Genomic DNA, 57,671 nt, shown 5'->3' with positions numbered 1-57,671 from the left:
CTGTGTAAATCCCCGCTCGGCCGCAACACCTGGGGCCTGATGGCGTTGCTCTATGTCGTGCTCGTCTTCATGGCCTGGGGCTACACGCAGCTTTTCACCGGCCGTGCCGCCTTCGTGCATCTCGGCGCCTTCACCGCGACGATCATGTCGGCCAACGTCTTCATGATCATCATTCCGAACCAGAAGATCGTCGTTGCCGATCTGATCGCCGGCCGCACGCCCGATCCTAAATACGGGCAGATCGCCAAGCAGCGTTCGCTGCACAACAACTACCTGACGCTGCCCGTCATCTTCTTCATGCTGTCGAACCATTACCCTCTGGCCTTCGGCACAGCATTCAACTGGGTGATCGCGGCGCTCGTCTTCCTGATGGGCGTCACCATCCGCCACTGGTTCAACACCACCCATGCCAGAAAAGGCCGGCCGACCTGGACCTGGATCGTCACCCTCATCCTCTTCATCCTGATCATGTGGCTTTCGACCGTGCCGAAACAGCTGACCAGTGAAACTGATGCGGCGGCAGTCGCCCCCGCCTTCCAGCAATTCGCCGGCGATCCGCATTTTCCAGCCGTCAAGCAGCTGGTCTCGACGCGCTGTTCCATGTGCCATGCCGCCGAGCCCGCTTATGAAGGTATCGTGCGGCCGCCGAAGGGCGTCGTCCTCGAAAACGACGCGGAAATCGCCGCCCATGCCCGAGAAATCTATATACAGGCAGGCCGCAGCCATGCCATGCCGCCCGGCAACGTGACCGATATTACGCCGGACGAACGCAGGCTGCTCGTCGCCTGGTTCGAAAGCGCAGTCGAAGGCAAGAAACAATGACGACGACCCTTCTCCGCGGCCGGCTCCTCTCTTTCCATCGCGCGCCGCTGAGTCTCGCCGACAGCCAGAGTTATCTCTACGAGGAAGACGGTGGCCTGCTGATCGAGGACGGGCTGATCGCAGCCATCGGTCGCTATTCCGACGTCAAGGCGAAAGCCGCCGAAGGCACGGCCGAGATCGACCACCGCCCGCATCTGATCATGCCCGGCTTCATCGACATGCATCTGCATTTTCCGCAGATGCAGGTGATCGCCTCCTATGCCGCCAACCTGCTCGAATGGCTGAACACCTATACATTTCCCGAGGAATGCCGTTTCGTCGAAAGCGCGCATGCTGAAAGGATCGCCACGCATTTCTACGACGAGCTGATCCGCCACGGCACGACGACAGCGGTCGCCTATTGCTCCGTGCATAAGACCTCGGCCGACGCCTTCTTCGCCGAGGCGATGAAACGCAACATGCGCATGCTCGGCGGCAAGGTAATGATGGACCGCAACGCCCCGCAGGGTCTGCTCGACACGCCGGAGATGGGTTACGACGAGACCCGCCAGGTGATAGCAGATTGGCACGGCAAGGGTCGTAACCACGTCGCCATCACCCCGCGTTTCGCCATCACCTCGACGCCGGCGCAGATGGAAGCGACAGCAGCGCTCGCCCGCGAATTTCCCGACCTGCACATCCAGACGCATCTTTCGGAAAATCACGACGAGATCAAATTCACTTGCGAACTGTATCCGGACGCGATCGACTATACCGACATCTATGCCCGCTACGGCCTGCTCGGGCCGAAAAGCCTCTTCGGCCACGCCATCCACCTGTCCGAGCGTGAAGCCGATGCCATGAGCGAGACGGGTTCCGTCGCCGTCCATTGCCCCACCTCCAACCTCTTCCTCGGCTCCGGCCTTTTCCCATTGAAGGCGCTGGCGCGCCGCGAAAAGCCGCTCCGCATCGGTGTCGCCACCGATATCGGCGGCGGCTCCAGCTATTCGATGCTGAAGACCATGGACGAGGCCTACAAGATCCAGCAGCTGCTCGGCGAGCGGCTGAACCCGCTGGAAAGCTATTACCTGATGACCCGCGGCAACGCCGAGGCACTGTCGCTTTCGGACCGGATCGGCACGCTGGAACCCGGCACCGAAGCCGACCTCGTCGTCCTCGATGCTGCGGCCACCCCGGCCATGGCGCTGAAGATGGAGGTGGTCAAGACGCTGCCAGAGGAACTCTTCCTGCTGCAAACGATGGGCGACGATCGAGCGGTCGCTGAGACCTATGTGGCCGGTATTGCTTTGAAAGCAAGGCTTTGACGATCTCGGCCGCTGCCAGAGCGGAACGCGAAAGCCGTCCGACGCGGCTAGTTTCCCATAACGCTCCTTTTGCAGTTCATGTTATGGCCGGTAGCCGCATTCAGATGTGAAAGTTCAATTCATGGCCACTCCGCTCACGATCGCCGATCTGAAGAAGCGCGCGCAACGCCGTGTGCCGAAGATGTTTTTCGACTATGCGGATTCGGGCGCCTGGACGGAGTCGACCTACGCGGCGAACGAGAGTGATTTCAGCGGGATCAAACTGCGCCAGCGGGTGATGGTCGACATGACCGACCGCACGCTGGAAACGACGATGATCGGCCAGACTGTGTCGATGCCGGTGGCTCTCGCCCCGACCGGCCTGACCGGCATGCAGCATGCCGATGGCGAAATGCTGGCGGCGCGCGCGGCGGAAGAATTCGGCGTTCCCTTCACGCTTTCGACGATGAGCATCTGCTCGATCGAGGACGTCGCTTCGGTGACGACGCGCCCCTTCTGGTTCCAGCTCTATGTGATGCGGGATAAGGATTTTGTCCTCGGGCTGATCAACCGCGCCAAGGCGGCCGGATGTTCGGCACTGGTGCTGACGGCCGATCTGCAGATCCTCGGCCAGCGCCACAAGGACCTGCGCAACGGCCTGTCGGCGCCGCCGAGATTCACCCCGAAACATCTCTGGCAGATGGCGACTCGGCCCTTCTGGTGCCTGGAGATGCTTCAGACGAAGCGCCGCACCTTCGGCAATATCGTCGGCCACGCCAAAAACGTCTCCAGTATCACCTCACTGGCCGTATGGACGCACGAGCAGTTCGACCCCCGGCTCTCCTGGGCCGATGTCGCCTGGATCAAGGAACAATGGGGCGGTCCCCTGATTATCAAGGGCATCCTCGATCCGGAGGATGCGAGGGCCGCCGCCGACACCGGCGCAGATGCGATCGTCGTCTCCAATCACGGCGGTCGCCAGCTCGACGGCGCACCCTCCTCGATCAGCATGCTGCCCGCCATCGTCGACGCCGTCGGCGACCGCATCGAAGTCCACCTCGACGGCGGCATCCGCTCTGGCCAGGATGTGCTGAAGGCCGTGGCGCTCGGCGCCAAGGGCACTTATATCGGCCGTCCCTTCCTCTATGGGCTCGGCGCCATGGGCAAGGAAGGCGTCACGCTGGCGCTCTCCATCATCCGCAACGAGATGGACATCACCATGGCGCTCTGCGGCAAGCGCGACATCAACGACGTGAACGCGTCGATCATATCAGGACGAGGCTGAGAGAAATCGGCGCGGGCTGAACAGCAGACGGCGTCGGCCGAACCTGCGATATACGCAGCAGCATGCAATTCAGCACAGCGGCTGGCCGTCACCCGCATTGAACAGCAGGATCGCGAAAATCACGAGACAGGCGGCGAGTGCAAAACGCTGCCGCCAGACGATACGGCGCGATCCGGCAATCCGCCTCTCCAGGCCAGCCGGCGACTTCTCTGGCTTGCGAAGCTGCATCCGGGACAGCAGGTTGTCGACGGCGGCAAGACCGGCGGCCTCGGTCTCGTGGCTCGACGCGACGCGAAACAACAGCGCATCGAAGAGAAGATGGACCGCCAGCGCAAGGACAATCAGGCAGAAAACGAGCATCAAGAGCCAGCCGAGCGACGGAGCGAAACCGCGATATCCCGCGGTGATCGGGCCGGCAATCAGTGGCAACAGCGCTGTCAGCCCGCAGAAGATCGAATTGCGGCCGAGATTTCGCGCAACCGCCGAGGCGGTGCTACTCCACTCCGTCATTGCATGCCCTCCGTCACGGCGTGGATGCTTTCCGCCGGCAGATGAACCCGCCGTCCGGCCCGTTCGATCAGCCGCACGGCTTCGGCTGGATCTTCGCAACGCCGGCTGATGAGCAGCCACCGCACGATGACGCCAGCGCTCCGCTGGAAGCCTAGCGCACAGCAGACGAGAACCGGTCCCTGCTGGCGCGCAGCCTCGATGAGGTTCGCCGCGGCGAGCGTCTGGGTCTTGTCGATGGCCGTAAGGTCAAGGGTCGGGAAGCTGCACCAGCGCGTTGATGTTCCACTTGGGCGCTGAAGTTCGCCGGTCATGTCGATGACCGTGGCAAAACGGTCGACCTCATCGCGGCGCGGAAAACGGCCGAGATGGACGCCGTCGGCGATCGCCACCGATGCCGGCATTCTCCAAGTCCAGAGCCAGATGTTGATGTGGGCGCCGAGCCGATAGGGTGCCAGCAGCCAGCGGCTGGCAAGCGTGGCCCGGCCATCGGCGCGTTTCTGGAATATCTGCGGGCCGGCGCCGAAATATCCGAGCGCAACGATCGCCAGCGCAACAGCCGGCCAGAGCAGCAGCAGCGCTGCGGCCGACAGCGGAGTGCAGAGCGCTGCAAGGCCGAGAAATGCGACGGCGCTGCAAAGGTAATAGATACCGAGACGGCGCGACTTCGGATCGCCCCTCGCTGCAAAATTCGCAAGAGGCGAACCGGCATCGCGCGGAAAAAGCCAGGCGGCAAACAGGCCGAGCAGCATGCCGGTCGGTATGTCGATGACGTGATGCTGCCACGTCGTCAGCACGGAGGCGCCGATGAGGAAGCACCAGGCGTGCCAGAGCAGCCGTGCCCCGCGCGGCAACCGGCCGCGCAGATGGTCCCAAATCACCACCAGCAGCGCGATATGCAGCGACGGCGCCTGGTTGAACGGCTTGTCGAAGCCGCCGAGCACGGCGAACATGAAACCGGGCAGGCCACTCGTTGCCGGCCGCACGAAGATTGCTTCGAGCGGAAACGCGATAAAGCAGGTGACGGCTATTATCTGGATCGTCAGATAGCGTCTCGCCAGCACATCGACATCGCGTGTCGTCGTGTTGATGAACAGGCAGAGCGCGTAGAACAGATTGATCGACCAATAGGGAATGATCGTCCATCCGAAGAACGGAATGGCGCTTTCCCATGCGAAGGCGACGTTCGGCACATGAGCGTGTTGCGATGCCAGCCAATTGGCGCCGCCATAGCTCAGATAGAAGAACGGCCCCAGGAAGACGAGCCAGAGCGCCGCCCGCTTCGGGACGGGCCCTGGTTGCAAAAAGGTAGAACGTGCCTTCTCCACCCTTTGCCCTCAGATTCTCTCGGCCAGGGAGACAGTGAAAATGCCCCACTGGTCGATGCGCTGTTCGATCTTACGGAAACCGGCTGCCGCGACCAGTTGATCCATTTCCTCTTGCGTGCGCCGCCGCATCACCCATGCCTCGCCGCCGCGATGAGAAGTCAGAGCGCGGGCGATCATCTCCAATTGCGGATGCCATGGCTGGTTGGTGTAGACAAGCAGACCGCCGGGCCGCATCGCGCGGGCGATCCCGTCGAGCGAAGCGGTGATCATCGCATTGTCGGAAAACAACTCGTAAAGGCCGGAGACGATCGCCAGATCCGGAGCCGGCGTGATTGCAGCCAGCCCCTCGCCGTCAAAGGCATCCTGCTGGCGGAAACTGACGAAATCACCCAGTCCACGCGCGGCAATGCTGTTGCGACCGGCATCGACGTTGATCGGGGAATAGTCCTGCAGGCGCGCACTATCGGGACGCACGGCTGCCATCTCGATCGCATCAAGAACATAACGGCCGTGCCCGGCCGCTATGTCGAGCATGTGGGTACTGCGGCCCGCTGCCTTCAGGCGCTGCAGCGCACGGTCGATCAGTTCCTGCAAGTGCAGCTTGCGCTGCCTGATGCCGCGCCAACCGATCGCCTCGAGGAACACCTTGTCGATCATCCGCCCGCCAGGACCGAGCCCGCGCGGCTTGTTTTCGTAGACGTAATCGAGCGTCGAGCCGGAATCAAAACCGGTCTTGACCCCGGTCCTTATGCCTTCGGAGACCAGCGCGCCGAGCCTGATATTGAGACGGCTGAGCGCCCAGTAGATGCCGCGTGGGGATGCGGCGTCCAGAGGGCTCGCAAGCAGGTCAGCCTCGTCCTTGGTATAGCCCTGGATATGGGCGGTACTGAGGTCAGCAGGCGTCCGGGGCTCGGCGAAACGCGCATCGATGAAGCGGCGGATCTCGGCGAGCGCAATCGCGCGATCCCTTTCGCCAAGCGTATCATGGTAGAAGCCGGCAAGCACATGCCGTTCCTTGATGCGGCTGCCGAGGTTTTCGTAAAATCGGTGCTGCGGCGCATGTCGCACCACCCAATCGCTGCCGGAGATCAGCAACTGGGTCGGAACGGTGATGGCGCGGGCGTCGCCGACGACGCGGGCCGCCGCCTCATAGAGCTGCAACAAAATGTTGGAGGCAATCGGCCGGGTGATCAATGGGTCGGATTCGAACGAGGCGATGCGCTCGGGGTCATGAGTCAAGAACCTCGCCTTGACATAGGAATTGACGAAGAACGTCCCCTTGAGTTTGTCCCAGAGCGCAATGCCTTCCCTCGCAAAAGGCACGTAGAGCTTGACGCTGAAGGCCGGTGAAGCCAGCACGAGCGCACGGATCGGCGGTGCATAATCGTGCACCCAGGTGGTGGCCAGCACCGCGCCGACGCTCTGCGCAATGACGGCGATGTCTTCGACAGCAGTACCGCTGGTCTCGCTGACATGGCGGACGAAGCAATCGAGATCATGCGCCGAGGCTGCAAAGGACGGCGAATAGCCGCGCTCTCCCGGTGAACGACCGTGACCGCGTGCGTCCCAGGCGTAAAAGGCAAAATCATCGAGGCCGAGCTCGGTGGCGAGATGGGCGACGCGGCCGCTATGCTCGTGGCCGCGATGGAGAAGAATGATTGCGCCCTTCGGTGAAGCACCGGTCGCAGGCCACATCCGATAAAACAGTCGAGTGCCATCATGCGATGCGAATTCGGATTCATGCATTGGCCTGGCCGTCGAGGACGGTTGCACACTATCGGCAGTCTGCAGCACGGTCGTCTCCAATTCTAATCGGTGGATAGGTTGCATCCGTTGGCGGCAACAGTGAGTTGCTTTCATTGCAAAAGTCTAGTTGCAAATGATAAGTCCTTTGCATGAACCGATATGAACTGCGGCCTTTCCCACAGTTACGACGATCTGCACTGCCGGAGCCGGAATAGACTGTTCAAATGCCGCGAAATTCCACTGAGGTCGCATGTCTGTTTATCAATTGAAGTCCCGGTTTCAGAATATTCTTCGCCCTCTGGTGCGCTCGCTCGCGGCACGAGGCGTCACCGCCAATCAGGTGACTTCAGTTGCCGCCGCCGTCTCGGTTGCACTTGGCCTTTTCCTGAGCATCGCCCCACTTCCGCATTGGTTCCTGCTGGTGCCTGTGTGGTTTCTCCTGCGCATGGGCCTCAATGCCATCGACGGCATGCTCGCGCGCGAACATGGGCAGAAGAGCATTTTGGGCGCGTATCTGAACGAGATCGGTGATGTCGTCTCGGATGTCGCCCTGTATGTGCCGTTTGCGCTCATCGAGCCGAACGGTGTAATGCCGGCGATAGCAGTCATATTCCTTTCGGCGCTGACGGAATTTGCCGGCGTTTTGGGTCAAACGGTCGGCGCAAGCCGGCGTTACGACGGGCCGCTGGGCAAGAGTGACCGTGCGGTGCTTTTTGGCGCGCTCGGCATCTTTATCGCAGTTGGTGGTACGTTTGCAGCATGGACTTCGTGGCTTTGGGCAATGGTGGCTCTGCTTCTCGTATGGACCATGATCAACCGTATCAGAGCCGGTATTCGCGAGGCGCACGCGGCCGCGCGTTAGGGAGCCAAGCCGACTGCTGCCGGTTCCATCGCCGCAACTTGCTCTCTCCTTTTAACTGCATGTTAAACTTAGGTTGTATTTCTAGCGCGCCATCTTGAAAGCACTAAAGCGGTGCTTTATGTTTACCCTATGGCGAACACAGGCAAAACACCGCATCCCTCGCTGCTGCGCTACACGCTGGCGCCGGATGATCATGCCCGTCAGGCGCTGGACGATACTGTCGTCGCCTATCGCAGGATGATCGACATCCTGGCTGAACTGATCGACGACAGGGCCGGTGCCAATCTGGTCGTGCTGCATGACATTGCCTATGAAACCGTCCGCGTAGAGACCGGCCTGCCGGCACGGCTGGTGACGCTCGGCCTTCGCGATTTCGCTGCCAATCGCGGCGCGGCCGCCGATCCGCCGCTTCTGCCGCTCGATGACAAACTCTTCGCCATCAAGGGCCCCTCGGACCTCACCATCGCCACGGTGCACGGACGCGTTGCCGTGCCCTTCGATGTCGCGGGTTATAGCAAGGGGTGGGAGAGTATTTTTCCCGCCTACCTTGTGGCCGGCCAGGATCATTACGAGATTCACATCGGCGTCACGCCGAATTCCGCTCGGATGGAGGAAAACATGACGAATGAAGGCATTCTTTCCCGCATGGGTCGCCTGATCGCGGGCATCGCCAATGCAGCGGTCGACAAGGCTGAAGGCGTTAACAAGATCGCCGTCATCGAACAGGCGATCCGCGAGATCGATGCGGCGGCGGAGGAAGCCCGCACCGATCTCGGCAAGGCGCGCGCCGAGGAATATCGCATCCAGAGCCGCAGGGACGAGATCGTCGCAGACATGAACGCGCTCGACGCGAAGATCCGCCTCGCCGTCTCTTCGGGACGCGATGACCTGGCAAAGGCTGGCGTCGCCCGCCAGATCGATCTCGAATCCCAGATCGCCGCACTCGACAAGGCTCTGGCCGATGCCAGGCAACAGCTGGACGAAGGTCAGAAAGCCCTGCAGGCCGTGCTCGCCACGCGCCGCGAGGCCGACGCCCGTCTTGCCGACTTCAAGCGCAGCGTCGCCAGGCATCCCGAAGACGCCGCACCCGGTCACAGCCGGCCCGCGCCAGGTGTCGATGCTGCCCGCGCTGCGGCGGCCGTCTCGCGGCTGACTGGCGTTCCCTCGGGTGAGCATGCTAATAGTTCCGAATTGGACGAACTCGACCGGTTGCACCGCGAACAGGCGATCGAAGCGCGCCTCGCACGCTTCAAGGCGGATAACCGGTAACGCCGATGGCACTTCTCTTCGCCCCCGAATGTGCCCCCTTCGCCATCGCCGCCGCTGTGCTCGCAGGTCTGACCGCGATCGAGATGCTCGCGACCGTCATGGGTTTTTCGATCATGGAATTTCTGGGAAAACCGGATTTCCATGGCCATGACGGGTTTTCGGGCTATCTATCCTGGCTCAATGTCGGCGGCGTTCCCCTGCTCATCCTCATCATGCTGGCGCTCGGCTTCTTCGCCATGACGGGCTTTGCCATACAGGCCGTCGCCAACGCCTTCTGGGCGCCGCTTCCTGCCACCGTCGCCGCCATTCCCGCCATCTTGGTCGCCGTCCCCATGGTCAGGGCGTCGAGCCGGACGGTGGCGCGGATCGTTCCACACGACGAGACCTATGCCGTCGATCTCGAAGCACTGATCGGCCGGACCGCCGAAGTCTCGCTCGGCCCGCTCGATCAGGGGCTGCCCGGGCGCGTGCGCGTCAAGGACCAGCACGGAAACTGGCACGTGCTGAGAGCCAAGGCCGCCAGAGATCAGGAGCCTCTCAAGGTCGGCGCCGAGGTTCTCCTCGTCGACCGCACGGCAGATGTATTTATCGCCATTCCCGCGCTGGCGGACCCCGCCGCAGCGGACAATCAATCTTTCAGGGAGAAGCCATGATGTATGATATTATTCTGCCGGCCGGAATTGGCATCGTTCTGATCTTCGGCATCGGCTTTGTCCTCGCCTCTCTCTATACGCGCTCCAGCCGCGATGAGGCCTATGTGCGCACCGGTCTCGGCGGCCAGAAGGTCGTGCTCGACGGCGGTTCCGTCGTCCTGCCGATCTTCCATTCAACCGCCCGGGTCAACCTGAAGACCCTGCGGCTCGAGGTTCGCCGCGGCGAAGGCGATGCATTGATCACCAAGGACCGCATGCGCGTCGATATCGGCGCCGAATTCTATGTGCGCGTGAAACCCGATGCTTCCTCGATTGCGCTGGCAGCTCAGACACTCGGCAATCGCACCAACGACGCCGAGGCTCTCCGCATCCTGATCGAGGCGAAATTCGTCGACGGCCTCCGCTCGGTGGCCGCAACGATGAACCTCGACGCGCTGCAGGAACAGCGCATGGACTTCGTCAAGGCCGTGCAGGAAGCTGTCGGCGCCGATCTCCAATCGAACGGCCTCGAGCTCGAATCCGTGTCGCTGACCCGCCTCGACCAGACCGATATCAAGCATTTCAACGCCAACAACTTCTTCGATGCGCAAGGTCTGGCCGCCCTGACCCGCATCACCGAGGGCCGCAAGAAGGAACGCAACGAGATCGTTCGCGACACCGAAGTCGCCATCGCCCAGAAAGATCTGGAAGCCCGGCAGCAATCGCTGACCATTGAGCGGACCAAGCGGGAAGCCGAGCTCAGCCAGGAACGCGACATCGCCAACAAATCCGCAGCGACCCGCGCCGAAACCGCCCAGCAGGAACAGGCGGCAAAACGCGCCGAGGAGGAGGCCCGCATCGCCTCCGAACAGGCGATCGCCGAACGCGAGGCATCTGCCAAGCAGGCCCGCGAAAGCGCAAACATCGACGCGGCCCGCGCCGTCCAGCAACGCGAAACCGAAGCCAAGCGCGACCTTCAGATCGTCGCGCAGGAAAGCGCGATCGCCGTCGCCAATAAAAGCCGCGAGGAATCCGAGGCGAAGGCCACCGCCGAAGCCGCCCGGGCGCTAGCGATCGCGGCAGAGGAAAAGGTCGGCACCGCCAAGGCGATCGAAATTGCCGAGCGCGAAAAACAGATTGCCGTGATCGACGCGCGCAAGAAGGCCGAAACCGAAGCGACCGCCGTCACCGTCGGCGCCGAGGCCGAGAAACAGGCAGCGATCGACCAGGCCGAAGCCATCAAGACGCTGGCGAACGCCGAAGCGGATGCGGCGATCATCAAGGCCAAGGGCGTTCTCGAAACCGGTCGGGCTCAGGCTGAAAGCGAGGCTTTGCTCAACGAAGCCCGCAACAAGCTGAGCCAGACCATCATCGAGTTCGAGATCACCCGCGAGCGTATCCGCATCATTCCCGAGGCGCTTGCCGAGGCGGTCAAGCCGATCGAGAAGATCTCCGACATCAGGATCTTCGATACTGGCGGCATGCTCGGCCGCGGAAACGGCGCGAACGGAGAAGGCGGCATCGGCATGGGCGAAGGACTGGCCGGCCAGTTGCTTGCATACCAAGCCAACAAGCCGATCCTCGACAAACTGCTGCGGGAAGCGGGCTTCGACGGCGATAACGCGATCTCAGCGCTCCTTGGAAATCTCGATAGCGCAAAACCGGCAAAGCCGGTCGCGGCTCCCGCAAAGCCTGCGATACCAGCCACGGCTTCGGCAAAGCCGGCAGCCCCGGCACAGACGATCATCCCGCCGGCACCGAAGAAGGAGTGATCGCAGCGCGGACAAGCCCGGGCTATTTCACCCAGCCTGCCGCCAACGCGCTCGCCCAGTCGGCACGGCCCCTTTCGGCGGCCAGTGCCGACATCGCCAGATGGTCATAGGCGACGTTCCTGAACTGCCATGTCCATCCCCCAGCTATCTTTTCCAGAATGGCATAGCTGGCCAGCGGATGGCCGGCTTCGACCTTGTGGTAATAAGGCAGGACGTCGTCATAGGCCGGGCAGCCGACACTGCCGGGATTGACGATCAGCCGGCCGTCGGAGAGGCGGACGGCGCGGGGCACATGGCTATGGCCGCAGAGGATCAGCGGCAGGTCGATGCCTTTGGCCAGCGCCTCGATCGCTTCGATCGGCTTAAGGGAGACGATGCCCTCCGGCGAGACGGCTTCCAGCCAATAGAGATTGTCGTCCTTCGGCGTCGCGTGGCAGAGATAGGCCTCGCCGCGATAGACGGCATCGAACGGCAGGCTGCGGATCCAATCGAGATGGGATGGCGTCAACTGACCGTAGGCGACCGCATCCGAGGCATGCATGGCGGCCGGATCCTGCTCGATCAGATAGCGGTCGTGATTGCCGCGGACCGAGGTCAGACCAAGCGGCATCAGCATATCGGCCGTCCGGGCGGCCTCCAGCGGGCCGCTGAAGAAATCGCCGAGATTGACGATCTCCTCGAGGCCCTGCGCCTGAATATCCGCAAGCACCGCTTCAAGCGCCAGATGGTTGCCGTGAATGTCGGCGATCGCGGCAAAACGCATCGTTAACTGCCTCGATAGGTGGAGTAGCCGTAGGGCGAAAGCAGCAGCGGCACATGGTAATGCGCCGCGACATCGGCAATGCCGAAGCGGATCGGCACGAGATCGAGGAAGGCCGGATGCGGCAGTGGCGTGCCGGTGCGGCGCAGATAATCGCCGGCGTGGAAGACAAGTTCGTAGGTTCCGACGTGGAAATTTTCCCCGACGAGAATAGGGCCGCCGTCGACCCGGCCGTCGGCATTGGTCTCGACCGTATTCAGATGTCTGCGGACCTCGCCGTCGAGCTGAAAAAGATCGATCCTGAGCCGTTCGGCCGGCTTGCCAAGGGCGGTATCAAGAACATGCGTGGTCAGTCCGGTCATAGGGCTGGCTCTCTGATGATGAAGGGGGTTTCGAAGAAGAATTCCTCCAGATTATTATCAGGCCCGTCACGGTCGACGACCAGGAAATCGGAGACCTGCCCGAGCGCCATCAGCGGATGATGCCAGATGTTACGGCGGTAGTTCACCCCCTGGTCCCCACGCGCCAGAAACACCTGCGGCCTGCCCGGGCGTCCGCTCTCGTCCTCGGAGACGACGACGAGAAATGGATGGCCGGAAACCGGCGAGAAACTCTGGCTGCCGAAAGGATGGCGCTCCATCATGTCGACGTCATAGGGGAAATAACGCGGCTGGCCGCGAAACAGGCTGATGATGACGCGGGCGCCCTCGCCCGCCGCCTCCGCTGCGGCCAGCGCGTGAAACCGTTCGGTCGTGCCGCCATTGATGAGCCGCATCGAGGCCGGATCGGCTTCGATCACCTCGCCGAAGGGAGCGAAGGCGGAGCTGGTGAGCGGGCGTATGTCGAGAAATTTGGGCATGGCCTCACTCACCTTGGGCATGCCAGTTACGGACGGCATCGATCTCGCGAAGAAGCTCCGGCAGCGTCCGATAGGTCGCCTCCCAGATATCCGCGGGATCGAGATCGAAGACATCGTCGAGGATGCGATTGCCCGTGCCGCAGATCTTCGTCCAAGGCAGGCCGGGATGCTCGGTGGCAAATTCGGGATGCGTCACCAGTAGACGGGATGCCGCAGCACCGATGGTGAAGTGGCAGAAGGCCACGGCCTTGAAAGTGAGCTGGTCCTCGGCGAAAGCCGCCTCATCCATTCCGCCGATGAAGGACAGCGCTTCGGATGCCGCCTTTTGCATGTCATTGAGATAGTCGATGGCACGCCTCTCCTTCATTGCGCCTCCGGCAGCATCGAGGTCAGACGCAGCAGCGCGATCTTTTCGACCTGCGCGGTCGCGGTTGAAAATTCTTCGTCCCGGCCATTGCCGATCCGTGTTTCGAAAGCTTCCAGGATATCCTCCTTGCCGAGTCCTTTGACGGCGATGATGAAGGGAAAGCCATATTTTTCGACATAGGCCGAATTGAGTTCGGTGAAGCGGGCATGCTCGGCGGGGCTCAAGCGGTCGAGACCGGCGCCGGACTGTTCCCTGCGGCTGTCCTCGGTGAGTTCGCCGGATATGGCAAGACGCCCGGCAAGGTCGGGGTGGGCTCGAAGCACACCGAGGCGTTCCTCCCGGCTTGCCGCGCGGAAGACCGCGGCAAGCGCCGCATGCACGCCTGATGCCGTTAGCGGCTCGATCACGCTGCCGGCGTCATAGGCGCGCTCGGCGATGAAAGGCGAATGTTCGAAGACGCCGCCGAAGCGGGAAACGAAATCCTCGCGCGATAGCATCAGATCGCGTCCGGCTGATGGTGCTTGTGCCAGTGCTCGGCAATCTCGATGCGGCGCGGGATCCAGACCTTGTCGTGCTTCAGCACATATTCGATGAAGCGTTTCAGCGCTGCCGCCCGGCCGGGGCGCCCGACGAGACGGCAGTGCAGGCCGATCGACATCATCTTCGGGCTGCCGTCCTTGCCTTCGTCGTAAAGCGTATCGAAGGCGTCCTTGAGATAGGTGAAGAACTGATCGCCGGTGTTGAAACCCTGCGGCGTGGCAAAACGCATGTCGTTGGTTTCCAGCGTATAGGGAATGATCAGGAAAGGCTTCCCGTCGACGCCCTTGACCCAGAAAGGCAGGTCGTCGGCATAGGAATCGGAGGAGTAGAGAAAGCCGCCCTCCTCCTGCACCAGCCGCAGCGTATTGTCGGAAGGCTTGCCCTGATACATGCCATAGGGCCGCTCGCCGGTGAGTTCGGTATGCAGACGCACAGCTTCGAGGATGTGCTTGCGTTCCAGTTCTTCGGGAAAATCCTTGTATTCCAGCCAGCGGTAACCGTGGCTGGCGATTTCCCAACCGGCTTCCTTCATAGCGGCGACCGCCTCGGGATTGCGGGCCATCGCCAGTGTCACGCCATAGACGGTCGCCTGCACCTTGAGACCGGTGAACATCCGCCAGAGCCGCCAGAAACCGGCGCGCGAACCATATTCATAGATCGATTCCATGTTGAGGTTGCGCTGCCCCGGCCAGGCGGCCGCGCCGACGATCTCCGACAGCAGGTTTTCGGAGGCCGGGTCGCCTTCGAGGATGCAGCTTTCGCCGCCCTCCTCGTAGTTGATGACGAATTGCACGGCGATGCGCGCCTCGCCCGGCCATTTCGGATCGGGCGTCTGGCGCCCATAGCCGACCAGATTGCGCGGATAAGTCTCGGATACCATCAAATCACCTTCTGAAAAGACGGAGAACGGTAGCATCCGCAGCCGGAATGTCGAGACGGAAACTGCGCAGCGGAATTTTATCCTTTGTGCGCAATAAGTTAGCTCATCTGAAGTCAAGCGATCTTGCGGGCGCTGACCTTGCCCATGGGATGCAGCGAATGAACCCGGAAAGGTCCGCCGGTGCCTTCCTCGATCATCAGCGCGACATTCGAAACCATGACCGGTTCCCTGAGCACGGGCTCGAAAATCGTCCGCAGCGCCGGCTCGATGCGCGGCATGTCGATCGCGTTGACCGGGCCCGTCACCGGCATATGGAAGCGGAACTCCTCCATAACGTAAGGATTGCCCCAGCGATGCAGGTTTGAGAACTGCGCCGCCGACAAACCATCCGGATCGCTGCGTTCGATGTCGGCCTCGCTGAGCGGCGCGCGGAAACGGTCGAATTCCTGCACGATCACCGAGGCGAGATATTGGATCTGCTCGCAGGGAACGTGCGGCAACAGACTGTAGAAATTGCCGAGCCGGGCGACTTCGAGGCGCGGAATCTGGAAGGGAAGGACCGTTCCGGAAAAACGCATGAGATCGCGCAGGAGTTGCGATTCGGACAGATCCGACGACAGGTGGAACGGTGCCTTCAAAACGCCGTGAAATCCATAGCGTCGCGGCACGGCCGTATGGAAGGCGATCTCATGAATGCCCAGACCACGAACTGCCGGAGGCTCCAGCATATCACCTGAAAATGCGTTTCGGCCAAGCCAATGGGCGGCCATGAGCGATAGCGGGTCGCTCGCCGGAGGCGTGAAGCAAATGGCATAGCGCATGCGATTTCCTCCATCAGGAAAAGCAGCGCCAGTGATTTCAGGCGCTGTCGATGCGCAAGCAAATAGGTGATTTGCATGACAGAATAACGAAACGAAGCTGCAACGAATTCACGTTTAACGTGAAGCCGCCGCGATATGGCCTGATATCGCGAAGCTCTCCGGCAGCAAAAATCCGCAATCTGCATCGCTGGCGATACAAACCGCCGCCTCTGCCAGCCGATGGGCGAGCCCGAAGCTGACCTTGAAGCCGCCGGTCAGTGCGATCAGGCGTTGGTGATCGGGATGGCGGCCGATCATCGGATCGCGGTCGATCGCCTTCGGGCGAAGCCCGGCCCAGCGCTCGACAACAGGCGCGTCGAGAAGGATTGGCACGATGCGGCGCGCCATCTCGATCAGTGTCTCGAGTTGGGCATCGGTCGACGTGGGATCGTCGAAACGGTTCTCGCTGGTGCTGCCGACCGCCACATGCCCGCCCTCGTGCGCAACGACATAGAGCCCGTCGAGAAAGATCGTCGGCAGCGCCGGGTCGAGGTCGGCTTTCAGCAACGCCGCCTGTCCCTTGACCGGCTGGCCGAGCGGTCGCTTCAGCCCCGGCGTCAGGCCCTGCAGCAACGGAAAGGACTGATGGCCGGCAGCCAGGATGCAATGCCCGAACCCAATGCTTTCACCGTTTATCTCGGCCATGCCGCGATCGGGATCAAGGCCGACAACCGATGCATGTTCCAGAATACGCACATGTTTTGCCTGCCTCAGGAAGGCGACGAGCGCCGCAATCAGCAAGCGGGGCGCAACACGACCGGCGAGCGTGTCGTGCACGAAGCCGCTCTCGCCGGCAGAGGGGTCGATCCAGCCGCTGACCGGCGGGCCGTCGAGCACATGCCAGTGGAAGTGGCGGTCGCCGGCTTGCCAATGGCGTTCGGCGTCCTCGCAATGGCCGCGTGCGATTTTGTTGAGATGCGGCTTCGGCAGCGGGATCAGTCGGCCCGAACGGCGATAGCCGGCGGAAAGCCCGGTCGCCGTTTCAAGCATGGCGATTTCGGCTTCGAGCGATACCAATGCATCGAACTGAAACTGCTTCTTCTCGGACCACCGGTCAGGCATATGCGGCATCAGCGCGCCGAGCAGGCCGCCGCTCGCTCCACCGCCGAATCTGCCGGCATCCGCAATCAGGGTATCGATGCCGCGGCGCTCGGCATGAACGGCTGCCCAGAGGCCCATGATGCCGCCGCCGACGATCAGCAGTCCTGAGGATGATTGACCTGAGACCGGCTGAGGATTATCGGCTTTTCCCATGACAGACGTGAACCCCGATCAGATTGGCGCGGGCGCGCCGCAGCCACTCGAATGGCGCGACGGCGATATGCCCTATTCCACCGCCTTTGGCGATCATTTTTACTGCCAGACCGATGGGCGGGTGGAATGCAGCCACGTTTTTCTCGCCGGCAACGGTTTATCCGAACGCTGGAACGGCCGGCATAAATTCGTCATCGGTGAACTCGGCTTCGGCACCGGCCTGAACTTCGCCGAGACCTGGCGGCAATGGAAGCTGCACCGCGCGGCTGGCCAGCATCTGCATTTCATCTCTTTCGAACTCCACCCGATGCGCGGCGAAGAAATCGGCCGGGCGCTCTCGCACTGGCCGGAGATCGATGCCGAGCGCGAGGCGCTAACAGCAGCCTGGCCGCAAACGCCTGCCGATACCGTCTCGCTTGATCTCGACGCCCAGACCAGGCTCAGCGTCGTCTGCGGCCGAGCACTTGACGGCGTTGCAGCCGCAAGGCCCGGCTTCGACGCCTGGTATCTCGACGGTTTTGCCCCATCGCGCAACAGCGACATGTGGTCGGAGGAACTGATGCGCCAGGTCGCCGAAAAGACTGTGACGGGCGGAACCTTCGCCACTTATGCCGCGGCCGGCTTCGTGCGCCGCAATCTCATCGCCGCGGGTTTTGCAGTCGAGCGCCGCCAGGGCTTTGCCGGCAAACGCGAAATGCTCTGCGGCACAAAGCGCTGACGCTCGACACCACCATCGCTGCCGAATTATCCCCAATCAGTAGCTCGTACGCCCCGGCTGCTGTTCGTCCTTGCCGAGCCACTGCCGGATCTTTTCTTCCAGCAATTCCGGGCTGATCGGCTTCGACATATAGTCGTCCATGCCGGCGTCGAGGCAGAGCTCGCGATCGCTTTCGAGCGCATGGGCGGTGACGCCGATGATCGGCACGCGGTGCCCCTGCCCCTTTTCCCGTTCGCGGATCGTCTGGGTCGCCTGATGGCCGTTCATGACGGGCATCGACACGTCCATCATGATGATGCGCGGCGTATGCCGCTCCCAGGCGGCGACCGCCTCCTCGCCATTTGCGACGACGAGGAAGGAAAGGCCGGTTCCCTGCAGGATCTGGTTGAAGACGATCTGGTTGACCTCATTGTCTTCGGCGACCAGCACATCGACGAATTCGGCCGCCCGCTGCTGCGGCGCAGGCGCAGGAGGCGGTACGGGTGCGGCCGCTTGCGCCTGCAACCGGGCAATCTCGGCTTCCGAAGCCTGCTTGACGCGGCTGGCGCGCACCACTTCGACGACGGTATTGCGCAGCACGTTGGCGCGCGCCGGTTTCATCAGATGCGCTTGGCCGTTCAGCGCCGCGAATTCCTTTTCCGTCCCCGAAATATCCATCGACGTCAGGAAAATGATCGGCAGCTCGGCAAAGCGGCGATCGGCACGCAGCCGGCGCGCGACGTCGGCGCCGTTCATATCAGGCATGTGATAGTCGAGCACGACGGCATCGACGGTGATACCGAGATCGGCCGCCGCCTCCAGGATCGCAAGACCTGTGCCGCCCCCCTCGGCGGCAACGCCGTCGAATCCCCAGAGCGAAAGCTGTTCGGTCAAGATGCGCCGGTTCACGTCATTGTCGTCGACGACGAGAATGCGCGCCCCCTGCACGTTGATCGGCAGCGGCTTCGGCTCGAGCCGGGCCGCAGCCACCGCAAACGGCAGGTTGACGGTGAAGACCGAGCCCTTGCCCCATTCACTCTCGACGTTGAGATAACCGCCGAAAAGGTCGACGAGCCCGGCGGTGATCGCCAGCCCGAGGCCCGTTCCCTCATGCCGCCGGGTCGAGGAGGCATCGACCTGCGAGAACTTGTCGAAGACAGATTCGAGCTTTTCACTGGGGATGCCGATACCGGTATCCTCGATGCGAATGCTCGCCATGATCTCGCCGCCCGCAGCCGCCTGGAAGCCGACATCGACGAAGACATGCCCGCGCTCGGTGAACTTGACGGCATTGCCGACGAGATTGGTGACGATCTGGCGAAAACGCCCGGCATCGCCGATCACGGCGGCGGGCAGATCCGGTGCTGCCCGCACCAACAGTTCGATATTCTTCTCGGCGGCATGCGAGGAGAGCAGCGTCGCCACGTCCTCCACCGCTTCGGTGATATCGAAGGCGGCTTTGCGCAGTTTCATCTGCCCGGCATCGATCTTCGAAAAGTCGAGGATGTCGTTGATAATCGTCAGCAGCGCATTGCCCGATTTGACGATGATGTCGACGAAAGTCTTCTGCCGCGTGTCGAGGTTGGTCTTGGCAAGCAGCTCCGCCATGCCAAGCACGCCGTTCATCGGCGTGCGGATCTCGTGGCTCATATTGGCGAGGAATTCGGATTTGGCGCGGTCGGCGGCTTCGGCGCGCGACAAGAGATGGCGCAACTCCTCCTCGCGGCTCTTGAGCTCGGTCACGTCGGTGAATAGCGCTACCCAATGCTGTCCCGCGCTGATCGTCGCATCCATGTTCACCCAGCGCTCGCCGCCGACATGGAAGACGGTGGAAATCGGCAGCCTGGCGGCAATATTGTCGCGCCAGCCCTGCAGGATCTCGGCCGCCGCGTCGTGGAAATCGCCGCGCGCCGCACAGAATTCGAACATGCCGAGCCAGCCCTGCCCGGCTTCGATATAGGCGGGCGGGATCTGCAGGATATTGGCCATTGCCTCGTTGGACATCTTGATGATGCCGTCCTGGACGATGGCAAGACCTTGCGACATCGCATGCGTCGCATCGCGCATCATCTCGCCGACCCGCTCGAGCGCTGCGCGGGTTTCGTGGATTTCCTTTTCCCGCTCGCGCACTGCCGAAATGTCGGCATAGGTGAGCAGGATACGGTCCTTGGAGATGCGGCGGCTGTCGAAGATGACGGATTTGCCGCCCGCCCAACCGAGCTCGATCGGCTCGGGCACTTCGGCCTCGAACAGATGCTTGCGGAAGGAGTAGATCTCCTCCGGCGTCTGCGTGCCGTCGTAACGTCCGAGCTCCAAATTGCGGCGAATGACGTCGATGAAGGGGCGGCCGTCGAAGGGATCGTCGAGCGGCAGCTCCCAGATGCTGTAGAATTCGTCGTTGACGTAGAGAATCTGGTGATCGTTATCGAGGATCAGCACGCCGACCGGCAGCGAACGCAGGATGCTCTCGATATCCCGATGCAGCACTTCTTCCTGCTTGCGCGACGCGATCAGCGCCTTCTCGCGCTCCTTGAGCGCCGAAATATCGGAAAAGGAGCCGACCACATAGGTTCGCCCATCCGTCGTCATGACGCGGTTGACACGTGAGATGACGGGATAGAGGTGGCCGCTCTTGCTCGGCATTTCGCTCTCGATCTCAACCGACGTGCCGTGCTTCAACGCCAGCAGGTTTTCCTGGTAGATCGCTTCACCACCTTCCCGCCCGAACATTTCATATTCGGTCAGTCCCAGGACTTCGGAACGGCTATGGCCGCTGAAGGTGTCGTAATATTTGTTGGCGTAGACCAGGCGATGCCTGTCGTCGCGCACGAAGACTGCAACCGGCAGGTCCTCGAGCACGGTGCGTAGAACGTCCAGTTCGTTGACGCTCTCACCCCAGGCCGAATCGCCGGCGGGCGCAGGTCTTCCACCGTCGCGATAAGCGGCATTGACGACCAGCTGCCGGCCGTCATCGGCAAAGATGCCGATCGGATGATCGAGTTTTTCCAGCGCCGCGCGCAGCTGGGCGAAATCGGCGGCAATTCCGAAATCGTTTACAGTCCGAGAGCTGTCGGCGGTCTCCTTATTGGTAACGGCGCGGCGCTCGCGGGCCTCAAAGATGCCGAGCACATAGATCCGCTCCGGCGATGGCGAGAAGCTTTCGATCTGGATGCGCTCATGGCCGAGGCCCGCGGCATCGAAACAGATGGCGTTTTCCTCGGTGCCGAACACCAGCGCGCGGCGCTCCTTGTCCTCGCGCTCCTCTTCCTCGGGACGGTCGAAGAGTTCGCGGCTGCGCCTGCCGATGAAATCGGAAATCTCGCGGCCGAGGAAATCTGCATAGGCCTCGTTGACGGCGACATAGCGCAGTTCGCTGTTCTTGACATAGGCCGGGGTGTCCAGATCGGCGATCCGGCGGCAAGCCAATTCCAGAATGTCCCCGGCTGATTTCAAGAAATGGTCGCTCCCGCAATGAATGAAATATCAACTACAAAGACTATAAGGCCAAGGCTTTTAACAAGGTTTTAACCATAAATTTCAGCAGGGAAATTTTACGGGCCGGCTCAACACGCAGAAGATACGTCACATTGGCAGCCCGGGCCTCCACGAGACTGAATGAACATTGCCATGACAGGCAATCCCACATGCCGGGCACGCCGGTATCTGTTGAAATCATGACGAAAATTTAATGCGGGAAGCACTTGCGCGGCCATCGCGCCGCCGCGATCCGGGCGGAGTCTGAACCTGGCTTTATGGAAGCCAGTCTAGAAAGGAAATAGCATATGTCCGTTCTTCATAAGACCATGGCGACGGGCCTGATCGCGCTGACCTTTGCCGGCGCCTCGCTCGCCACCGCCACCACCGCCGATGCCCGTCCGCGCGATGCCTTCTGGGGCGGCCTTGCCGCCGGCGTCGTCGGCGGCGCCCTGCTGTCCGAAGCCACCCGCCCCGCCTACCCTGTTTATCCTGCCTACCCCGTTTATCGCCCCTATCCGGTCTACCGGACCTACTACCGGCCGTCCTATTGCCATATCGAATGGCGGCACGACGATTGGGGTAACCCCTATCGCGTCAAAGTTTGCCCGGAATAAATAAAGCCGCCACCGGCGCCGCTTGACCTCCCGGCGGCGCCGGGCCGCCGACTACGACCAATTGATCCGACGGGCATTGACCCGCCAGATCGATGCTTCCGACCAGAACTCCATCTGTTACGGGGAAAGCTCCTCCAGAACCCGGCCTTTGGTTTCTACGGCAAACAACATCGTGACGATGGCGCCGACGATCAGAATGGCGGCGAAGGTCGCGAAGACATACTGGATGCCTAAGGAAGACATCAGCGTGCCCACGATGATCGGTCCGAGCGAAGATCCCAGGCGAAGCCAGGCGCTGCCGGCTCCCGTCCCAATCGCCCTAAGACGGGTGGGATAGATCTCCGCCGAATAGAGATAAAGTGAGAAGGTGACGGTCTGAACGATGGCGTAAGCAAGGCCGCCAAGGATCAGAACCTGCAAGGCGGAAGTTGCTCCGAGCCACGCGAGAGCCAGAAGCGGCAAGGGAGCGAGAAGCAGGGCGCCAGTGTACCAGCGCTTGCGCCCCACCCTGTCGATGAGCAGCGCGCAGATGACGGCGGCGATCACGCCTCCGAGCGAAGTCAAGAACCCATAGAGGATGCTCGTTTGAAGCGGGAGGTTGAAGACCTGACGGTATAGCGTCGGCAGCCAGGTGATCGTCCCATTGGCCACTGTATAGGCCGTGAGCCACATCGCCCAGATGGAGAGCGTCCGCTTCAGGTAAATGCCCTGGAAGAGCTCACGCCAGTCAGACTTGCGATGGGCCGATATCTGCACGCGCTTCGGTTCCGGTAGTTCCCTGCCGGCTGCCTGGGCACTTTCCTCCATGCGGGTAACAATAGCATTTGCTTCTTCGTAGCGGCCGTTTGCGGCTAGCCAACGCGGCGACTCCTTCAGGAACCAGCGCAACGGGATCATGAGGATTGCGGGAACGAGGCCGACGACGAACATCGCCTTCCAGCCGTAAACCGGTACCATGAAGTAGCCGATCAGCCCGGCGCCAACGAGGCCCAGAAGGAACATGACCTCATAGAGGAGAAAGAACTTGCCGCGTCCCTTGGACCCGATCAACTCGTTGATATAGGCGCTGGCGACGGGGACCTCGCCGCCGGTGCCGATTCCTTGGACGAAACGGAAGGCCATCATCATGCCGGCCCCGGCCGCGAACAGGCATGCGACATCCATGCTGACGAAGATCAGGATGGTGAACAAAAGAACCTTCAGCCGGCCGACCTTCTCGGCGAGCCAGCCGAACAGGATCGCACCGATCAATTGTCCCAGATAGCCCATTGACAGGATCATGCCGGTCTGCGCGGGGTTCAGGCCCCACTCGCGTACGAGGACGGGCATGGCATAAGCGATGGCAATGACGGTGTAGCCGTCGAAGAATGTTGCGGCGCCGACAATGTTGCGCGCCCAGAAGACCTCGCGGGTGATGGGAAGGCGCTCCAGACGAGCGCTGATTTCGGCCTGACGATCAGCGACATTCGCCGTGTCAGCCTGCATAGGCTGCATGACATTCATTGGTTCCTCCTTCTCGCCCCGTAGCCTACCACTCTCCCGGCCAGGCGCGCTCCTGCTTGATGGTTACTGCTGCGTGTCGGTTCGTCCTATCAGGGCAATGGGCTCCAGGGCCGCTGACGCCGGTGCCTCACAGACGTTCAAGCTTGCCCGCTGCCGTGCCGGCATCTGCGGGCTCCCATGGGTTCCCTGCTCCCCATCTGAATGCGCCCCTGCGACATGTGCAGGGGCGGCAAATCGGTCACTCGGCAGCCAGGAGTTGGTCAACGCGACCAATACCGGCGGCGCCGAAGGCAGCAAAGATCTCCGCTTCGGCCTTTTCCCCAAGATTTTTCAGCGGCTCGCGGATCGTCGCGTGATCAAGGATACCGCGGTGCACAAGGCCGAGTTTCAAGGCCACGGTGCCTTCCATGTGGGAGCCGCGGTGATAGACGGCACGCGTCACCGGGAGAAGGCGCTCGAAGATCTTGCGCGCTTCGGGATAGTCTTGCGCCTTGCCGGCCTTGATCAGGTCGATCAGCAACTCGGGCGCGATATTGCCATAACCGACGAGCAAGCCGTCGACGTCGAACATGGTCGGCAGCAGCCATTCGTCGTGGCAGCTCAGGACCTGCAGATTTGGATTGGCCTTCTTCAGTTCGGGAATTTCGACGTACCAGCGCTTCATGTTGCGCACGCCGTTCTTGGTGGCAACGACGCCTTCCTGGGTGGCGATTGCCAGCTGCGTATCGAGATCGTAGGACGCCTTGGTGGCATCGGGATACTGGAACAGGATGCACTGGAGGCCAGACTCCTGCCAGATCGCCTTATAACGATCCTGGGGCGCCCCCTTCTGAAAGCCGAAACGCAGCCAGCCGTGGTTGGGATAGACGAGTGCGCCGGTAGCACCTGCGGCTTTGCACTTCTTGGCCTCTTCAGCAGCGACTTTCGTGCCTTCACCGGTAATTCCGGCAATGATCGGTACAGCACCGTCAACCGCATCGACATAAGTGTGAATGAGAGCAAGGCGCTCCTCTTCGGTGAGGAACGTGCCTTCGCCGGCATGGCCGAGGATGACGAGGCTTTTGACGCCCTCTATCGAAACCAGCCATTTGGCGATTTTTGCGTTGGCTTTGTGATCGACTTCGCCATCTCGGATGAAAGCGGTAACGGGGGCCGGGCTCAGCCCGCGCAAATCCATCGGTTGCATCTTGGTCTCCTCCTTATGCGTTCGACGTTCACCACAATCGCCATTAGGATCGTTAGCGGGAACGTTCCCACTATCGTTCTTGAATTCCCTGGAGTCAATGTCTTTTTTGGTGCATCTTCGGAAATGGACGTCGATTGCCGACTCGAACGGAAAAGGTTCAATGAATTCAAAAGCAGATGAGATTTTCGGTCAGCCGCGGATCACCATTCACAGCGTGGCCGCCGCAGCCGGCGTCTCCAAGTCCACTGTTTCCCGCATTCTGGATGAGCGGCTTCCGCGCTCCGACAGCGAAACCGCGCGCCGTGTGCGCAAAGTAGCCGAAGAGCTTGGATATGTCCGGGACGTTTCTGCAGCGAGCCTCCGGCGCGGCAACACCATGACCATCGGAGTGATCGTGCCGAGGCTCACCGACACGGTCATGGCAATGCTTTATGAAGCGCTCGCCAAGGCTTGCAGCCGTACCGGGCGCTTCGCGATCGTCGCCACCACAGACGACAAACCGAAGGCGGACCGGCTGGCGGCCGAGTCTCTTCTGAAACGCGGCGTCGACGGACTGATCCTTTCGACGGCACGGGAAGACGATGACTTTCCGGACGACCTGGCCAAACGCGGCATTCCCTACGTGCTGGCACTACGGACCGATGGCCACAGCCTCTCGTCGGTCGGCGATGACAGGCTGGGCGGCTATCTGGCGGCCCGCCACCTCCTTGATCTCGGCCATCGCAGGATCGGCGTCATTGCCGGCCCATCCTATGCCTCCAGCTCGCGAGGCCGCGTGGAGGGCTTCAAGCAGGCACTGGAAGAAGCGGGGCTGTCTGCGACTCCCGCCTACATCATCCCCTCGACATTCGGCATCGAGTCCGGCGCGGTCGCCGTCGAGACTCTGATGAACCTCAGCCCACGCCCCACCGCTATTTTCACCGTCAACGACAATACCGCCATCGGCGCCTTGTCGGGGCTGACGAAACTTGGCCTTTCCGTGCCGCAGGACATCTCGATCGTCGGTTACAACGACATTCCGATCGTTAGTCACCTCCCCACACCACTCACGACGTTGCGTGTGCCGTTCGAGCAAATTGCCTCAAACGCCCTAGATCTTCTTGCGGGTGACGATTCAGACGACGACCGCATCCGAATATCGGCTCCGACACTCATTCCAAGGAAATCGACAGCGCCGGCACGCTGAAGAATGGAGAGAGGGCAGCATGCCGGAACCGCTCAAGAACCTGTTGCATGAAGCGCTGATCGCCGACATCGCCGATCGCATCGCCGCCAACGCACCCTTCTACGACAGAAGCCGTTTTGTGGCGCTGGCAACCGATGGCCTCGGGGCACTGGAACTGATGGAGCGCTCCGCCTTGATCCGCGACGCCCTGTTCGCCACGCTTCCTGATGATTTTACCGACGCCGCCGCCATCCTGAGGGCGAGCCTGCCCGCCGATGGCAAGCCCGGACTTTCCGGCTGGATGCTGCTGCCGGTCAACCAGTTCATTGCCGCCCACGGCCCCGATCATTTCGATCTCGGCCTCGATCTCCTCAAGGCGCTGACGCCGCATTTCACCGCGGAATTCGGCATCCGGCAATTCATCCATCGCGACCAGCAGCGTGCGCTCGCCACCATCTCCACCTGGGTCGACGATCCCGACTATCATGTGCGCCGGCTGGCAAGCGAGGGAACGCGGCCGCGCCTGCCCTGGGCCATACGCCTGCCGCAGCTGGTGAAGGACCCGGCGCCGATCTTGCCGATCCTGACCGCGCTGATGGATGATCCGGAGGATTATGTGCGCCGCTCGGTCGCCAACAGCCTGAACGATATCGCCAAAGATCATCCGGACCTAGTCGCCGCCTTCATCGCCGACCACATCGTGGGCGCGTCCGCCGAGCGCCGCCGGCTGTTGAAACATGCCTCTCGCACTCTCCTGAAGAAAGGCCATGCGAGGGCGCTTGCCAATTTCGGTTTCGGTGCGGCCGCGTCACTTGCATGCGAGTTGCGCCTCCTCAATGGTGAGGTGATGTTCGGCGAGGGGCTGGATTTCGAAATCCGCGTCACGAATGCCGGCGAGACCGCGCACTCGCTGATGATCGACTATGCCATCCACCACGTGAAGGCCGACGGCTCTCTTTCGCCCAAGGTCTTCAAATGCAAGACGGTTACACTGGCACCCGGGCAGAGCCACGCAATCGAGCGCCGCCACGCCATGCGCCCGATCACGACACGGCGCTATTATCCCGGCGAACACCGCATCGCCATCCTGATCAACGGCGCGGAAAGCGCATCGGAAAGTTTCGTCCTGAGAATGCCCTCGCCCGAACGAAGCTAATGCTTTTTGTGCACTGCACTTGACTTTTCCAGCAAACTAGCCCAAATGCGGCTCAGCTTTCACCCTTCCGGCCGCCGCGTGAGCGTGCCCCTGCTAGAAAATACGAAACGCAGGAAGAAGGGACAAAAGCGCATTTCGATAGAGCGCCGCACTCCCAATGAGCGGCCAGAAGCGCTGGAAAGCTTTTTCCAACTTGCAAGTTCCCACTTCACGCGGGGTTCTTGACGCCAGAATGAAACCGGATCGCATGGTGCGTTCCGGCGCTAGTCATTGTGGCGCCCCGAAAGGTTATGCCTTGACTAATTTTGAATCGCTTGGTGTCTCCAAGCCGATCGTCGCCACCTTGTTCCAGCTCGGCATCGAAACGCCGACGCCGATCCAGGAACAGGCCATTCCCCTCCTGCTTGAAGGCCGCGACCTGATCGGCCTTGCGCAGACCGGCACCGGCAAGACTGCCGCCTTTGGCCTGCCGCTCATCGAAAAGCTGCTCGCCGACGAACGCCGTCCCGACAACCGCACGACGCGGACCCTCATCCTCGCGCCGACCCGCGAGCTGGTGAACCAGATCGCCGAAAACCTGAAGAAGTTTATCCGCAAGTCGCATCTGCGCGTCAACGTCGTCGTCGGCGGCGTCTCGATCAACAAGCAGCAGCTTCAGCTCGAAAAAGGCACCGATGTCCTGGTCGCCACGCCCGGCCGACTACTCGACCTCGTCAACCGTCGTGCGATTACGCTGACGACAGTGCGTTATCTCGTGCTTGACGAAGCCGATCAGATGCTCGACCTCGGCTTCGTGCACGATCTGCGCAAGATCGCCAAGCTGGTGCCGAAAAAGCGCCAGACCATGCTGTTTTCGGCCACCATGCCGAAGTCGATCGCCGATCTCGCCGGCGAGTATCTGGTTGATCCCGTTACGGTCGAAGTCACGCCACCCGGCAAGGCTGCCGACAAGGTCGAGCAGTATGTGCATTTCGTCGGCGGCAAGAACGACAAGACGGAACTGCTCCGCAAGTCGCTGACCGAAAACCCGGACGGCCGCGCCATCGTCTTCCTGCGCACCAAGCACGGTGCCGAGAAGCTGATGAAGCATCTCGAGAATATCGGCTATTCCGTCGCCTCCATCCACGGTAACAAGAGCCAGGGTCAGCGCGAGCGGGCGCTGAAAGCCTTTCGTGATGGCAGCATCAAGACGCTGATTGCCACCGATGTCGCCGCCCGCGGCATCGACATTCCGGCCGTCAGCCACGTCTACAACTACGACCTGCCCGAAGTGCCGGACGCCTATGTCCATCGCATCGGCCGCACGGCGCGCGCCGGCCGCGACGGCATCGCGATTGCGTTCTGCGCTCCTGACGAAGCCAGGCTGCTGCGTGACATCGAGCGCCTGATGGGCATCGACATCACGGTCGCCAGCGGCGAAGCGCCGGCACATATCGGCGCCGCCGGCCCGCGCCGCGCCAACGGCAATGGCAACAACCGCAATCGCGGCAACGGCCAGGGTCGCGGCGCCGAGGGTCGCGGTGGCGAAGGCCGCGGCGGCGAAGGTCGCTCCGAGCATCGCGGCAACCGCCAAGAGCGCCGTCCGCGGCCCGAACGCACGGCTCGCAATGAGGATTTCCGCGGCCAGCGCCGCGGCGAAGCCGCCCCGAATCTCGGCCCCGACAACGATCTGGTTTCGACCTCCGACTTCCGCCCCTCGGCGAAGCCTCAGCGTCCTGCCCATAACGGCCCCAATGGCCACCATGCCAATGGCGAGCCGAGCGGCCATCACCGCGGCAACGGCCGCCATGCCCACGGCCGTCCGGCCCGCAAGCACGGCGAGGACCGCGGCCCGCAACAGGCCCAGGGCGGCGAACCACGCCGCGACGGCAACGGCGGCAATCGCCGTGGCGGCTCCGGCGCCCGCAATGGCGGTGGCCAGCGTCGCGAACGCGCGTGAGTCTCAGTTGACTGAAAATCGGAAAGGCCGGGCATGTCCCGGCCTTTTCTTACGCCTCGGCAGGCCTACGCTCGACTGTCCTACGGTTGGTCAGATAGACGCCCGTCACCACCACCACCGTCCCCAGAATCAAAGGCAGGGTCAGCGGCTCCCCGAAGGCGATGAAAGCTTCGAGCGCCACGGCTGGCGGCATCAGGTAGATGAGCGAAGCGGCGCGAGAGACCTGCCCCCGGCGGATCAGATAAAGCAGCAGCCCGACACCACCCATCGACAGGCCGAAGACCGACCAGACGAGCGCGCCATAGGCCCGCGCGGTACCGTCGAAATACTGGTGTTCGAAGATCAGCGACAGCGGCAAAGTGAGGATCAGTGCGCCGATATATTGCAGCGTCGCGATGGTCCGGAGGTCGCCGGATTGCAGGTGTTTCTTCTGATAGAGCGTGCCGTAGGTGACGGAACCCATGGCGATAAGGTTGATCGCCAGCGGCAGAGCGGCATGGGTGAGATCGGCAGTCGCCGAATCGAACAGCTTCGGCGAAATGGCGATGGCAATGCCGATGAAGCCGAGGCCAAGGCCGAATTTCTGTGTCTGCTGCAACCGCTCGCCGACGAGAAAAGGCGCCGCCATCGCCGTCATCAGCGGCTGCAGCGCGGCGATGATGCCCGATATGCCGGCCGGCACGCCATTGGCGATCGCCCACCAGAGGCCGGCGAGATAAAAACCGTGAAGGAAGAAGCCGGAATAGACGGCACGCAGCGCCGTCGCCCGGCTCTTCGGCCATTGCGCCCGCGCCACCAGGCAAAGCGCCAGGAAAGCGAGCGCCGACAGCCCATAGCGTATTGAAAGAAAGGTGAAGGGCTCGGAATGCAGCGCCGCATATTTCGCCACCACCCAGCCCGTGGACCAGAGTAGGACGAAGAGAGCGGGGGCAAGGCGATCGAGGGACATAAGGCTGCTCGGGAAGAGGAGGTTTCGCCGTGCTGATAGCCGCACCCGGCAGTCGCAGTCAAAGGCGAAGCATTGATGCTTATTTGAAATTTAGCTGATGGGTGGGTACGAGCGACGAGTGGAACCGGCGCGGTTCCTGTGACGAGTGCAGAACGGGCGCGCCGTGTGCCCCCTCCTCGTCACAGGATGTGTGCGGTTCCGCCAGCCTAACCATCGCGACCGACCGAAAAACCATCACCTGCCCACATTTTGCGCAGCCATTGCGGAACAACCACTGCGCCGCACCACTTCAAACGCCCGCATCCTCCCCTTTTCCCGCAACGCAAAATCTTTTCCTCGAACTGCGCATGGTTCTTGCATTGCAATTTGCGTTGTATTCAAATGAACAAAAAAGGGGAGCCGCACCTTTGGCATTTGACGAAATGATTACCGGGGACGAAAGTCCTCGCCCGCCATATGAAAAATATTTTGAGTGGTACAACAGTCAAGACCGGTCGCATCTGATTGCCAAGTCCCGCGATGCGGAGAATATTTTCCGGAAGACCGGCATCACCTTCGCAGTTTACGGCCATGCCGACAGCTCCGAAAAGCTCATTCCTTTCGACATCATTCCCCGCATCATCTCCGCTCGTGAATGGCGCAAGCTTGCCCAGGGCATCGAGCAGCGGGTGATCGCACTCAACGCCTTTCTCGATGATATCTATCATAAGCAGGAGATCATCCGCGCCGGCCGCGTGCCGCGCGAACTGATCGAAAACAACGTTACCTTCATCCCAGAGATGATCGGCTTCCGCCCGCCCGGCGGCGTCTACACCCATATCGTCGGCACCGATATCGTGCGCACCGGCGAGGATCAATTCTACGTGCTGGAGGATAATGCCCGAACGCCTTCCGGCGTCAGCTACATGCTGGAAAACCGGGAAACCATGATGCAGATGTTCCCGGAGCTGTTCCACAAGAACAAGGTGCAGCGCGTCGAGGACTATCCCTATCTCTTGCGCCAGAGCCTCGCTTCGCTCGCGCCTCCCGGCTGCGCCGGCAAGCCGCGCGTCGCGGTGCTCACCCCAGGCATCTACAATTCGGCCTATTACGAGCATTCCTTCCTTGCCGACATGATGGGCGTCGAACTGGTCGAGGGCTCGGATCTGCGCGTGATCGACGGCAAGGTGAAGATGCGCACGACCCGCGGTTACGAGGCGATCGACGTGCTCTATCGCCGCGTCGACGACGATTTCCTCGATCCGCTGACCTTCAGGGCCGATTCGGCGCTCGGCATCCCCGGCATCATGGATGTCTACCGCTCCGGCAATATCACGATCGCCAACGCGCCGGGCACCGGCATTTGCGACGACAAGGCGATCTATTCCTATATGCCGGAGATCGTCGAATTCTACACCGGCAGCAAGGCGCTGCTCGAAAACGTGCCGACCTGGCGCTGTTCGGAACCATCAAGCCTGAAATACGTGCTCGAGCACCTCGAAGAGCTGGTCGTCAAGGAAGTACACGGCTCCGGCGGCTACGGCATGCTTGTGGGACCGACCGCATCGAAGAAGGAGCGCGCCGATTTCGCCGAGAAGCTGAAGGCCAAGCCGAACAACTATATCGCCCAGCCGACGCTGTCGCTCTCCACCGTGCCGATCCTCGTCAACAAGGGCATTGCGCCACGCCATGTCGACCTTCGCCCCTATGTGCTCGTGTCGGACAAGGTTCAGATCATTCCGGGCGGGCTCACCCGCGTCGCGTTGAAGCAGGGCTCGCTGGTGGTCAATTCCAGTCAGGGCGGCGGCACCAAAGACACCTGGGTATTGGAGGACTGATGCTCGGAAGAACTGCAAACGGCCTCTATTGGATGTTCCGCTACATCGAGCGCGCCGAAAATATCGCCCGCCTGGTCGATGCCGGACTGCGCATGTCGCTGACCCGCAGCAGCGCCGGCGACGACAACTGGGATGGCGTGCTGCAAAGTGCCGGCGTGCGCGAGGCCTATGACGAAAGCCATACGAAGCTAACCAATGCCGAGGCAATCGACTATCTGCTGCGCGATCGGGCCAACCCGTCGAGCGTCATGTCCTGCATCGAGTCCGGCCGCAACAACGCCCGCATGGTGCGCACGGCGCTGACGCGGGAAACCTGGGAAGCGACCAACGAATGCTGGATCGACCTGAAGTCGCTGCTCGAAAAGCGCGTGAAGCCGGCCGAAATGCCGGAGGTGATCGACGCCATCAAGCGTCGCGCCGGCCTCATCCGCGGCGCCTTTCATGGCTCGACGCTGCGCAACGAACTCTATAATTTTGCCCGCATCGGCACCTTCATCGAGCGGGCCGACAATACGAGCCGCATCCTTGACGTGAAATATTACGTCCTGCTGCCTTCAGTCTCGGCGGTCGGCTCCTCGCTCGACAACGTCCAGTGGGAATCGATCCTGCGTTCGGTTTCCGCCCACCGTGCCTATAGCTGGGCCTATGACGGCGAATACCGGGCGATGAACATCGCCGACTTCCTGACGCTGAACGTCCAAATGCCGCGCTCGCTTGCCTATTGTTACGAGAAGATCGTCAGTAATCTTGGCTATCTCGCCCAGGATTATGAGGCGCGACTGCCTGCCCACGATACGGCCGATGCGATCCGTACCACACTGCAGACGCGGGCGATCCGCGACATCATGGATCAAGGCCTGCATGAATTCCTCGAGGATTTCGTCTCGCGCAACAATCAGCTCGGCGCCGAAATTTCCGACGGCTACCGGTTCTACGTTTAAGCGGATCAGAACATGAGACTGAAGATCAGCCACCTCACCGAATACCGCTACGACGAACCGGCGCAATTCTCGCTGCAACGGCTGCGGCTAACGCCGCCGACCTCAGCCGTCCAGAAAGTGCTCAGCTGGTCGCTGAACGTCGAGGGCGCTATCCCCGAGGTGGAATATGACGATCAGTATGGCAACCACGTCAATCTGGTCTCGCTGGAAGGCGCCCAGCATGTGACGCGCATTCTGGCCGAAGGCGAGGTCGAGACGGCGGACAATAACGGCGTCACCGGCCCGCATACCGGCTTCTGCCCGCTCTGGCTCTTCCTGCGGGAGACACCGCTGACCAGGAGCGGCAAGCTGGTCAAGGAACTGATCAAGGGCATCGGCGGCGACAACGAGCTCGCCCGCATGCATGCGCTGATGGCGGCAATCCATGAGTCGGTCGCCTATAGACCGGGCACCAGCAACACCGAGACGACGGCCGAACAGGCGCTGGAGAAGAAGAGCGGCGTCTGCCAGGACCATGCCCACATCTTCATTGCCGCCGCCCGCGCCCTTCAGGTGCCGGCCCGTTATGTCTCGGGCTATCTGATGATGGAGGAAAAGGTCGAACAGGCGGCGACCCATGCCTGGGCCGAAGCCCATATTCCCGGCCTCGGCTGGGTCGGTTTCGACCCCGCCAACGAGATCTGCCCGGATGTGCGTTACATCAGGATCGCCTCCGGTCTCTGCTACCGCGACGCCGCCCCGATTTCAGGCATGCGCATCGGCACGCCGGGCGAAACGCTGTCAGTCACCGTAAAGGTCGAGGACGGCGGACAGATGCAAAGCCAGAGCCAGAGCTGACCGGCGGCGGAAGGCGAAGCAGACTGGCGTTTGGCTTCGGGATAGGAGGAATTGCCGAGCCGGCATAGACGGAATAGATTCTGGATTCCAGTGACCTTGTCGGCTGCATGTTCTGCACGTCGATATCCCACTGGGAAAACAAGATTGCTGGCCTCATCAATAAACCTGCCTATTATTTCTATCTTATGTTTCTCAGGGGCGGGTCAAGGATGTCCTCGTTGCGAGAGCTCGATCGCGGAGGCGCCGACATCATCTCGCGCGGAAGCGCCGGAGTCCCGGGCTTCAGCCTCACCCGGAATGCGATTTAATGAGAACGCAACCATACGTGTTTTCGTTTGGTTTATGCTCCCCTGCTAGTGATCCCTTCTAGCTATTTGGTTGCGACGCAGCCACGAACACGGCTACCGGGAAGAGCGGCCTTATATGTTGCATCGTTTTATTTTTGACCGATCCGGTAATTTCGGAATTATGACGGCGCTGCTCGTCATACCCCTGCTAGGTGCTGCGGGTACGGCCATTGATTTTGGCACTGCCCTATCGCTTCGGACCGAATTGTACGCCGCTGCGGACGCCGCCGCGGTGGGATCCATTTCGCAGACTTCAGATGCGGCAACGCAAGCCGCCGCGATGTCAGGCGACGGATCGCTCACGCTCGGAAAATCCGAAGCCCAGAATATCTTCTTTTCGCAGATGTCCAAAAAACAGGGCGACGTTCCCGTTGCTGTCGACATCAGCGTTCAAAAAAAGGGCGCTACTCTCACCTCGACCGTATCCTTTAGCGCCCAGATGCCGACGACATTCATGCAGGTGTTGGGATTTCCGCAGATCCCCGTTTCCGGGACGGCAACAGCGCAGTATGACACCCCGTCCTACATGGATTTCTTCATGCTGTTGGATAACACCCCATCAATGGGTGTTGCGGCCACCACTGACGACATCACCGCCATGAAAAAAGCGACCGCCAATGGCCACGATGGCGGCAAAGATAAAAACTGCGCGTTCGCATGCCACATTGTTTCTGAAAAAGGCGTGGAGGATAAGAAGAGCTACTACAATGTCGCGCGCGAGAACAACGTGACCATTCGTATCGACGTAGTGGCCGCCGCCATCAAAGCCTTGATGGCCAAGGCAAAGGACACGCAGTCCATGCCGAACCAATTCCGGGTCGCCGCATACACGTTCGGCAAGACTGCCCAGGACGCCAAAAACGCGAAGCTCTTCAAGGTTTCCGACCTGGACTATGATCTTGGCGCCGTGGCGGTCGCCACCGACATGATCAATCTTATGAGCATTCCCTTTCAGAACTACTATAACGACCAGCAGACGAGCTTTGACAAAGCGTTGGAAGGTGTTGAAGGCGAAATCAAGGGCACTATCGGCGCGGGCACCAGCAATGCCGACCGCCAGAAGATCGTGTTTTTTGTCGCTGACGGTGTTGGGGATAGCTACAAGCCGGCTGGATGCACCAGCCCCAAGGGAACAAACGGCGGACGCTGCATCGAACCCATTGACACCAATTATTGCAAGAAGCTCAAAGACCGCGGCATCAAAGTCGCCGTCCTCTATACGACCTATTTGCCCTTGCCCGACAACGGCTTTTACAACGATTGGGTAAAGCCTTTCGAGAGCAAGATCGCCACGAAAATGGAAGAGTGCGCCACCCCCGGCTTCTATTTTGCGGTCAGTCCAACCGACGGCATTGAAGAGGCCATGGAGGCCCTGTTCCTGAAGATCGTCAGCGCACCGCGGATAACCAGCTAAGGCAGGTCGCACAAAACCGTGCAGCGTTTTTGCGGCAACGATATCCGGGCGCCATCGGCAGGGATGGCGCCCGGATATTCATTCTTCGGCGATACGTCCCAGATCTCAGGCCGATCGAGAAGCCTTTCGCCGAAATCTCGCTTCAGTGGCTGTCCTTGCCGACCGCGTTTCCGCGACATCCCTTGAGGAAGTCGAGGTCGGCGCCGGTATCGGCGCCTTCGACATGCTGCTGATGCAGGAAGGCATAACCGGATTTCGGCAGGTCATGGTTCGGCTGCCATTCGGCGAGACGCCGCGCCAGTTCCTCGTCGGATATGTCGAGATGCAGGCGACGGTTCGGCACGTCGAGTTCGATCATGTCGCCGTTCTTGACGACCGCCAGAGGCCCGCCGACGGCCGCTTCCGGGGAGGTGTGCAGCACGACGGTGCCATAGGCCGTTCCGGACATGCGGGCGTCTGATATGCGCACCATATCGAGGATGCCCTTCTTCAGCACCTTGGGCGGCAGTCCCATGTTGCCGACTTCGGCCATGCCGGGATAACCCTTCGGCCCACAGTTCTTCATGACCATGATGCAGGTCTCGTCGATGTCGAGATTGTCGTCGTTGATCTTCGCCTTGTAGTCGTCGATGTCCTCGAACACGACTGCCCTGCCCTTATGCACCAGGAGATGCGGCGAGGCAGCCGACGGCTTCAGCACCGCGCCTTTCGGCGCCAGATTGCCACGCAGCACGACGATGCCGCCCGAAGATGTCAGCGCCTTTTCAGCCGGCAGGATGACGTCCTCGTTCCAGTTGACGACGTCCTTGACCTCGTCCCAGACCGTTTCGCCGGAGACCGTCAGCGCATCCTTGTGCAGCAGGCCCGCTTCGCCGAGGCGCTTCAGCACGACAGGCAGGCCGCCGGCATAGAAGAACTCTTCCATCAGGTATTTGCCCGACGGCATCAGGTTGACGATGGTGGGAACATCGCGGCCACAGCGGTCCCAATCGTCGAGCGACAGATCGATGCCGACGCGGCCGGCAATGGCGAGCAGATGGATAACCGCGTTGGTCGATCCGCCGATCGCCGCATTGGTGCGGATGGCGTTCTCGAAAGCCTGTTTCGTCATGATCTCGGAGGGCTTCAGGTCGTCCTTGACCATCTGGACGATGCGACGGCCGGTGAGCTGGGCCATAACCTTGCGGCGGGAATCGACGCCCGGGATCGCGGCATTGCCGGACAGCGCCATGCCGAGCGCTTCGGCCATGGAGGCCATGGTGGAGGCCGTGCCCATGGTGTTGCACGTGCCGGACGAACGGCTCATCGAGGCTTCCGCTTCGAGGAATTCGGCCTGCGTCATCTCGCCGGCCTTCACCATTTCGGAGAACTTCCACAGATGCGTGCCGGAGCCGACGCGTTCGCCGCGGAAATAGCCGTTCAGCATCGGCCCGCCGGTGACGACGATCGACGGCAGGTCGCAGGAAGCGGCGCCCATCAGCAACGACGGCGTGGTCTTGTCGCAGCCGACGAGCAGCACGCAGCCATCCATCGGCTGGCCGCGGATCGCCTCTTCCACCGCCAGCGCGGCGAGGTTGCGGTACATCATCGCGGTCGGGCGGAAGGTGTTTTCCGATGCCGAGAAAACCGGCACCTCGAGCGGGAAGCCGCCGGCCTCCCAGACGCCCGCCTTCACCTTCTCGGCGAGCTCTCTGAGATGACCGTTGCACGGCGTCATATCCGACCAAGTGTTGAGGATGCCGATCACCGGCCGGCCGTCGAACAGGTCGTGCGGATAACCCTGGTTCTTAAGCCAGCCGCGGTGATAGATCACGTCGCGGCTCGTGCCCCCGTACCATTCCTGCGACCTCAGCCTGCGCGGCCATTCGGCTTTCTTTTTCATCGTCTCTGTCCTTCAGCATATTCCCGGACCGCCTCGTACGATCCGGGTCATCACACTTTGTTTAAGCCAGCGTGTAGGCGGTCTTGACGGTTGTGTAGAATTCGGCGGCGTATTTGCCCTGCTCGCGCGGACCGTAGGACGAACCCTTCCGGCCGCCGAACGGCACGTGGAAATCCACACCTGCCGTCGGCAGATTGACCATCACCATGCCGGCTTCGGAATTGCGCTTGAAATGCGTCGCATGTTTCAGGCTGGTCGTGGCGATGCCGGCCGAAAGGCCGAACGGCGTGTCGTTGGCGATGGCCAGCGCCTCGTCGTAATCCTTGGCGCGGATCACCGAGACCACCGGCCCGAAGATCTCCTCGCGCGAAATGCGCATCTGGTTGGTCGCTTCGGTAAACAGCGTCGGCTGCAGGTAGAAGCCGGGCGTTTCGCGGGAGATGACCTCGCCGCCGAAGGTAAGTTTGGCGCCTTCTTTTTTGCCGATCTCGATATAATCAGTATCGGTCTTCAGCTGACGCTCGTCGACCACAGGACCGATATGAGTGCCGGCTTTCAGCGCATTGTCGACGACCAGCGTCTTCAGCTTGTCGGTGAGGGCTGCGACGAACTTGTCGTGGATGCCTTCGGTGACGATCAGGCGCGACGAGGCCGTGCAGCGCTGGCCGGTCGAGAAGAAACCGGAATTGGCGGCGGCCTCCACGGCGACGTTGAGGTCGGCATCATCGAGCACGACCATCGGGTTCTTGCCGCCCATCTCCAGCTGGAACTTGCGGTTATGCTCGATGGAGGCGGCGGCGACGCGCCGGCCGGTGCCGGTGGAACCGGTGAAGGTGATGCCGTGAACGTCCGGGCTTTCGAGCATGGCCTGGCCGACGACCGAGCCCTTGCCCATGACGAGGTTCAACACGCCCTTGGGCAGGCCGGCGCGGTTGAGGATATCGACGATCGCCCACGAACAGGCCGGCACCAGTTCGGCCGGCTTGAAGACCACGGTGTTGCCGTAGCAGAGCGCCGGGGCGATCTTCCAGGCGGGGATCGCGATCGGGAAGTTCCACGGCGTGATGATGCCGATGACGCCGAGGCCTTCGCGGGTGATTTCGACGCCGATGTTCGGGCGGACCGACGGGATGACCTCGCCGGCCAGACGCAGGGCTTCGCCTGCGAAGAATTCGAAAATCTGCGAGGCGCGGATGACTTCGCCGGTCGCCTCAGGCAGCGTCTTGCCTTCCTCGCGGGCAAGCAGCGCGCCGAGCTCGTCCTTGCGCGCCATGATCTCGTCGCCGGCCTTCTTCAGGATGACGTGGCGTTCCCAGATGCCCGAGCGCGACCAGGCCGGGAAGGCCGCCTTGGCGGCGGCGATGGCGTTCTTCGTGTCTTCGGCGCTGCCGTCGGCATAGAGGCCGACGACTTCGTTCGTGTCGGATGGGTTGATGTTCTTCGTCGCGTTCGTGCCGACCCATTCGCCGGCGATCAGGTTTTGATAAATGGTCATGGGCTGAACAAGCCTCCTTTACCGTTTACATCACGATCCGGCCGCCAAGGCGGCCGGATCTCAAAAATCAGAGCTGCCTGACGGCGATCTCTTCCTCGGCGGCGACCTTCAACGGATTGCGCAACGCCAGGCCGAATTCGGCGACTTCGATCTCGAAGACATCGCCCTCTTCCGCCTTGATGCCGTCGGCAAAGGACAGTGTCGCCGTGCCGAACATATGGACATGCACATCCCCCGGAACGCGGAAGATGCCGTATTTGAAATGGTGATATTCGAGGTTGGCGAAGGTGTGCGACATGTTCGCTTCGCCCGACAGGAAGGGCTTTTCGAAGATCACCTTGTCGCCGCGCTTGATGCGCGAGGTGCCGCGAATATCGTCGGGTGCGGCGCCGATGCGGATTTCCGGACCATAGGCGGCCGGGCGCAGTTTCGAGTGGGCCAGATAGAGATAGTTGATCCGTTCGGTGACGTGGTCCGAAAACTCGTTCGACAGGGCAAAGCCGATGCGGAACGGCGAGCCGTCCTTGGCGATGACGTAAATGCCGGCCATTTCAGGCTCTTCGCCGCCGTCGAGCGCGAAGGAAGGCGAGACCAGCGGCGCGCCGGGGGCAGCGGTGCCGTAGCCGTTGCCCTTGTAGAACCATTCCGGCTGCACGCCCTTTTCGCCGGTTTTCGGCTTGCCGTTCTCGAGGCCCATCTTGAACATCTTCATCGAGTCGGTCAGCGTTTCCTCGGCCGCCTCGCTGGTCTTCTTGTGCATGGAATCGCGGGTGGCGGCCGAACCCAGATGCGTCAGACCGGTGCCGGTCAGATGCAGGTGGGCGGCGTCGGGATGGGTGATCGGCGGCAGGAAGCGGCCTTCCGCATAGACCTTATCGAGATCGACGGCATCACCGTAACCATGCGCCTCGATAACAGCGGCAAGCGACTTGCCGCCGTCGGCGGCTTCCATCGCCAGCGCATAGACGCTGCCGGCATTCTTCACCGACCTGGCCGCCCCGCCCTGCTCGCGCACGGTGACGACGATCTCTCCGTTGGCACCTTTGATCTGGGAAATAAGCACGACTTTGATCCTTCTCGTTCCGGCGGAGACTTAACAAAAAGCTCCGCCTGTCCGGCTCCCTCGGGAGCCGGAGTTGATCATTCTTATGACTGCGAATGCCCGGGCTGCGCTTGAGGCGCTCAGCCCTTGTTCTTGTTGTAGACGTCGAAGAACACGGCAGCGAGAAGCACCGCACCCTTGACCATCTGCTGCGAGTCGGTGCCGAGACCGTGGATCGACATGCCATTGTTCATGATGCCCATGATAAGCGCGCCGATCACCGCACCCGTCACCTTGCCGACGCCGCCCTGGGCCGACGCGCCGCCGATGAAGCAGGCGGCGATGACGTCGAGCTCGAGGCCGAAACCGCCCTTGGCCGTCGCCGAGTTGAGGCGCAGCGCAACGATGAGGCCGGCGAGGCCAGCCAGCAGGCCCATGTTCGCGAAGGTCAGGAAGGTCAGCCGCTCGGTGTTGATACCGGAAAGCTTGGTCGCCTTCTCATTGCCGCCCATGGCGTAGATGCGCCGGCCAACCGTCGTGCGGCGGGTAATGAAAGCGTAGGCTGCGACGAGAACGAGCATGACGACCAGCACGTTCGGGAAGCCGCGATAGATCGACAGCTGGTAGCCGAGCCCCAGGATGGCGAGCGAGACAATAATGTTCTGGGCGAGGAAGAAGCCCATCGGCTCGACGTCATTGCCATGCTTCTCGTTCGACAGGCGCTTGCGCCACGCCAGATAGAAGAGGGTGACGGCACCGACGACGGTCAGGATGATCGAGGTCGAGTTGATGCCGCCCATGTCGAACAGGTTCGGCAGGAAGCCGATGCTGATCAGCTGGAATTCCGGCGGGAAAGGACCAATGCTGGTGCCGGTCCCTGATGCCGTCATCACGAACAGCGTCAGGCCACGGAAGACCAGCATGCCGGCCAGCGTGACGATGAAGGCCGGGATCTTGTGATAGGCGACGAAATATCCCTGGATGCCGCCGACAAGCGCGCCCATGGCAAGACACACGACGCCTGCGACGACATAATTGACGTGCCATTGCACCGTCATCACGCCGGCGATGGCGCCGATGAAACCGACGACCGAGCCGACCGAAAGATCGATATGGCCGGCGACGATGATGAGCAGCATGCCCAGCGCCATGATGACGATGAACGAGTTCTGCAGAATGATGTTTGTCAGGTTGAGCGGCCTGAAGAGAACACCGCCGGTCGAAATCTGGAAGAACACCATGATCGCGATGAGCGCGATAAACATGCCGTATTCGCGGATGTTGCCGCGAACGTAGTCTCCGATGGAGACGACACGCCCCTGCTCAGCGATGGGTTGATTGATCGGCGTCATTGTTTCTTCTCCCCTGAGCGCATGATAGCGCGCATGATGGTTTCCTGGCTTGCTTCTCCCTTCGGCAGTTCCGCGACGATGCGTCCTTCGTTCATGACGTAGATGCGGTCACATGTGCCAAGCAGTTCAGGCATTTCCGACGAGATCATCAGAACGCCCTTTCCATCGGCGGCAAGCTGGTTGATGATAGTATAGATTTCGTATTTTGCGCCAACATCGATGCCGCGCGTCGGCTCGTCGAGGATCAAAATATCGGGATTGGAGAACAGCCACTTCGACAGCACCACCTTCTGCTGGTTGCCGCCGGACAAATTGACCGTCTCCTGGAAGATACTGGAGGAACGGATGCGCAGCTTCGACCGATAGTCGGTCGCAACCCTGGATTCCTTGACGCTGTCGATAACAGAGGCGTTCGATACCGCCTTCAGATTGACCAGCGTCGTGTTGTGCTGGATCGTGTCGTTGAGCACCAGGCCGAGCTGCTTGCGGTCTTCGGTGACGTAGGCGAGACCGGCGTCGATCGCCTTGCGCACCGTGCTGACGTCGACCGGCTTGCCGTGCATCAGCGCCTCGCCCGAAATCTTGTGGCCATAGGCCTTGCCGAACAAGCTCATGGCGAATTCGGTGCGCCCTGCCCCCATCAGCCCGGCGATACCGACGACCTCGCCCTTGCGGACGGTGACGTTGATATTGTGCAGGACCTGACGGTCGCGGTGTTGCTGGTGATAGGCGTTCCAGTTCTTCACTTCGAGAATGGTTTCGCCGATCGGCACCGAACGCGGGGGATAGCGGTCCTCGAGATCGCGGCCGACCATGTTGCGGATGATGATGTCTTCGCTGATCTCGTCGGCATGACAGTCGAGCGTCTTGACCGTCATGCCGTCGCGCAGGACGGTGATCTGGTCGGCGACCTTGCGGATCTCGTTCAGCTTATGGGAAATGATGATCGAGGTGATGCCCTGCTTGCGGAATTCCATGAGCAGCGTCAGCAACGCGTCGGAATCGCGTTCGTTGAGCGAAGCCGTCGGCTCGTCGAGGATGAGCAGCTTGACGCTCTTCGACAGCGCCTTGGCGATCTCGACGAGCTGTTGCTTGCCGACGCCGATGTCGGTCACCAGCGTGTTCGGAGATTCGGATAGGCCGACCTTCTTGAGCAGCTGCTTGGTGCGGTTGAACGTCTCGTCCCAGCTGATGACGCCGCTCTTGGCATTCTCGTTGCCGAGGAAGATGTTTTCGCCGATCGACAGCAACGGCACCAATGCCAGTTCCTGGTGGATGATGACGATGCCGATTTCTTCGGAATCCTTCAGGACCTTGAAGTTGCGCGTCTCGCCTTCATAGACGATGTCGCCGTCATAACTTCCGGTGGGATAGACGCCCGATAGGACTTTCATCAGGGTCGATTTGCCGGCTCCGTTTTCGCCGACCAACGCGTGAATTTCACCCTTGCGAACCTTGAGGTTCACGTTCTCCAGCGCCTTGACGCCCGGGAACGTCTTGGTGATGCTCCGCATTTCGAGGATGGTGTTGTCCATAGTCAAAGTTCCAGCGCCTTGCGCCGCCAAGCGGCTTGGCGATCATAAAATCGAAGGCCGGAACCCGCAAGCGCGGGCTCCGGCCTCTTGCTTAACGTCTTACTTCAGCTTGTCTTCAGAGTAGTAACCGCTGTCGACGAGGATCTGCTTGTAGTTGGTCTTGTCGACGGCAACCGGCTTCAGCAGATAGGACGGAACGACCTTGACGCCGTTGTCGTAGGTCTTGGTGTCGTTGACCTCAGGCTCCTTGCCGGACATGACGGCATCGACCATGGCAACGGTGACCTTGGCGAGTTCGCGCGTGTCCTTGAAGATCGTCGAGTGCTGTTCGCCAGCGATGATCGACTTGACCGACGGGATTTCAGCGTCCTGACCGGTGACGATCGGCAGCGGCTGGGCAGCCGTACCGTAACCAACGCCCTTCAGCGAGGAGATGATACCGATCGACAGACCGTCGTAAGGCGACAGAACGGCGTCGACCTTGGCGTCGGTGTAGTTAGCCGAAAGCAGGTTGTCCATGCGGGCCTGGGCCGTTGCCGGATCCCAACGCAGCGTGCCGACCTTGTCCATGCCGGTCTGGCCGGACTTCACGACCAGCTTGCCCGAGTCGATGTAGGGCTGCAGGACCGACATTGCGCCATCATAGAAGAAGAAGGCGTTGTTATCGTCCGGCGAACCGCCGAACAGTTCGATGTTGAACGGGCCCTTGCCATCCTTGAGGCCGAGGCCGTCGACGATGGAGTTAGCCTGAAGAACGCCGACCTGGAAGTTGTCGAAGGTCGCGTAGTAATCGACATTGCCCGAATCGCGGATCAGACGGTCATAAGCGATGACCTTGATGCCGGCGTCATGAGCCTTCTGCAGAACGTCGGAAAGCGTCGTGCCGTCGATCGAAGCGATGACGAGAACCTTGGCACCCTTGGTGACCATGTTTTCGATCTGCGAAAGCTGGTTCGGAATATCGTCGTCGCCATACTGCAGGTCAGTGGCGTAACCGGCAGCTTCGAGCTGCTTGACGATGTTGTTGCCGTCGTCGATCCAGCGAGCCGAAGCCTTGGTCGGCATTGCAATGCCGACGGTGCCCTTGTCGGCAGCCATTGCCGGCGCAACGAACGAAGCGACGCCGAAGGCAGCCGCAGCCATCAATGAGATAATGGACTTCATTTCTCTCTCCCTTGTTAATAGTGCAGCGGACGAAAAAACCGCCCGCCCCGAAACTGTGGCAGGTTCCGTATTGGATAGTTACTTCAGATGGTGAGAAACGAAGTAGGTCTCCTCCACGATCTCACACGTGTTGAGTGCCAACCAGCACACGGCGGCAAACTGGTATGGATTCCTATAACTGTCAAATAGAATAACTGGTAAAGTGCATAACAATTTTGGTATATCGTTAAAAAGTATTACTTTTGATGGAGCGCGGCGAGGAGGCCGCAACCATGACGATTGTTTCAGAGCCAATTTCGATGGATCACGTCGATATCCACAGCGATAGTTTCGGCGACGACGGCCTTCTGCGTGCAGGACTTAAGCTGAATCACCTGCGGATGATCGTCGCAATCGAAGATAGCGGACAAATTTCCGCTGCCGCGGAAGTTCTGAACATCTCGCAGCCCGCTGCGTCGCGCATGCTGTCCGAAATGGAATCGATCACCAAGACCACGCTCTATGAGCGCGTCGCCCGCGGCGTGGTGCTGACCACCTTCGGCGCGGCGCTCGCCAGGCGGGCGCGAAAGATCCTGCTGGAGCTGCGCGAGGCGAGCCGCGAGATCGGCGAATTGAAAAGCGGCAAGGGCGGCCCGGTCTTCATCGGCGCGGTGACGGCGCCGGCCATGAGCCTCGTCGTGCCGGCGATCAACAGGGTGCGCAAGGCCTATCCCGGCATCGAGATCAACATCCAGGTGGAGACCAGCAATGTGCTCGCCCGCGAGCTGCTCGCCGCCCGCCACGACTTCATCATCAGCCGCATCCCCGACGACCTCAACCCGCGACTGTTCGAGGTGAAGGAGATCGGCATCGAGCGCGCCTGCCTGATCGTGCGCAACCGCCATCCGCTGCTGAAAAAGAAAAAGACCAGCAGCCTTTCCGATATCAGGGATTACGACTGGGTGTTCCAGCCGCCGGGCACGCTGCTGCGCCGGACGATCGAGGATATTTTCCTGTCGCGCGGCGTGGCGCTGCCGGAAAATATCGTCAACACCTCGTCGCTGCTGCTGACCTGCGCTATCGTCTGCGGAACCGATGCGATCGCTCCTGTTGCGACCGACGTCGCCCAGTTCCTGGCGAGCCAAAGTGCCAAGGCTTCCGACGTGCGCATGCTGCCGATCGATTTCGACATCAACGTCAAACCCTACAGCCTGATCACCGCCAGAGAACGGGCCCTGCCGCCAAGCGCCAGGCTGCTCTATGACATCATTCTGGAGGAGAGCCTGAAGCAGGCGGGCTAGAGAGCATGATGCCGAAAAGTGTCAGCGGTTTTCGGGCGACATCATGCTCCAACGATTAAATCCGCAAGCCCGGCGCCATCTTGCCCATCTTTAATGCACGCTGGAGCAATTCCAGTACAAGACGCAGCGGTTTTTGCGTCCGGAAATTGCGAGGAAAAATTAGAGCACGTCGGTGTTTCGAAGAAAACGCAATGCTCTTGAGGAAGGCGGATGCTGTTCGGACAGTCGGTATTTCAATCAGTCCTCGAGCGGCTGAAGGCGGAGGACGAGACGGCCGAAGAGGTCGAAGCGCCGGCCGCCCATCGCGTCTCCGGCCTCGGCACCGGGCTTGCCTTCGACGTCTTGGAGGGTGTTTCGGTCGCCTCGCAGCGCGTCGGCCAGGCCTATTTCGACAATCTTGAACACGAACCCGCCGGCGTCGAGCAACCCGCGCCGGCGCTTCCGCCCGAGCCCGTCATGCCGGATCATCTCACCCGCACGGCGCCGCAAGAAGTTGCCGCCGAACTGGCGATCTCGGCGGCCGACACACCGCTGACGCTCAGCGAAAAGCGCCGCGCCTTCGCCCGCGCCAATCACCCCGATAGCGTCGCCCTGCCCTTTCGCGACAATGCGACCAAGCGCATGATGCTGGCCAATCTGCTAATCGATGAGGCGCTGCGGCGGTTGCGCTGATTATTCCGCCTGCCCGTCCTTGGAAGGCTTCTCCGCAGACGTCTCCTCGGCGTCACTCTCTTCCGCGGCGTCGGCCTCGGCTGCTGCCGCGGCGACCGGCGGCTTCGGCTTGAAAGTCAAGAACAGCATATAGAAGGAATAGGCGCCCGCGCCCCCCGCCAGCACCGCCCAGAACGGATCGCCGGTGACGAGCTCGACCCCGGCCCAGCCGAAGCAGACAGCAACGATGGCAATGCGCACCCAAAGGCGCTGGTATGCCGGATGATTCGGATCGATGAGTTGCATTCCTGCTCCGCGGTCGGATATGTCGCACGTGCCTTTAGTACGCGCCGCTTGCCTTCGGCCTGCGCCGCGCTTGTCTTTAGTTCGAATCTTGCAAATGTGAAAGAGCCGCGGGCTTGACGCGGCGCAGAGATGGTGGAATGAAAATTCCAGATTTTTGGCAATTCGGTTCATTTGTTCCGAATTCAAGGGAGGTTTACGATGACAGTGAGATTTGGTCTTCTCGGCGCCGGCCGCATCGGCAAGGTTCATGCGAAAGCCGTCAGCGGCGACGCCAATGCGAAGCTGGTTGCGGTCGCCGATGCCTTTCCGCAAGCGGCCGAGGCGATTGCATCAGCCTATGGCTGCGAAGTCCGCACCATCGAGGCGATCGAGGCCGCTGGAGATATCGACGCAGTCGTGATCTGCACGCCGACGGACACTCATGCCGACCTGATCGAGCGCTTCGCCCGCGCCGGCAAAGCGATCTTCTGCGAAAAGCCGATCGATCTCGATGTCGCCCGCGTCAAGGCCTGCATCAAGGTGGTGGAAGAGACCGGCGCCAAGCTGATGGTCGGATTCAACCGCCGCTTCGACCCGCATTTCATGGCGGTGCGCAAGGTGATCGACGACGGCAAGATCGGTGATGTCGAGATGGTGACGATCACCTCGCGCGACCCCGGCGCCCCGCCGGTCGATTACATCAAGCGCTCGGGCGGCATCTTCCGCGACATGACCATCCACGACTTCGACATGGCCCGCTTCCTGCTCGGCGAAGAGCCGGTCTCGGTGCTGGCGACCGCCGCCGTGCTTGTGGACAAGGCGATCGGCGAAGCCGGCGATTATGACAGCGTCTCGGTGATCCTGCAGACCAAATCCGGCAAGCAGGCCGTCATTTCAAACTCCCGCCGCGCCACCTATGGCTACGACCAGCGCATCGAGGTGCACGGCGCCAAGGGCATGGCGGCAGCCGAAAACCAGCGCCCGGTCTCGATCGAAGTGGCCAACGGCGACGGCTACACCCGCCCGCCGCTGCATGACTTCTTCATGACCCGCTACACCGAAGCCTATGCCAACGAAATCGCCGCCTTCATCGCCGCGATCGAAAAGGGCACGAAGATTTCCCCCTCCGGCGCCGATGGTCTGGCAGCGCTGGCGCTCGCCGATGCCGCGGTGCAGTCGGTCAAGGAAGGCAAGCTGGTCAAGATCGGCTGAGAGGTCTCTGCCGAGTGGACTGTGAGATGGCCGGGCTTTGCCCGGCCATTTGCGTTTGGTACCTAGTTTGTCCTTGGGGCCGATGAGGCGACCGGCAAAGACCACGTAGCCATCGCAGCTGCGGCCGTATTCGCGCTATCCTGCTCCAGAATCCATCCCACCCTCCGTCGTCCTCGGGCCTGACCCGAGGACCCACATTAACCTCAGTCAGCAACGAGAATGGTTCCCAGGCTCAAGGCCTGGGATGACGGAGTGGGGGTGCCTTTCTGCCAAACTCACCGTCGGCACGGATCGATGCGCCACGCCTCCTGTCCAACGCGGCACGATATGGCCCTTATCCGACCCCTTCTTCGGACCCGCGCGAACGGGACGAAGGCGATATGCCGCGAGCTCTCGATTCCATCTCCTAATCGAGGAGAAGAGAAGGAGAGCGGCGAGACCGGCCCATCAACCTGCCGCCACCGACCGGGGTCAAGCCGCGACCTCTCCCACCCTCATTCCTGTGCCTGTCACAGGAATGAGGGAGCGAGAGGAGTGCGTCTTCAATCCCCGCCCTGCCCGCCTGAGAGCACGATATCCTGGTCGATCACCGACAGCGCCCGGTTGAGATGGCCTTCGAAGACGAGGATCGGTTCGTCGGGGACGACGCGGATTTCGGGCATGCCTTCCATGCGGACGATATGGGACTGGCCGAGGCCTTCTTCGATGCCCTGGCGCAGCAGGTCGTAGTAGCGCGTGCCGGGGCCGGTGATGGCGATGGGCATGCGTTCGGTGAGGCTGAGCATGCGCGACAGGCCGTTGCCGAGCGCCAGGCCGGCCTGGCGGAAGGCGAAGGCGGAGGTGCGGTGACCTTGGCGGGCTTTGGCGGCGATCTTGTCCAACTCCGACACCGGCACGAACTTGGCGGGGATGGTATCGAGCGGCACTTCGAAGGCGCTGCGCAGGATGGCGTAGAAGCCGGCATAGGCCTCGATGCAGCCGCGGGTGCCGCAGCGACACAGGCCGCCACCCGCCATGTGCAGCATGTGGCCGAAATTCGGCGCCGCGATCTCCTGACCGGTCTGATTGCCGCGCCGGACGATGCCAAGGCCGATGCTGTGGCCGAGCGATAGCGCCGCCAGCGAGCGGAAATCGGCGCCCTTGGCGATCTCCTCGCGGGCCCCGAGGGCGGCGGCGACCAACAGCGTCTCGTTGTCGAGGATGACCTTGGCCTGCCATTCCGGCCGCAGCACCGATTCGAAATCGATCTGGTCGCTGCCGAAGATCGGCGACCAGACAAGCACCGGCTCGGTGGAATTGACCAGGCCCTTGCTGCTGATCGAGATCAGCAGCACCTTTTTCTGGGAGATTCTGGAGCGATCGAGAATGCGCGACAGCCCGGCGCGCACCGCCTGGACAAAGCGGGCGGCCCCTGAGGGATCCTGCGAGCGCTCCTCGCTGAAGCGGTCGATCAGCTTGCCGGCATAATCCACCAGCGAATATTGCACCGCATCCGACGAGATGATGACGACGATCAAGTAGCCGCAATCGCGGCGCTGGCGCAAGAGAACGCGTGGCCGGCCGCGGCCGCTTGCCGCCTGCTGCTCGGATTTTTCGATGATATGGGCGCGTTCCAGATCGGCCGTGATCGCAGAAATGGTGGCCGAGGAAAGGCCGGTGAAGTCCGACATCTCGGTATGCGCCAGCTGACCGTGGCGGCGCAGCACGGACAGCACGAGCACGCTGTTTCTCTGCCGGACCAGCTCCGTGCTCGACTTGGTCAGCATGAATGCCGCCCTCTTCCCAATGCTTGTTCCGCCCTCGCTTCCACTGCATCGCCGACCGCCGTTCCGCAAGGAAAATAAGCTGACGGCCCAGTGTTGACAGCCGAAAAAATCTCTGACATCAAATTTCTCGACTGTCGAGAAAATAATCCGATTTTTCCTCGACAGCTTTTCGCGGTGGCCGGAGGAAGCATGGGCTGGGCCGGTCGCAACTCACTCGGGAGGACATTATGAAGTCTATTTTGAAATTGATGGCAGGCGCGGCCATTCTCGTTTCCGTGCATACCGCGGCCATGGCTGCCGATCTCGTCGTCGGCGTTTCCTGGTCGAACTTCCAGGAAGAACGCTGGAAGACCGACGAAGCCGCCATCAAGAAGGCTCTCGAAGCCAAGGGCGCCAAGTATATTTCCGCTGACGCGCAGTCCTCGGCCGCCAAGCAGCTGACCGACGTCGAATCGCTGATCTCGCAGGGCGCCAACGCACTGATCATTCTTGCCCAGGATTCCGACGCTATCGGCCCGGCGATCGAAAAGGCCGCTGCCGAAGGCATCCCGGTCGTCGGTTACGACCGCCTGATCGAAAATCCGGCTGCCTTCTACATCACCTTCGACAACAAGGAAGTCGGCCGCCTGCAGGCCGAGGGCGTCTTCAAGGCCAAGCCGGAAGGCAATTACGTCTTCATCAAGGGTTCGTCTTCCGACCCGAATGCCGACTTCCTGTTCTCGGGCCAGCAGGAAGTGCTGAAGGCTGCGATCGACGCCGGCAAGATCAAGAATGTCGGCGAAGCCTATACCGACGGCTGGCTGCCGGAGAACGCCCAGCGCAACATGGAGCAGTTCCTGACCGCCAACAACAACAAGGTTGACGCCGTCGTCGCCTCCAATGACGGCACGGCCGGCGGCGCGATCGCAGCGCTCGACGCCCAGGGCCTCGCCGGCTCCGTTCCGGTTTCCGGCCAGGACGGCGACAAGGCGGCGCTGAACCGCATCGCGCTCGGCACGCAGACGGTTTCCGTCTGGAAGGACAGCCGCGAACTCGGCAAGCGCGCCGCTGAAATCGCTCTCGACCTCGCCGGCGGCAAGGACATGAGCAAGGTGGACGGCGCTCAGGCCTTCAAGGGCGGCCCGAAGGGCGTGGAAATGCAGTCGGTCTTCCTGAAGCCGCTGGCGATCACCAAGGAAAACCTCAACGTCGTCATCGACGCCGGCTGGATCTCCAAGGCTGAAGCCTGCCAGGGCGTCAAGGCCGACACCGTCGCTGCCTGCAAGTAAGCCAGCGTTGAACCAGAATAACCGGCGCCGCAGCGGAACACCGCTGCGGCGCCGGATGCGGATGAGAATTCCAGAGATGCAGTTTTCTCCGCCTCGCCGCACCATCGCGGACTTGCATTCCCTGCCGGAAGAGCGTCGCGTCGCCACGCGACCGGCTTCCGGAAGCGTTGCGATGGTCAGTTGAAGAACAGACTGATGACGCCATTGGCAGCCCTTCGCACGCCGGCGCGTCCGTCCAAACAAGAATGGGGGAACGGCAAACCCATGGCCGAAATGGTAAAATCCACAACATCGAGCGGACCGCGAACGGCGGACGCCAGCCCGGTCACCCGCTTCTTCCGGGCGACCGAGATCGACACGCGGCTGCTCGGCATGATCGGCGCGCTGGTCATCATCTGGATCGGCTTCCACATCATCACCGGCGGCCTGTTCCTGACCCCGCGCAATCTCTGGAACCTCTCTGTCCAGACGACCGATATCGCGATCATGACGACGGGCATGGTGCTGATCATCGTCACCCGCAACATCGACCTTTCGGTCGGATCCGTGCTCGGCCTCTGCGGCATGATCATGGGCGTGACCCAGGCGAAGATCCTGCCGGAATATATCGGCTTCGACAGCCCGTTCACCTGGGTGATCACGCTGCTCATCGGCATCATTGCCGGCGCGCTGATCGGCACCTTCCAGGGCATGATCATCGCCTTCCTCAACGTTCCCTCCTTCATCGTCACCCTCGGCGGCCTGCTCGTCTGGCGCGGTGCGACCTGGCTCGTCACCAGCGGCCAGACGGTTGCCCCGATGGACCAGACTTTCCGCATCATGGGCGGCGGCGCCGAGGGCTCGATCGGCGCCACCTGGAGCTGGGTGGTCGGCATCGCCGCCTGCCTCTTCGTCATCGCCAGCATCATCGGCTCGCGTCATCAGCGCCGCCGCTTCGGCTTTCCGCGCCGGCCGATCTGGGCGGAATATTTCCTCGCCATCCTCAGCTGCTTCCTGATCCTCGGGGCCGTCTCGATCGCCAACAGCTATTACTGGCCGATCAACATCGCCAAGAAATATGCCGAGACCAACAATATCCCTTGGCCGGAAACCGGCCTCGATATTCCCTATGGCATCGCCGTGCCGGTGCTGATCGCCATCGTCGTCGGCATCATCATGACCTTCATCGCCACAAGGCTGCGCTTCGGCCGCTATGTCTTCGCGATCGGCGGCAACCCCGAGGCGGCCGAGCTTGCCGGCATCAAGACCCGCTGGGTGACGGTGCGCATCTTCGCGCTGATGGGAATTTTGGCTGCGATCGCAGCGGCGATTTCCACCGCCCGCCTTAACGCCGCAACGAACTCGCAGGGCACGCTCGACGAGCTCTACACCATCGCCGCCGCCGTGATCGGCGGAACGTCGCTGGCAGGCGGCACCGGCACCATCGCCGGCGCCATGCTCGGCGCGCTCGTCATGCAGTCGCTGCAATCGGGCATGGTGCTGGCGCATGTCGACACACCGCTGCAGAGCGTCGTCGTCGGCACCGTCCTTGTCGTGGCGGTCTGGCTCGACACCGTCTACCGCGCCCGTGCCAAGTGAGAGGAGCTAAAGATATGGCTGATCAACGCACTCCCCTCGTGGAACTGAAAAACATCTCGATCTCCTTCGGCGGCATCCACGCCGTCGACAACGCCTCGGTCGATCTATACCCCGGCGAAGTGGTGGCCCTGCTCGGCCATAACGGCGCCGGCAAATCGACGCTGATCAAGATTCTCTCCGGCGCCTACAAGCGCGATGGCGGCGAGATCCTGATCAACGGCGAGCCGGCCGACATCCGCAATCCGCGCGATGCCAAGAAATACGGGATCGAGACGATCTACCAGACGCTTGCCGTCGCCGACAATGTCGACGCCGCCGCCAACCTCTATCTCGGCCGCGAGCTGAAAACCCGTTGGGGCACGCTCGACGACGTGGCGATGGAAGCCTCGGCGCGCGAGGTGATGGGGCGGCTCAACCCCAACTTCAAGCGCTTCAAGGAGCCGGTCAAGGCGCTTTCCGGCGGCCAGCGGCAATCGGTGGCGATCGCCCGCGCCATCCTCTTCAACGCCCGCATTCTGATCATGGACGAGCCGACGGCGGCCCTTGGGCCCCAGGAGACGGCACAGGTGGGCGAGCTGATCAAGCAGCTGAAGAAGGAAGGCATCGGCATCTTCCTCATTAGCCACGACATCCACGACGTCTTCGACCTCGCCGACCGCGTCTCGGTGATGAAGAACGGCCAGCTCGTGGGCCACGCCCGCACCGAGGATGTGACCAAGGACGAGGTGCTGGGGATGATCATCCTCGGCAAGGTGCCGCCGAAAGCCATCCCCGGCCCCGGCGCCATGCAGATCTGAGCGCCGCAGGCGCCCTCCCCCAGACAACCAAGCTCCGCCGCCCGCAAGGCCGGCGGAGTTTTTTATCCGTTCACACAGGCTGACGGATAAAAACACGTGCCAAACCGCAAGCATCGGTATTTCTGAGAATTTCGCGATTGAAGCCGGCCGCAAGCTAGGCTAAGAACCACCCATCGGACAGGCGATTCAAACCGCCTCAGGCATGCACCCGTAGCTCAGCTGGATAGAGTGTTGGATTCCGATTCCAAAGGTCACAGGTTCGAATCCTGTCGGGTGCGGTTCCCAACTTACTAATTTTATTGATCTATCAGTTTTTGCTTACCCTTCTCTGATACGGCAATATGGCTAGCACAACGCTTACCGTCTCCGAAAAAACTCTTTGTTTTCAATGTCTGCGATTCGTCGCCGAGGCCGGTGTTAGCACAGTGTTAGCGCGAGCCACCCATACACCATTGGAAGAGTTGCCTCTTGTAGCGTCTCAAAGCCGACACTCCCTTCGTCCTTTTCCAGCGTGGCGGCACCAACTGGTCACGCGCTACAGCAATGCTGCAAATTGTATCCAAACTTTTGCAAGCTTCTTTTGGCCCGCGTCTTTTATATAAGATGCCGCTGAGTTCGGTTGTGTAGCGTTTGTTGAGTACTGAAATTACGCGAAGCTTGAGGCCCGGAAATCACCAGGCACCTTAGCGATGATAATATTTCCGATCCTAGTGAGTGGAATAAAGAATCAGGACGACTTCCCGACAGCCAGATATCACCATGCTCTCAAAGCGGTCTCCTTTGCCTTCGGGCGTCCGATCATAAAGCTGTCACTGTGGATAGCGAGAATAGAGCTTTGACGGGCTATTGCCAGCAGTCGATATTCTACTATTAATTGCAATAGGGTAATTCAATTGCGCATGGCGGTTACGACCTTGGATGAACAAGAAAACCTAGAGATCGCCAATCGTTGGTGCGCGAATAAGGGACCAGATTGGGAACTGCTGGATACGGCAGGACGAGGAGGCACTGCTCCGGTATTTACTGTCAAATCGCCGAACGGCCTCCTGGCGCTGAAGGTGCTCGACAAAGAATTCTCGGTTGGCGAGCGTGGTGCCGAGACTGAAAAGCGGATAGCCAAGCAAGTTGAAGTAATTGGCGATCACGACTGCCCATTCCTAGTCAAGATTTACGACGGTGGGAGGTTCGAAGATCGTTTATACATCTTGATGAACAAGGCTGAGGGAAGTGAACTTGCTAGCTGCCTGCCCTTGGTGCCTCGTAATAACATAGCGACAATCATCGATCAGGTTGCGCAGGCTTGCATTTTCCTCCGCGGCAGAGGGCTCTGCCATCGAGATATTAAATCGGCTAACATTTTCGTTTCCGATGATTTTTCTCACGCAACGTTGCTTGATGTCTCGGTAGCCCGGGAAATTCATGATCCAATGGGGCTGGGTACTGATCACGGCAATCAGTTACCGGTTGTGGCTACCTCACGTTATTCGCCCCCGGAATATCTGTTTCGCCTTCTACCTGCGAGCCCAGAACTGTGGCACGCAGTTGATATTTATCAGCTCGGAGGGCTGATACATGACCTTGTTATGAGGTCAGAGATGTTCGAGGCGGAATATCAGGCGTCGAGCACCAATCGCTACCGCTTTGCGTGGATCGTTGCTACCCAAACTCCTGTGATTTCAAGTGAAGATGTTGAGCCAAGCTTACTTTTGCTGGGACGGCGAGCTCTCGATAAGGATTGGAAGCGCAGGTCGGCACTAGCGCTGGAAGACTTCCAGCGCAGCAAGGAAAACCAGAAAAAGATTGGCCTCGCAGCTATTGGCTTTCTCCCTAAACGCTCAGCAGGCGACAACGCCGTAGAGCACCCAGCCCAATTGCGACAACAGGTTCTTGGCTACGCCCAGAATCTTGACGAACAAATTCGAGCTTACCAGCGAGACCTGGGCATTACCTCAATTCACAAAATAACGGCCGGACCACGGGAGCACGAACAGGTGCTTAATTTTGAGTGGGACTTGCCGGCGGGCGGGGACAGCGAGTTCCAGCATCTGCACCTACGATACCAAATCGCTCCTGTCGAAACACCGGAAGGATGGGCGATGGCCGCTACAGCTAGTCTATCTGGTCACATGGGCACTTCAAAGCGAAGCGTTGAGCTTGATCTTCCCGCAATTGCTTTTGCAGACAATACCGCAGACTTGATGTTCAGCACGTGTGTGGGGGCGGTCGGCGACCTAGCTGCAATGCTTGTAGGCGCAGACCTCGAAGGGAAATAGAGATGTCATTGTGGTGGGCGAAACGTGAACAACTCGATCTCGATCAAGTTCGCTTGATCGAGAATTTGGGATTGGAGGGTAATTATTTCGTGCCGGGCCCACCAGGGTCAGGAAAGACAAACGTCCTGCTGCGCCGAGCTCAATTCGTTCGCATGCAAGGAAAGCCAAATGTCCAGGTTCTCACGTTTACCCGAGCATTAGCCGAATTCCTGAGGACAGGATGCCTTGACGCAAATGGAGCAGAAATATTTCCTCCTTCGCTGGTGAATACGCTTGAAAGCTGGGTACGCGAAATCTATCGCAGCGAAAAAGCCGATATCCCTGATCATGGAGATTTTGCCGAAAGGAAGGTTCTTCTGGCGCGAGGCGCTTTGGATTTAATGACGCGCATCCGGCGACCTAAGCTGGACGTTTTATTCGTCGACGAGGTGCAGGATCTAATTCCTGAAGAAGTCGAGCTTCTGGCCGCCAGAGCCGATAAACTCTTCTTCGTTGGTGATGACAGGCAGAAAATCTATGAAGGAGCGGATGGTCTTGAAGCTGTCCGATCTCTCAATCCGATACCTGAAGAGCAAAGGTTGTCGTTTCATTACCGGCTAGCCCCGGAAATTTGCTCTATGGCAGATCGTATATTAAGCACTGGAACGGGGCGCACCCTCTCTGAAACCTGCCACTACGATGGGCCTCGCCCGGCGCGGATACTACCACATCAAAGCGATCGCGCTGGCCTCTTAGCGCAGTTAGTGCAAAGCTTAAAGACACAACTCAGAGCATACGGAGACCGAATAGCGGAAGGCGATCGCTTGGGGGTAGTTGTACCGCGACGAGACGATCGCGACGCAATAGCAAGTTCACTGGAGGCCGACCCGGACCTGCAGGACCGGTGGCAGATTGTCAGATCTAGGACGGGTGACACATCAGACCGAGACTACAATCCGGCATTGGATGCTGACCGTCCGATCTTGGTCATGACCGAGCAGGCCTGCAAAGGTCTTGAGTTCAGGGCGCTTCACTGGATGTTCGTTGATGATCTCGCTCATCACCGAACCGACGAACGCTATTACACCATTGTCACGCGTGCTAAGACGAGCCTCGACATCTATCACATTGGAGCGTTGCCGAACCAGATCGCTCGTTCGTATGCACCTCCGGCGGGGAGCCTATGGTAATGAGTTTGGACGAACTGTTTTTTTTTGTAGCCGAAGAAAATCAAGTCAACGATGTTGTAACAGGCCTTTATTCGGGCGCATCACAACCGTGGTCCTATCGTCAGTACTCAAAAATAGGGGGCAACGAAGTTGGCATCGTTGCCAAAGGAAACAGTCATTCAGACCATGTGCAGCCACTGGTTTTCGTGGTGCCAGAGGATGCCCAAAGGCGACTTTTCACGAGGTTTGCGAGCTTACGCAGCGAATTTTCGCCGCTGACCTCGTGGAGCCATATCGTAAATCGTCGTTTATTTGAGCATTTAGAGTCAACCAAAAGGGTTCCGTCCCTTTCTAACTTGGAAGCTAGCTGGAGTGGGCTGGTTGTCGCGGAAGCAGTTTTGTTATCGGGTCGGTCGCCAGATAAGCTTAAGATTGCAAGCTGCTTTGCGACAGCGACCTTTGCAGTTTCCCGTGCGTTTGCGCTGTGGCCAAGCTTGTCAGCTACCGAGGTTCGGGAGAAATATGATAGCTGTAACCGCCTTATCCGCGGAGGGGCAACGCCCAATCCGCAGGTAACGAAGCGTCTCGAACCGATATGGATGTCCTTGTTGGAAGCCGGGGAAGGTGCAGCATATCCAGTTAGCCGAACAACGAGCGCAATTCTGGCTCTCCGACAAGCGCGAGAGAACCGGTCTGATCGTGAGCACTTTTCACTTGCCGAGGTATTCGATAGCTGGCCCGACTTTTCTTTTCTAAGAGAGCTTGAAACACTCGGCCCTGAAGATCGAGTTCATCTATTTGACCATCTGATAAGGGAGCTAAGGTCGAGCGGGAAAGCGGGGGAACGGAGGGAACTCCTTGCGTTCGCGGCAGCGTATGTTGCAACCGTTGCCGCGGGGGGGACACCAAGTCTAGGCCTTGCCGAGCAAGTGTCGAATGATTGGCCTGAGGTTTTGGCTTGGGCGTATGTTATTGGCGGCATTGGCGAGCGCATAACGTGGACGTCTAGTTTCGCAGGGCTTGGCCGTTTAATCTGGCGTGAACTAACGCGTCCCCTCTATCTCGACGAGCCGCCTACATGTGATTTCGCTTTCGACGAAGCAATGTACCTTGTTGATCGGCAGCTTTCTGACCCGCTCGTGCACTTGAAGGTAAAGCAGCAGCGGCTCCTTTCAGTGGCCCTTTATCCTGGGGTTAACATTTCTGTTCCGTTGCCCGAGGCTGTCGAGCAAGCATCAAATTTGAATAGAGCAGGTACTCCTCCCAGGTCGTCGAGAGAACTGGATCAATTAGTCGACGCTCTTTGGCCTTTGATTGAAGATAGACTTGGCGCCGAAGGATATACCAGCACTGGTCAATCTGGACGCGGAAATGCCGCTCGAAAGAAGGCGGGGCAGCCTCGACTGCCTCTCGACAAATGAAGGCACGTAATTCAGCCATCCGTCTACCTCCCTACCGAAGTAGATTGGCAACGTCACGCATCCCGAGGATGCGATTGCTTTAACGCAGGGGTGTGCTACCAACTAGCAGTCGAAGCCCCTGTTGCCGCGGCGAAGCGCTTTAAACAACGCTTTACCCTTTTCAAGCCGGCGGCGCCATCTAGTCGGTGCGCTATTTTTGGCCATAGCCAAGCCAGCGCGGGGGGCCGAGAATCAATTAAGGCCGAATCACAAACCAGCCAACGTCGACAACCATCACTTACCGCAATAAGGACACACCATCCCTTCCTTCGAAAGCGGATGCTGGATAATAGGAGAGAAAAATATCCCTGCCGAATGCTTTTGGGAGATATTTCGGTATCTTAAATTCGATAAGCAGACTTCGAAAGCTGCCTGACACTGCCGCGAGGCCGTTATAGCAGCAAAGGGCAACTTC

The 57,671-nt window shown here is 60.7% G+C and carries 49 protein-coding genes and 1 tRNA gene (2 of these 50 only partly in view); 26 read left to right on the top strand and 24 right to left on the bottom strand.

From position 1 onward, the window contains the following. From FFM81_RS05505 to FFM81_RS05495, 3 genes are all read left to right on the top strand, one after another. Nucleotides 1-822 carry the 3' portion of a urate hydroxylase PuuD gene (locus FFM81_RS05505; protein ID WP_003565670.1) on the top strand. Its footprint begins 417 nt before the window's first position, so only the last 822 of its 1,239 coding nucleotides appear in the window; the start codon falls outside the window, past its left edge; it ends in the stop codon at nucleotides 820-822. Further along, nucleotides 819-2,126: a guanine deaminase gene (gene guaD / locus FFM81_RS05500; RefSeq protein ID WP_003565672.1), complete on the top strand. Its 1,308-nt coding sequence runs from the start codon at nucleotides 819-821 to the stop codon at nucleotides 2,124-2,126. Before FFM81_RS05505 ends, guaD begins: the two co-directional genes overlap by 4 nt. A gap of 121 nt (nucleotides 2,127-2,247) precedes the next feature. Continuing rightward, nucleotides 2,248-3,390, top strand: a complete 1,143-nt coding sequence (locus FFM81_RS05495) for an alpha-hydroxy acid oxidase (RefSeq protein WP_003565674.1) — start codon at nucleotides 2,248-2,250, stop codon at nucleotides 3,388-3,390. Nucleotides 3,391-3,459: 69 nt separating this feature from the next. Here FFM81_RS05495 and FFM81_RS05490 read toward each other — a convergent pair whose 3' ends face one another. The 3 genes from FFM81_RS05490 to FFM81_RS05480 are packed head-to-tail and all read right to left on the bottom strand — an operon-like array spanning nucleotide 3,460 to nucleotide 7,019. Beyond that, nucleotides 3,460-3,900, bottom strand: coding sequence for a hypothetical protein (locus FFM81_RS05490; RefSeq protein ID WP_003565676.1), 441 nt, complete (start codon nucleotides 3,898-3,900; stop codon nucleotides 3,460-3,462). Continuing rightward, entirely contained in the window at nucleotides 3,897-5,225 is a 1,329-nt protein-coding gene (locus FFM81_RS05485; RefSeq protein ID WP_003565678.1) for a phosphatase PAP2/dual specificity phosphatase family protein, read from the bottom strand. Before FFM81_RS05485 ends, FFM81_RS05490 begins: the two co-directional genes overlap by 4 nt. 9 nt (nucleotides 5,226-5,234) lie before the next feature. Continuing rightward, on the bottom strand, nucleotides 5,235-7,019 hold the full coding sequence (locus FFM81_RS05480; protein WP_138384949.1) for a bifunctional alpha/beta hydrolase/class I SAM-dependent methyltransferase: 1,785 nt from the start codon (nucleotides 7,017-7,019) through the stop codon (nucleotides 5,235-5,237). Nucleotides 7,020-7,221: 202 nt separating this feature from the next. On the opposite strand from FFM81_RS05480, the gene FFM81_RS05475 reads away from it, so the two are divergent. The 4 genes from FFM81_RS05475 (at nucleotide 7,222) to FFM81_RS05460 (ending at nucleotide 11,506) form a co-directional block, all read left to right on the top strand. Continuing rightward, on the top strand, nucleotides 7,222-7,833 hold the full coding sequence (locus FFM81_RS05475; protein WP_003565682.1) for a CDP-alcohol phosphatidyltransferase family protein: 612 nt from the start codon (nucleotides 7,222-7,224) through the stop codon (nucleotides 7,831-7,833). A gap of 111 nt (nucleotides 7,834-7,944) precedes the next feature. Next, a complete protein-coding gene (locus FFM81_RS05470) occupies nucleotides 7,945-9,102 on the top strand; it encodes a PspA/IM30 family protein (protein WP_138384948.1) in 1,158 nt (385 codons plus the stop codon). A 5-nt stretch (nucleotides 9,103-9,107) separates the two neighbouring features. Continuing rightward, nucleotides 9,108-9,755, top strand: coding sequence for an OB-fold-containig protein (locus tag FFM81_RS05465; protein WP_138384947.1), 648 nt, complete (start codon nucleotides 9,108-9,110; stop codon nucleotides 9,753-9,755). Then, nucleotides 9,752-11,506, top strand: coding sequence for a flotillin family protein (locus tag FFM81_RS05460; RefSeq protein WP_003565688.1), 1,755 nt, complete (start codon nucleotides 9,752-9,754; stop codon nucleotides 11,504-11,506). The genes FFM81_RS05465 and FFM81_RS05460 overlap by 4 nt, the downstream gene beginning before the upstream one ends. Nucleotides 11,507-11,528: 22 nt before the next feature. Here FFM81_RS05460 and FFM81_RS05455 read toward each other — a convergent pair whose 3' ends face one another. From FFM81_RS05455 to FFM81_RS05420, 8 genes are all read right to left on the bottom strand, one after another. Beyond that, entirely contained in the window at nucleotides 11,529-12,269 is a 741-nt protein-coding gene (locus FFM81_RS05455; RefSeq protein WP_003565690.1) for a metallophosphoesterase family protein, read from the bottom strand. Nucleotides 12,270-12,271: 2 nt separating this feature from the next. Next, on the bottom strand, nucleotides 12,272-12,628 hold the full coding sequence (gene uraH / locus FFM81_RS05450; RefSeq protein WP_003565692.1) for a hydroxyisourate hydrolase: 357 nt from the start codon (nucleotides 12,626-12,628) through the stop codon (nucleotides 12,272-12,274). Then, nucleotides 12,625-13,125, bottom strand: coding sequence for an ureidoglycolate lyase (locus FFM81_RS05445; RefSeq protein ID WP_003565694.1), 501 nt, complete (start codon nucleotides 13,123-13,125; stop codon nucleotides 12,625-12,627). The genes uraH and FFM81_RS05445 overlap by 4 nt, the downstream gene beginning before the upstream one ends. Before the next feature lie 4 nt (nucleotides 13,126-13,129). Next, nucleotides 13,130-13,492 carry a HepT-like ribonuclease domain-containing protein gene (locus FFM81_RS05440; RefSeq protein WP_003565696.1) on the bottom strand — a complete coding sequence of 121 codons (363 nt, stop codon included), beginning with the start codon at nucleotides 13,490-13,492 and terminating at the stop codon, nucleotides 13,130-13,132. Beyond that, the gene (gene uraD / locus FFM81_RS05435; protein ID WP_025416796.1) at nucleotides 13,489-13,989 is read right to left on the bottom strand and encodes a 2-oxo-4-hydroxy-4-carboxy-5-ureidoimidazoline decarboxylase; all 501 of its coding nucleotides are present in this window, start codon (nucleotides 13,987-13,989) and stop codon (nucleotides 13,489-13,491) included. The genes FFM81_RS05440 and uraD overlap by 4 nt, the downstream gene beginning before the upstream one ends. After that, the gene (gene puuE / locus FFM81_RS05430; RefSeq protein WP_003565700.1) at nucleotides 13,989-14,912 is read right to left on the bottom strand and encodes an allantoinase PuuE; all 924 of its coding nucleotides are present in this window, start codon (nucleotides 14,910-14,912) and stop codon (nucleotides 13,989-13,991) included. Before puuE ends, uraD begins: the two co-directional genes overlap by 1 nt. A gap of 113 nt (nucleotides 14,913-15,025) precedes the next feature. Beyond that, nucleotides 15,026-15,733: a DUF1045 domain-containing protein gene (locus tag FFM81_RS05425; protein WP_003565702.1), complete on the bottom strand. Its 708-nt coding sequence runs from the start codon at nucleotides 15,731-15,733 to the stop codon at nucleotides 15,026-15,028. Nucleotides 15,734-15,847: 114 nt separating this feature from the next. Then, a complete protein-coding gene (locus FFM81_RS05420) occupies nucleotides 15,848-17,026 on the bottom strand; it encodes an NAD(P)/FAD-dependent oxidoreductase (protein ID WP_037091481.1) in 1,179 nt (392 codons plus the stop codon). On the opposite strand from FFM81_RS05420, the gene mnmC2 reads away from it, so the two are divergent. Beyond that, nucleotides 17,025-17,744, top strand: coding sequence for a tRNA (5-methylaminomethyl-2-thiouridine)(34)-methyltransferase MnmC2 (gene mnmC2, locus FFM81_RS05415; RefSeq protein WP_003565706.1), 720 nt, complete (start codon nucleotides 17,025-17,027; stop codon nucleotides 17,742-17,744). The genes FFM81_RS05420 and mnmC2 overlap by 2 nt on opposite strands. A 36-nt stretch (nucleotides 17,745-17,780) precedes the next feature. On the opposite strand, the gene FFM81_RS05410 is transcribed toward mnmC2, so the two are convergent. Next, nucleotides 17,781-21,176 carry a response regulator gene (locus tag FFM81_RS05410; protein WP_138384946.1) on the bottom strand — a complete coding sequence of 1,132 codons (3,396 nt, stop codon included), beginning with the start codon at nucleotides 21,174-21,176 and terminating at the stop codon, nucleotides 17,781-17,783. A gap of 329 nt (nucleotides 21,177-21,505) precedes the next feature. Between FFM81_RS05410 and FFM81_RS05405 the strand changes: the two genes are divergently transcribed. Beyond that, on the top strand, nucleotides 21,506-21,814 hold the full coding sequence (locus FFM81_RS05405; protein WP_003565710.1) for a hypothetical protein: 309 nt from the start codon (nucleotides 21,506-21,508) through the stop codon (nucleotides 21,812-21,814). A 117-nt stretch (nucleotides 21,815-21,931) separates the two neighbouring features. Here FFM81_RS05405 and FFM81_RS05400 read toward each other — a convergent pair whose 3' ends face one another. After that, the gene (locus tag FFM81_RS05400) at nucleotides 21,932-23,317 is read right to left on the bottom strand and encodes an MFS transporter (protein WP_003565712.1); all 1,386 of its coding nucleotides are present in this window, start codon (nucleotides 23,315-23,317) and stop codon (nucleotides 21,932-21,934) included. Nucleotides 23,318-23,555: 238 nt separating this feature from the next. Beyond that, complete coding sequence (locus FFM81_RS05395; protein WP_173883760.1) at nucleotides 23,556-24,503, bottom strand: dihydrodipicolinate synthase family protein; 948 nt, start codon at nucleotides 24,501-24,503, stop codon at nucleotides 23,556-23,558. A gap of 160 nt (nucleotides 24,504-24,663) precedes the next feature. On the opposite strand from FFM81_RS05395, the gene FFM81_RS05390 reads away from it, so the two are divergent. The 3 genes from FFM81_RS05390 (at nucleotide 24,664) to FFM81_RS05380 (ending at nucleotide 28,763) form a co-directional block, all read left to right on the top strand. Then, entirely contained in the window at nucleotides 24,664-25,689 is a 1,026-nt protein-coding gene (locus FFM81_RS05390; RefSeq protein ID WP_138384945.1) for a LacI family DNA-binding transcriptional regulator, read from the top strand. 19 nt (nucleotides 25,690-25,708) lie between these two features. Next, on the top strand, nucleotides 25,709-26,824 hold the full coding sequence (locus FFM81_RS05385; RefSeq protein WP_097537187.1) for a DNA alkylation repair protein: 1,116 nt from the start codon (nucleotides 25,709-25,711) through the stop codon (nucleotides 26,822-26,824). A 247-nt stretch (nucleotides 26,825-27,071) separates the two neighbouring features. Next, entirely contained in the window at nucleotides 27,072-28,763 is a 1,692-nt protein-coding gene (locus tag FFM81_RS05380; protein WP_138385013.1) for a DEAD/DEAH box helicase, read from the top strand. A gap of 49 nt (nucleotides 28,764-28,812) precedes the next feature. Here the strand turns inward: FFM81_RS05380 and FFM81_RS05375 are convergent, their stop codons facing one another. Beyond that, entirely contained in the window at nucleotides 28,813-29,712 is a 900-nt protein-coding gene (locus FFM81_RS05375) for a DMT family transporter (RefSeq protein ID WP_003565722.1), read from the bottom strand. Nucleotides 29,713-30,119: 407 nt separating this feature from the next. Between FFM81_RS05375 and FFM81_RS05370 the strand changes: the two genes are divergently transcribed. The 4 genes from FFM81_RS05370 to FFM81_RS05355 all read left to right on the top strand — a co-directional run bounded on the left by FFM81_RS05370 (nucleotide 30,120) and on the right by FFM81_RS05355 (nucleotide 35,068). Then, the gene (locus FFM81_RS05370) at nucleotides 30,120-31,529 is read left to right on the top strand and encodes a circularly permuted type 2 ATP-grasp protein (protein WP_003565724.1); all 1,410 of its coding nucleotides are present in this window, start codon (nucleotides 30,120-30,122) and stop codon (nucleotides 31,527-31,529) included. Continuing rightward, complete coding sequence (locus tag FFM81_RS05365; protein WP_003565726.1) at nucleotides 31,529-32,470, top strand: alpha-E domain-containing protein; 942 nt, start codon at nucleotides 31,529-31,531, stop codon at nucleotides 32,468-32,470. Before FFM81_RS05370 ends, FFM81_RS05365 begins: the two co-directional genes overlap by 1 nt. Nucleotides 32,471-32,482: 12 nt before the next feature. Further along, complete coding sequence (locus FFM81_RS05360) at nucleotides 32,483-33,307, top strand: transglutaminase family protein (RefSeq protein ID WP_138384944.1); 825 nt, start codon at nucleotides 32,483-32,485, stop codon at nucleotides 33,305-33,307. Between the two features lie 423 nt (nucleotides 33,308-33,730). Continuing rightward, a complete protein-coding gene (locus tag FFM81_RS05355) occupies nucleotides 33,731-35,068 on the top strand; it encodes a TadE/TadG family type IV pilus assembly protein (RefSeq protein WP_138384943.1) in 1,338 nt (445 codons plus the stop codon). Nucleotides 35,069-35,210: 142 nt separating this feature from the next. Here the strand turns inward: FFM81_RS05355 and araD are convergent, their stop codons facing one another. The 6 genes from araD to chvE all read right to left on the bottom strand — a co-directional run bounded on the left by araD (nucleotide 35,211) and on the right by chvE (nucleotide 43,538). Next, the gene (gene araD / locus FFM81_RS05350) at nucleotides 35,211-36,950 is read right to left on the bottom strand and encodes an L-arabinonate dehydratase (RefSeq protein ID WP_003565733.1); all 1,740 of its coding nucleotides are present in this window, start codon (nucleotides 36,948-36,950) and stop codon (nucleotides 35,211-35,213) included. 61 nt (nucleotides 36,951-37,011) lie between these two features. Beyond that, nucleotides 37,012-38,445, bottom strand: coding sequence for an aldehyde dehydrogenase family protein (locus tag FFM81_RS05345; RefSeq protein ID WP_003565735.1), 1,434 nt, complete (start codon nucleotides 38,443-38,445; stop codon nucleotides 37,012-37,014). Nucleotides 38,446-38,512: 67 nt separating this feature from the next. Continuing rightward, nucleotides 38,513-39,508, bottom strand: a complete 996-nt coding sequence (gene araD1 / locus FFM81_RS05340) for an AraD1 family protein (RefSeq protein WP_138384942.1) — start codon at nucleotides 39,506-39,508, stop codon at nucleotides 38,513-38,515. A 119-nt stretch (nucleotides 39,509-39,627) separates the two neighbouring features. After that, nucleotides 39,628-40,839 (bottom strand): multiple monosaccharide ABC transporter permease, encoded by a 1,212-nt coding sequence (gene mmsB / locus FFM81_RS05335; protein ID WP_025416807.1) that lies wholly within the window; start codon nucleotides 40,837-40,839, stop codon nucleotides 39,628-39,630. Continuing rightward, on the bottom strand, nucleotides 40,836-42,374 hold the full coding sequence (gene mmsA / locus FFM81_RS05330) for a multiple monosaccharide ABC transporter ATP-binding protein (RefSeq protein WP_138384941.1): 1,539 nt from the start codon (nucleotides 42,372-42,374) through the stop codon (nucleotides 40,836-40,838). The genes mmsB and mmsA overlap by 4 nt, the downstream gene beginning before the upstream one ends. A 99-nt stretch (nucleotides 42,375-42,473) precedes the next feature. Further along, the gene (chvE, locus tag FFM81_RS05325; RefSeq protein WP_003565744.1) at nucleotides 42,474-43,538 is read right to left on the bottom strand and encodes a multiple monosaccharide ABC transporter substrate-binding protein; all 1,065 of its coding nucleotides are present in this window, start codon (nucleotides 43,536-43,538) and stop codon (nucleotides 42,474-42,476) included. Between the two features lie 272 nt (nucleotides 43,539-43,810). On the opposite strand from chvE, the gene FFM81_RS05320 reads away from it, so the two are divergent. Continuing rightward, nucleotides 43,811-44,818 carry a LysR family transcriptional regulator gene (locus FFM81_RS05320; protein WP_003565746.1) on the top strand — a complete coding sequence of 336 codons (1,008 nt, stop codon included), beginning with the start codon at nucleotides 43,811-43,813 and terminating at the stop codon, nucleotides 44,816-44,818. A 210-nt stretch (nucleotides 44,819-45,028) separates the two neighbouring features. Beyond that, complete coding sequence (locus FFM81_RS05315; protein WP_138384940.1) at nucleotides 45,029-45,490, top strand: hypothetical protein; 462 nt, start codon at nucleotides 45,029-45,031, stop codon at nucleotides 45,488-45,490. Here the strand turns inward: FFM81_RS05315 and FFM81_RS05310 are convergent, their stop codons facing one another. After that, nucleotides 45,491-45,775 (bottom strand): hypothetical protein, encoded by a 285-nt coding sequence (locus tag FFM81_RS05310; RefSeq protein WP_003565750.1) that lies wholly within the window; start codon nucleotides 45,773-45,775, stop codon nucleotides 45,491-45,493. A 198-nt stretch (nucleotides 45,776-45,973) separates the two neighbouring features. Here FFM81_RS05310 and iolG point away from each other — a divergent pair, with 198 nt between their 5' ends. Next, nucleotides 45,974-46,966 (top strand): inositol 2-dehydrogenase, encoded by a 993-nt coding sequence (iolG, locus tag FFM81_RS05305; protein ID WP_003565752.1) that lies wholly within the window; start codon nucleotides 45,974-45,976, stop codon nucleotides 46,964-46,966. Between the two features lie 542 nt (nucleotides 46,967-47,508). On the opposite strand, the gene FFM81_RS05300 is transcribed toward iolG, so the two are convergent. Next, nucleotides 47,509-48,732: an ROK family protein gene (locus tag FFM81_RS05300; RefSeq protein ID WP_138384939.1), complete on the bottom strand. Its 1,224-nt coding sequence runs from the start codon at nucleotides 48,730-48,732 to the stop codon at nucleotides 47,509-47,511. Nucleotides 48,733-48,959: 227 nt separating this feature from the next. Here FFM81_RS05300 and xylF point away from each other — a divergent pair, with 227 nt between their 5' ends. The 7 genes from xylF to FFM81_RS05265 all read left to right on the top strand — a co-directional run bounded on the left by xylF (nucleotide 48,960) and on the right by FFM81_RS05265 (nucleotide 57,217). Beyond that, a complete protein-coding gene (gene xylF, locus FFM81_RS05295) occupies nucleotides 48,960-50,000 on the top strand; it encodes a D-xylose ABC transporter substrate-binding protein (protein ID WP_003565756.1) in 1,041 nt (346 codons plus the stop codon). Between the two features lie 264 nt (nucleotides 50,001-50,264). Beyond that, nucleotides 50,265-51,578: a sugar ABC transporter permease gene (locus FFM81_RS05290; protein WP_025416809.1), complete on the top strand. Its 1,314-nt coding sequence runs from the start codon at nucleotides 50,265-50,267 to the stop codon at nucleotides 51,576-51,578. Between the two features lie 14 nt (nucleotides 51,579-51,592). After that, nucleotides 51,593-52,375: an ATP-binding cassette domain-containing protein gene (locus FFM81_RS05285; RefSeq protein WP_003565759.1), complete on the top strand. Its 783-nt coding sequence runs from the start codon at nucleotides 51,593-51,595 to the stop codon at nucleotides 52,373-52,375. A gap of 204 nt (nucleotides 52,376-52,579) precedes the next feature. Further along, a tRNA-Arg gene (locus FFM81_RS05280) sits at nucleotides 52,580-52,653 on the top strand. Between the two features lie 621 nt (nucleotides 52,654-53,274). Further along, complete coding sequence (locus tag FFM81_RS05275) at nucleotides 53,275-54,648, top strand: protein kinase domain-containing protein (protein ID WP_138384938.1); 1,374 nt, start codon at nucleotides 53,275-53,277, stop codon at nucleotides 54,646-54,648. 2 nt (nucleotides 54,649-54,650) lie between these two features. After that, nucleotides 54,651-55,817: an AAA family ATPase gene (locus tag FFM81_RS05270; protein WP_138384937.1), complete on the top strand. Its 1,167-nt coding sequence runs from the start codon at nucleotides 54,651-54,653 to the stop codon at nucleotides 55,815-55,817. Then, the gene (locus FFM81_RS05265; protein WP_138384936.1) at nucleotides 55,817-57,217 is read left to right on the top strand and encodes a hypothetical protein; all 1,401 of its coding nucleotides are present in this window, start codon (nucleotides 55,817-55,819) and stop codon (nucleotides 57,215-57,217) included. Before FFM81_RS05270 ends, FFM81_RS05265 begins: the two co-directional genes overlap by 1 nt. A gap of 277 nt (nucleotides 57,218-57,494) precedes the next feature. Here the strand turns inward: FFM81_RS05265 and FFM81_RS05260 are convergent, their stop codons facing one another. Next, a protein-coding gene (locus FFM81_RS05260) for a putative phage abortive infection protein (protein ID WP_138384935.1) crosses the window boundary here: on the bottom strand, nucleotides 57,495-57,671 show its end. The gene runs 636 nt beyond the window's last position; the window shows 177 of its 813 coding nt (coding positions 637-813); its start codon lies beyond the right edge, outside the window; the stop codon is at nucleotides 57,495-57,497.

It is taken from the genome of Rhizobium hidalgonense, assembly GCF_005862185.2.
Classification (GTDB): domain Bacteria; phylum Pseudomonadota; class Alphaproteobacteria; order Rhizobiales; family Rhizobiaceae; genus Rhizobium; species Rhizobium hidalgonense.
The sequence above is the reverse complement of the archived record's forward strand: the minus strand, read 5'-3'. Positions and strand labels throughout refer to the sequence as shown.

Excerpts from the sequence above, each read along its gene's own strand:
- FFM81_RS05310 (WP_003565750.1), bottom strand. The coding sequence starts at position 45,775 with ATGCAACTCATCGATCCGAATCATCCGGCATACCAGCGCCTTTGGGTG.
- FFM81_RS05490 (WP_003565676.1), bottom strand. The coding sequence starts at position 3,900 with ATGACGGAGTGGAGTAGCACCGCCTCGGCGGTTGCGCGAAATCTCGGC.
- FFM81_RS05315 (WP_138384940.1), top strand. The coding sequence starts at position 45,029 with ATGCTGTTCGGACAGTCGGTATTTCAATCAGTCCTCGAGCGGCTGAAG.
- guaD (WP_003565672.1), top strand. The coding sequence starts at position 819 with ATGACGACGACCCTTCTCCGCGGCCGGCTCCTCTCTTTCCATCGCGCG.
- uraD (WP_025416796.1), bottom strand. The coding sequence starts at position 13,989 with ATGCTATCGCGCGAGGATTTCGTTTCCCGCTTCGGCGGCGTCTTCGAA.
- FFM81_RS05390 (WP_138384945.1), top strand. The coding sequence starts at position 24,664 with ATGAATTCAAAAGCAGATGAGATTTTCGGTCAGCCGCGGATCACCATT.
- iolG (WP_003565752.1), top strand. The coding sequence starts at position 45,974 with ATGACAGTGAGATTTGGTCTTCTCGGCGCCGGCCGCATCGGCAAGGTT.
- FFM81_RS05375 (WP_003565722.1), bottom strand. The coding sequence starts at position 29,712 with ATGTCCCTCGATCGCCTTGCCCCCGCTCTCTTCGTCCTACTCTGGTCC.
- uraH (WP_003565692.1), bottom strand. The coding sequence starts at position 12,628 with ATGACCGGACTGACCACGCATGTTCTTGATACCGCCCTTGGCAAGCCG.
- FFM81_RS05285 (WP_003565759.1), top strand. The coding sequence starts at position 51,593 with ATGGCTGATCAACGCACTCCCCTCGTGGAACTGAAAAACATCTCGATC.
- FFM81_RS05300 (WP_138384939.1), bottom strand. The coding sequence starts at position 48,732 with ATGCTGACCAAGTCGAGCACGGAGCTGGTCCGGCAGAGAAACAGCGTG.
- FFM81_RS05385 (WP_097537187.1), top strand. The coding sequence starts at position 25,709 with ATGCCGGAACCGCTCAAGAACCTGTTGCATGAAGCGCTGATCGCCGAC.
- FFM81_RS05425 (WP_003565702.1), bottom strand. The coding sequence starts at position 15,733 with ATGCGCTATGCCATTTGCTTCACGCCTCCGGCGAGCGACCCGCTATCG.
- FFM81_RS05395 (WP_173883760.1), bottom strand. The coding sequence starts at position 24,503 with ATGCAACCGATGGATTTGCGCGGGCTGAGCCCGGCCCCCGTTACCGCT.
- chvE (WP_003565744.1), bottom strand. The coding sequence starts at position 43,538 with ATGAAGTCCATTATCTCATTGATGGCTGCGGCTGCCTTCGGCGTCGCT.
- FFM81_RS05495 (WP_003565674.1), top strand. The coding sequence starts at position 2,248 with ATGGCCACTCCGCTCACGATCGCCGATCTGAAGAAGCGCGCGCAACGC.
- puuE (WP_003565700.1), bottom strand. The coding sequence starts at position 14,912 with ATGGTATCCGAGACTTATCCGCGCAATCTGGTCGGCTATGGGCGCCAG.
- FFM81_RS05420 (WP_037091481.1), bottom strand. The coding sequence starts at position 17,026 with ATGGGAAAAGCCGATAATCCTCAGCCGGTCTCAGGTCAATCATCCTCA.
- FFM81_RS05320 (WP_003565746.1), top strand. The coding sequence starts at position 43,811 with ATGACGATTGTTTCAGAGCCAATTTCGATGGATCACGTCGATATCCAC.
- FFM81_RS05405 (WP_003565710.1), top strand. The coding sequence starts at position 21,506 with ATGTCCGTTCTTCATAAGACCATGGCGACGGGCCTGATCGCGCTGACC.
- araD (WP_003565733.1), bottom strand. The coding sequence starts at position 36,950 with ATGAAAAAGAAAGCCGAATGGCCGCGCAGGCTGAGGTCGCAGGAATGG.
- FFM81_RS05270 (WP_138384937.1), top strand. The coding sequence starts at position 54,651 with ATGTCATTGTGGTGGGCGAAACGTGAACAACTCGATCTCGATCAAGTT.
- FFM81_RS05355 (WP_138384943.1), top strand. The coding sequence starts at position 33,731 with ATGTTGCATCGTTTTATTTTTGACCGATCCGGTAATTTCGGAATTATG.
- xylF (WP_003565756.1), top strand. The coding sequence starts at position 48,960 with ATGAAGTCTATTTTGAAATTGATGGCAGGCGCGGCCATTCTCGTTTCC.
- FFM81_RS05400 (WP_003565712.1), bottom strand. The coding sequence starts at position 23,317 with ATGAATGTCATGCAGCCTATGCAGGCTGACACGGCGAATGTCGCTGAT.
- FFM81_RS05290 (WP_025416809.1), top strand. The coding sequence starts at position 50,265 with ATGGCCGAAATGGTAAAATCCACAACATCGAGCGGACCGCGAACGGCG.
- mmsA (WP_138384941.1), bottom strand. The coding sequence starts at position 42,374 with ATGGACAACACCATCCTCGAAATGCGGAGCATCACCAAGACGTTCCCG.
- FFM81_RS05465 (WP_138384947.1), top strand. The coding sequence starts at position 9,108 with ATGGCACTTCTCTTCGCCCCCGAATGTGCCCCCTTCGCCATCGCCGCC.
- FFM81_RS05455 (WP_003565690.1), bottom strand. The coding sequence starts at position 12,269 with ATGCGTTTTGCCGCGATCGCCGACATTCACGGCAACCATCTGGCGCTT.
- FFM81_RS05275 (WP_138384938.1), top strand. The coding sequence starts at position 53,275 with ATGGCGGTTACGACCTTGGATGAACAAGAAAACCTAGAGATCGCCAAT.
- FFM81_RS05380 (WP_138385013.1), top strand. The coding sequence starts at position 27,072 with ATGGTGCGTTCCGGCGCTAGTCATTGTGGCGCCCCGAAAGGTTATGCC.
- FFM81_RS05365 (WP_003565726.1), top strand. The coding sequence starts at position 31,529 with ATGCTCGGAAGAACTGCAAACGGCCTCTATTGGATGTTCCGCTACATC.
- FFM81_RS05360 (WP_138384944.1), top strand. The coding sequence starts at position 32,483 with ATGAGACTGAAGATCAGCCACCTCACCGAATACCGCTACGACGAACCG.
- FFM81_RS05445 (WP_003565694.1), bottom strand. The coding sequence starts at position 13,125 with ATGCCCAAATTTCTCGACATACGCCCGCTCACCAGCTCCGCCTTCGCT.
- FFM81_RS05440 (WP_003565696.1), bottom strand. The coding sequence starts at position 13,492 with ATGAAGGAGAGGCGTGCCATCGACTATCTCAATGACATGCAAAAGGCG.
- mmsB (WP_025416807.1), bottom strand. The coding sequence starts at position 40,839 with ATGACGCCGATCAATCAACCCATCGCTGAGCAGGGGCGTGTCGTCTCC.
- mnmC2 (WP_003565706.1), top strand. The coding sequence starts at position 17,025 with ATGACAGACGTGAACCCCGATCAGATTGGCGCGGGCGCGCCGCAGCCA.
- FFM81_RS05265 (WP_138384936.1), top strand. The coding sequence starts at position 55,817 with ATGAGTTTGGACGAACTGTTTTTTTTTGTAGCCGAAGAAAATCAAGTC.
- FFM81_RS05460 (WP_003565688.1), top strand. The coding sequence starts at position 9,752 with ATGATGTATGATATTATTCTGCCGGCCGGAATTGGCATCGTTCTGATC.
- FFM81_RS05345 (WP_003565735.1), bottom strand. The coding sequence starts at position 38,445 with ATGACCATTTATCAAAACCTGATCGCCGGCGAATGGGTCGGCACGAAC.
- FFM81_RS05475 (WP_003565682.1), top strand. The coding sequence starts at position 7,222 with ATGTCTGTTTATCAATTGAAGTCCCGGTTTCAGAATATTCTTCGCCCT.